Genomic DNA, 43,699 nt, shown 5'->3' with positions numbered 1-43,699 from the left:
CGCTGTATTGATGTAATATGTTTATAAGGCATCTTTTTATTGGTTAATTGTTAATTTGTTAGATTAAACAATTATACCAAAAAAAATGTCTTTTTTTAGTTAATTAAGGTTTGGATTAGAATGTAGCAAACTAATTTTCAATTTTTAAACTAACCACCTCTGACTCCCCTTATCAGGGGGGCTATAAAATCTGGTTCCTCCACTTTTAGGGGAGGTCAGGTTGGGTATTAAAAACTGGATGACAAATTATACATCGGCAAAATTATAGCCGCGACCATAACTCCTACTGCCAAACCCATAAGAATCATAATAAACGGCTCCATAATTGTCATAATATTGCGCATTGTATTGTCAATTTCTAAAGTATAAAAATCAGCTATTTTTTTTAAAACAAACGGAATTTTCCCTGTTTCCTCCCCAATTGACATCATTTGAGAAAACATTGGAGGAATATATTTATCATTAAAAAATTCCCCCGCTATGGCACGCCCATCTTCAACTTCTTTGATTGTCCGCGCTATTAGATTTTGATAATGCGCGTTATCAACAACATTTAAAACTATATTAAGAGATTTAACAACAGAAACTCCGCCGACCATTAAAGTAATAAAACTGCGGGCAAAACGGACTAAGTAGACTTTCCGCAACAAACTGCCAGCAATCGGCAAGTTAAGTTTTAAAATATCCCAATATAATTTTCCTTTTTTTGTTTTGACAAGAACATTAAAAACAAAAAAAATAAATAAAAATCCTATTAAGAGAGCCCACCAAAAATTCGTGAAAAAATCGCTTGCCCCCATTAAAATTCTAGTTGTTATAGGCAGTTCAGCGCCGCTTTCTTCTAAAACTCCAGCTAACTTTGGAACAACAAAAACCATCATTACAATGCCAACAGCTATTAACGAGGTAAAAATAAAAGCTGGATAAATCATAGCCCCCCTAAGTTTCTTCATCATATCATAATTTTTTTCTTCTTCCTCAGTCAGATAATTTAAAACTTCATCTAATTTTCCGCTTGTTTCTCCAGATTTTATTATATTGATGTAAAAACCGTCAAAAATATCAGGAAATCTGCTTAAACTTTCAGACAATTTGCTTCCGCCTTCAACATCGTCAGCGACTTCTAAAATAACGCCTCTTAACACCTTATTTTCTATTTGTTTTTCAATAATATGCAAAGACTGAATTAAAGAAATGTTTGCTGAAATCAACACAGAAAGTTCTCGCAAAAAAAATAAAAGATCTTTTACTGGTATTTTATTAAAAAGCTTGCTAAAATATTTATCAAAAAATTTAATTCTTCTTTTTCTTTTTAGATTAACAACAGTTAATTCTCTTTCACTTAAAATTTTAGAGGCAACATTAATGTTTATTGCCTCAATTTTTCCATGGATTTCAGCGCCTTTTTTAGTTTTAGCTTTATAATTAAAAATTGGCACAAAATTATGTGTTAAATTTATATCGTTTAGACAAAATATTTTTTATTTTTTCAACTATTTCCGAAGGCGTAAAATAAACTTTTATCAGATAATCTTCAACTCCCATATCTAATGCTTTATCTATATTTTCTTTTTCGTTTAAATTAGTAAGCAGGACAATTGGTATATTTTTACAATCTCCTGATTTTAATTCTTTTACAACATCAAAACCGCTCATTTTTGGCAAAACCAAATCTAATAAAATCAAATCTGGTTTTTTTTCTTTAGCTATTTTAACTCCTTTTTCGCCGTCAGAAGCTATAAACACTTCATAATTTTTATCTGATAATTTTTTGCCATAAAAATCACTTAAAAAACTATCGTCTTCAATAATCAAAATTTTTATTTGTTTTTTAAAAGCCATAAAAAAATATTTAAGTTAATTAACCTATTTATTAATCTTTTGACGCTTTCATTATCTCCTCTAATGTTGTCACACCGCTTAAAGCTTTTAAAATTCCGTCCTGTTTCATTGTAATCATTTTTTGATCGTTTAACTCTTCTTTAATTTTATCCTCATTGCCGTTATTAGCAATCAATTTTCTCAAATTGTCAGTCATTACCAAAATTTCAGCTATTACAGCGCGAGAATGATAACCAATACCGCCGCATTTTGAGCATCCTTCTGCTCCATAAAAAACTAAATCTTTAGCTAAAATTTTGTTTTTATCAATTTTTATGCCAAAAGCTTTAATATAAACATCAGGTGTTTGATTTAAAATTTCTAATATCTCTTGCTCTAAATTAGGAGGCAGAGAAACTTTCTTTTTGCAAAAAGAGCATAATTTTCTTACTAGCCTCTGCGCGATTACTATATTAAGCGTAGAACCCAATAAAAACGGTTCTACTTTCATATCTTTCAGACGAGGAATAGCTCCAAAAGCGCTGTTGGTATGCAATGTTGATAAAACAATATGTCCTGTTAAGCCAGCGTGAATCGCTAATTCAGCTGTTTCATTATCCCTAATTTCTCCTACCATAATAATATCAGGATCTTGCCTTAAAATAGAACGCAAGCCAGCTGAAAAAGTAAAGCCGACTTCCTGCCTGATTTGTGATTGATTAACGCCGTCTAAATGATATTCAACAGGATCTTCTAAAGTAATAATATTCACGCCTTCTTTATTAAGCATATTAAGCAAAGAATATAAAGTCGTTGATTTTCCAGAACCTGTCGGACCTGTAACCAAAATCATTCCATGCGAAATCTTAATACTATGTTCTAAAATAAGAATGTGCTTTTTATTAAATCCTAAATCCTGCAAGGTTAATACTCCGCCTGAAGTATCTAAAATTCTCATAACAATTTTTTCTTTTCCCATTAATGGTAGCGCTGAAACTCTAAAGTCAACCTGCCTATTTCCAATATTTAATCTAATTCTTCCGTCTTGCGGTATTCTTGTTTCATCAATTTTTAAATTTGATATAACCTTTATGCGAGAAACTATTGAATCATGGACATAAATAGGCAAAATTAAAGATGTATGAAGGATGCCGTCAACACGATAACGAACTCTTGTATTTTTTTCTCCCGGCTCAATATGAATGTCAGAAGCACCCCCTTCAACAGCGTGCCTGATAATTACAGACACTATTTTAGAAATTGGCGCTCCCCTAATAACTTCTCCAATACTTTCTTTTTTTTCTTTTTTCATTACATGAGCCCCGCTAATGCTTCGCGCCCTCCCAAGAGCTTCCTTCACTTCAACGCCTATGCTCTCATATTTTTTAATTGTATCATCAAAATTCTTCTGAGATATAATAAAATATTTTATTTTAAGCCTGTTCTTTTTAGCTAAAAATTCTATTGATTCAATCGCTTGAAGATTTTGCGGATTAACCATTCCCATTGATATTATTTTGGAACTTTTATCAAAAGGAATAATTTTATAATTTTTTATTACATCAGACGGTAAAAAATTAAAAATCTCAGGATCTATTGATTTTCCCTCTAAATTAACATAAGGAATTTTAAAAATTTCAGATTTTGCTCGCGCAAAACTTTCAGATTCAACAATCTTTTTCCTTGCTAAAATATCTTCAACTGAAATTCCGCTATTCTGGCTTTCAACTTTTACTTTTTCTAAATTCTCAGCAGAAATTAAACCGTCCTGTATTAGCTTATCATATAAAGCGTCGATAAGATTCATTTTATATTTTCAATTAATTAATAAGTAGTTTCCAAATTGCCCTCCTCTAATTTCTCATCTGAAATATTTCTTGGATTTTCAAAAGCGTTGCCGTTGCCCGCTTCTTCTTTAACAAAATAAATATGATTATCATTTAACTTCAAAAACACAGAATCTAATAAAATTTTTTCATTAAATTCCAAATCAAAATCCACCTGCTTAAATAAAATTTTTTTAAAAACATCGCCTGTTGGGTCAATAAATCTTTTTTTAAGCTGAGTATAATAAAAAGCAGAAACAATAATAGCCAAAACCATTGTTAGAAAAACAATTGTTGAAAATACAATCCTTTTTTTTCCAATATAATTAGACATAAATAAATAATAAATTCAAGCTAATTTTTATTGTCTGAATTTTCTGTTTCTAAAAAATAAGTTATTATATCAACAGAATAAGAACCGCTCATTGAATCTGAATAATTGATTGATGTAATATCCATTAATAAAAGATTGCTATAAAACATATCCAACATCCTTTTATAATCTGAAAAACTATCCACGCCATCAATAGTAATGCTTATATTAACTTTTTTTATAAAATCAAAAACTTCTTTCCTGTCTTTATCCGCTTGATTACTTTGACCGCTTAAACGCGACAATGTAATTCTATTTAATTTAAATCCATTGCTTTCTATCAAACTTTCAAGCTGGGCAAATAATTGCGGATAATCTAGTTTGTCAGGCAACATCAAATCAATTCTTTTTTTATCTTCATCGCTTATACTATCATATTTTTTCACAAAACTTTTAACTTTTTTAAAATATTCCGTGTTTTCATCGTAAATTTTTGTTCCTTGAAAAATTTCAACATTTTCAATTTCACTTATTTTATCCTGTTTTGGCTTAAGCAGAATGAAATAACAGCTTAAGAAAAAAATAACAATTAACAATAATAAAAAATAATTGAAATATTTAATAAAATTTTTTAATAATTTGTCTCTTACGTTAGAATCTTCTAAAAGCATAAAAATTAAATCAATATTATTTGCCTATATTTAAAAAATTTTCTTTATTTATTTTTAATGTTATATTAAACTTTATTATTTGAATCTCATTATCGCTGTCACCGATATTTTCTGAATCAACTGAATCTATTTTTACTGATTCAATCAAATCTTTATTATCTTGAAAAACCAATAATTGTTCAGCAACTGTTTCAAAACTATCTGTTTCGGCTGAAAGAAAAATGTTGCCTTCAAAATCAACAATAGCGCTTTCATAATAAACATCTCTTAATGTGATTCTTTCAATACCATTTAAAAAATCAGTCCAACAAATATGCTGGCTCAACAAATAATCAACTGCTTTTAATTTTTCTTGAAATTTTAAAGCTTCTTGTTTTTTTACTTCAAAAACATCTATATTATTTTTTAAGTCTTGCAATTTTTTTTCAACACTGCGTGATCTTTCAATAACGGTAAGCTGATACCAATTCACTAACATATACACGGAAGAGATAATAATCAAAGAAAAAAATAAAACAAAAATAATTGACAATGCTCTTTCTTTAATTTTCAACCTGACTGAGCCAATTAATTCTCCGTCAATAAAATTTATCTCAGCTTTTTTGTAAAAAAATTTTTTAAATCTATTTCTCTTTTTATTTTTATCTGGATTGCCTGCATTTTTTTTTCTTTTATTTGCCTTATTACCTTTATTTTCTTTTGTTTTTTGCGATTTACGCGATGCAGAATTGTTTTTTCCCTTATCCTTGCCTATTTTACGAAATAATCTCTGCCAAAAAGAATCTTTTTTATAAATATTTTTCTTTTTTTCCTGTTTTTTTTCTTCTTTATTGCCTGGCTCTTGCGTTGTTTTATTATGCTTGTTTAAAAAATCTTTTTCTTCTTTGATTTTTCCTTTCTGCCAAAACGACTTTTCTTCTGATGATTTTTTAATATTTTTCATGTTATATTCTTTTCCATCTTTATCAAAATCGTCAGACAATGTTCTGCTTTTTTGAGAATCTATTGCTGGCTTATTTCCTAAAAACCATTGCCAAAAAGACTTCTTTTTGATATTAGAACTTCTTGTTTTTTTATCTGTCAAAGTTTTTTTATTACCAGCTCCTGATTTTGTCTCACGCATTTTTGTTTTGGCTTCTTTGTCATCTATCCCAATTTCTTTTTTATGTTTCAAAAAATTAGTTATTTCTTTTCTTTTTTTTTCTTCTAAAAATTTCTCTTTTCCCCTATTATCAATCTTATTACTTGCTTTTTCCTTTCTAAAAAAAAGAGAATAAAAAAAATTAGAAAAAAAATTTCTCTCATTTTTTTTATTCTCATCCTCTCCTGATTTGCTTGGAACGCGCATTTCAACGCTTTTAACCAATTTCTCTTTTTTACGTATCTCTTTTTTTTCTTTTTCTTTAAACTTTTTAGGCAATAAATTTATCGGCATAATATTTTAATTTTCAATTTCTAATTTTTAATTTTCAATGAATGCTCAATGACTCAATTTTCAATTATCAATTTTCAAATAATAAATAACAAAATAATTTGGAAATTGAAAATTATCTTAAAATGTTAGTGTGTTTAAATGTCTAAATGTTAAAGTGTTAAAATGTTTGAATATTTGAGTATTTTGGCTTTTATTCTATCTCCCTCATTGCCAAACCTACCGCAACTGACAGTTTAGATCCAACATCGTCAATAATAGGCTTTAAATCCTCTGGATAAACTATTCTTGCCATAGGATCTCCAATATAAACTTTTTTATTCAGCTGTTTAGCTAAATATTCAGACAAATAAGAAAGTGATGATGACCCGCCTGTTAAAATTATTTTTTCTACAACATCGCTTTCTGACTGGCCGAAATTTAACTGATTTTTAAAAAAATCGATTGTATATTTTATTTCATCCACAATTGGACTTATTGTATTTTCTATTGACTTAAAAATTGAACTGTCTGCTTGTCCTTCGGCATTAATCCCTATGTCAAATTTAAACTGTTCGGCCCTTTTAAACGCGACATTCAAATTTTGGCTAATTTCACTAGTAACATTTTTTCCCCCTAACTCAATACTTCTGTTTATAACTACTGATCCATTTTTTACTAAAGAAATATTAGTTGACATTGCTCCAATATCAACAATAATTAAAGTTGATTTATCGTTTCCAACCAATGCCCTGACTAAAGCAAAAATTTCAGTTTCTAAACTTAATAAATTAAGGTCGGCTCTCTGAAAAATATCAATATATTTTGTAACTAAATTTTTAGGCGCTCCTGTTAAAAGAACTTTGATATCTTCATCACCTTTATTTTCACCTTGATTACTATTTAACAAAGAATTTTTGGTATTTTTTTCATCAATATTTCCTTCTTTTGCTTTCGGCTTTTCTTTTTTAATTTTATTAAAAAGATTTCTAAATTTAGACTTTTGCGAGCTTGAATCCTCATTAAGAATATACCAATCCAAAATAATATCTTCAAATGGCATTGGGATAATTTTTTTTGCTTCCCAAAGCACGGCGGAAGATAAATCTTTTTTACTCATTTTTGGCATGCTAATAACAGAAGAAAAAACAGAAAAAGTAGGCAAAGCCGTAACAACCTTATTGCTACTTACTTTTGCTTCTTTGCATAATTGATTTAAAATTCTTACAATTTCTTGCTTCGCCGACTCAGAATCATCTTTAATGATATCAATAGACTGCTCTGTAAAACCATAAGTAAGCAAATGCGGGACTCCGTTATTATTCCCAAGTTCAACCAGCTTAACACTGGAAGTCCCAAGATTAATCCCCAAGTAACTGTAATCCGAACTAAATAAACCCATAAATATTTATTATTCAAATAAAATTTTAGCCAAAGGCTAACCAGCCTCTGGCTGGCAAAACTCAGACTTCTATAATAATAGAACCGTCTATTTGTTAGCTTTTATTATAGCAAATTCTTAAGTTATTGACAAAAAAAATAGAGTGGGGATAACTAAAAATCATTTTTTTTGACAATTATCATTACTTTGCGATTTTTATCAATCGTTTTTTTCTCATAGCTCCAATCAGCAATTGACTTAATAATATTTTCATAACTATATTTGAAATCCTTACCGCTCATTATCCCTGGATCATTAGTATAAAAAATTTCTTTTTTATCATTATAGCCGACAATCACTAAATTATGATAAATTGGTCCTGGCGGAGTAAAATATGGATTTTCTAAATTTCTGCCAGCTACTGGAATAATAATAAGATTGCCTTCCGCCAGCTCTTTTTTTATTTTTTCTATTGTTATTTTATAGCTTACTTTTACATTTTTATAATTATAAAAATCAGCTATTATTTTTGCTGTTGTTGTTGCTGAACTATCTTTATAAAAACCAAAATTCTGTTTTTCCCAATCAATAATTTTTAAAAGCGCTTCCCGCGCGTCATATTTATCTTTAAATCCGCTATTATCAAAATAACGCATTGTAATTAAAACAGCTGCTTCTTCACATGCTTCTTGATAGGGCATCCCCCAATCTCTAAAAGGAGCTTGCGAAGTAAAAGGAACATCATGATGAATTTCACTTGGCAATACTTTATTTTCAAATTCAAAATGTTCAATTTTGCTAAAATCTAAATCTTTTTTATATTTTTCATCAATATTGACTGAAATTTTTATATTTTTATTTTCAATATTTAAATTTTCATTATTATCAGGCACAACATAATTAATTTGATTTGTTCTTTTATTTATATTTTTATTTGCGTCTTTAATATTAAAAATAAAAAACAAGAAAAAAATAGATATTGCTAAAAATGTAAAAATAAAATATTTCATATAAACACTTTAATAATCTAACACTTTAACATATAAACATCCAAACACTTTTAATTATAAATTATATTTATGCTCTGTAAAACTCAGCGGCTTGTTCTGGAGAAATAGAATTGATTACCAGCCCAGAACCAAGCTCTACTCCAGCCCAAATGCTGTCGCGCGGTTGGATTTTTAAATAAAAATGCTGATCATTGTCAGATGAGACTTGATGAAAAAAATAATTATAGCTTAAACCTATTTCATTTAATTTAGATAAAATTAATTTTAAAGCTTTTGCAAAAGATTTAATTTCGCTCTCGTTTAATTTAGTTATATTATCAAGATGTTTTTTTGGAAAAATCCATACTTCATAATGATATTCAGAAGCGTAAGGAGCGAAAACAGCCACATTTTTATCTTCAAAAATTTTGCGTTCTGTCTTTATTTCTTGTTTAATTATGTCGCAATAAGGACAAGTCTTATTTTTTAATTTGTATTTTTTAGCCAATTTTAGTTCTTCATAAACATCAGGCGGCAGAATATCAGTTGAAAAAACTTGCGAATGATCATGAACAATTGAAGCCCCTGCTTTTGAGCCTTCATTTTTAAAAATCAAAATATATTCCATTCTTTTTATTTTACTTATCTTTTCCGTTCTATCAATATAGACTTTTAACAATTTGACAAAATGGCTTGCTGGAAATTCTGCCAAAACTTTTGTGTGATCCGGCGTTTCAATAATAACTTCCTGATAACCGTACGCCAGCTTGTTATCCAAGGTAAGCGCTGGAAATTTATTTTTTAAAACTAAAATTTCCCATCCTTTTCTTTTACCATTAAATTTTTTAACAACTAAATCATTTTCTATATTTTCAGGGCAAAAAACGCACTTGCCTGTTCTTTTAATAAGGGTCTGTTCTTTAATATCCCTTGGTCTTTTACTGCGAGAAGGAGTAATAATAACATACTTATTTAAAAAATACGCTTTGCGGATTTCTGATTTGTTTTTCATAATTAAAAATTATTTAATTAATTTTTTATATAAATCTAAATATTGTTTAGCGGAATTATCCCATGAAAAATCACTTTTTATTCCATTTAACTGAATTTTTTTCCAGCTTTTTTTGTCATTATAATACAAATTTATCGCATTATTTAATTTTCTATAAAAAGCGATTAAACTAAATTTATTAAAAACAAATCCTGTTGCTTTTTTATTTTTCACAATAGCTTTTTTAAAATTAAAATTTTCTATTGTGTCTTTTAATCCGCCAGTCGCGCGTGCCACAGGAACTGCTCCATATCTCATAGCAATTAGTTGCCCCAAACCGCACGGTTCAAAACGTGAAGGCATTAAAAAAATATCAGATCCAGCATAAATTTGATTTGCCAATTTAATGTCAAACATTATATTTACTGAAATTTTATCTGAATATTTTCTTGCTATTTTTTTTAAATGATCTTCATATTTTTTTTCGCCTGTTCCTAAAAAAACAAACTGGCAATTTAATCTAGCGAATTTTTCTGAAAATAGCTCAATGCCTTTTTGCCAAACTAAACGCGAAACCAATCCAACAATTGCTTTGTTTTTATCAATAGGCAAGCCCAATATTTTTTGCAAATAAACTTTATTTTCTGTTTTTTTATTTAATGTTTTAATAGAATATTTTTGTTTAATATATTTATCAGTTTGCGGATTAAAAAAATCAACATCTATTCCGTTAACAACTCCATACAAATTTTTTTTCTTGCTTTTTATAATATTTTCTATTCCTTCTCCAAACTTTTTTGTTGTTATTTCTTTTGCGTAAGTTTTGCTCACAGTGCTAATTGCATTGGAATTTAAAATTCCATTAACCATAAAATTAATATTTTCTGATTTTTCTTTGCTAAAAATTTGTTCTAAATATTTTTTTAAATATTGGTTGGAAAAATTTTTTATTTTTGTTTTACCTTGAAATTGTAAATTATGAATTGTTAAAATTGTTTTTGTTTCTTTTAAAAAATTATTGTCTAAATTTTTTAATAAACTTGGGATTAAAGCTGTGTGATAATCATTACAATGAATGATATCTGGTTTAAAATTTATTAAAAACAAAATTTGCAAAATAGAAATAGAAAAAAATAAAAACCTTTCTTGATTATTATCACAATAAACTTGTTTTTTGCAAAAATATTTTTTGCATTCTACAAAATAAACTATTACTTTTGAATTTGGAATTTTGCCCTGCCAAATATTCACATTACATCCTGCAACTTTAATATTTGATAAAACTCTTTTTAATTTTTGCTTTTTAATGTTGATATTTCCATATAATGGCAATGCCAACCTGACATCAGCTCCTTGTTTTTTTATGGCTTTTGGCAAAGAACCCATAACATCAGCCAATCCGCCAACTTTTGCGAACGGAGCAAGCTCCGAAGATAACATTAAAATTTTCATATTTATTTATTAAAATTTTTAATATAAAACTTTATGAAGTTTGTCAATATTTACACTCTTATAAAGTTTATAATAATTAAAAAATAATCCACCCTAATTTCTTTCAATATGTTCCGTAGCTAAATTTAAAAATTTACGCAAATTGTAATTGTGTTTGTAAATTATTATTTATTAGTTTTTCTTTTTTTATCTTAGAAAATAAATTTACTTTTTTATCTAATTCACTTAATCTTATTTCTGATATTTTTACATATTCTGGGTTTGCATCTATTCCAATATAATTTAATCCAAGTTTTTTAGCTGCAATAGCTGTTGTCCCACTTCCAACAAATGGATCTAATATAACAGCATTTTTGTAAAAAGCTGTTAACTTAATTATGTGTTCACAAATTTCTAATGGTTTTACTGTTTTATGATTATTAAAATCTCCCTTTTCTTTTTTTGTAGGTTTACCAATTAAAAAAGATTTATCAATTATTTCATTTATATTGTCTACTGTCAAAACATTTGACGGAAACATATTGTCACCAACTTTAATATTTGTATTCATCAAACCAATATTATTTTTTATCATATTATTTAAATAAGTTTCATCAGTAGACTTTTGCGACATAACAATCGGTTCAAAACAACTTTTTAATTGTGGAGTTTTCCAGCCCTTAAATTTTTTCTTTAATTTAACTTTTTCTTTTTCAGATATTTTCATTTTATCTATAAAATGATTTATGCTCATAGCCTTGGCTTGATTTTGTGTATAAAGCCATAAAAAACAATCTCTAATTTCTAAGCCAGCGTCATCAATCGCCGATGCCATTCTGTGATATAGTCGAGGGCTTGAAAAAGAAAAGAAAAAACCGCCGGGTTTAAGTATCCTATAAATTTGTTGTGATATTATTAAATACCACTTATAAAATTCTTGACCTTGTTTTCTATCAAATTTCATTCCAGCTGGCAACGATTTTATTGTATGTTGATTTTTGGTATTTTCAACTTTTTTATATTCCCAATTATTGTCTAATTTATCCAAAAAATAAGGCGGATCAGTTAAAACAATATCAATAGAATTATCTTTTATATCAGATAATATTTCTAAAGAATTACCTAAAATTATTTTGTTAATTAAATCATTATTTTTCATAATGGTTTTTACTTTTAAATTCTTTGTATAATATTTTATAAATTTTTTTTCTTACATTTTTATCAAAATTTTTAACAAAATTAGCGTCAGCTAATTTTATAACTCTGCCTTTTTCGTCATAAATCCATCTATTTCTATCAGCTCTATTACACTTTTGACATTGAGGAATAATATTTCCGCTAATTAATGGTTTATTTGGATCCATATGAGCCTTTTGCAATTTGGTTTTTGTCGCAGGCCAGTGAAAATGTGGCTTATTTTCTTGTGAACCACAAGTAGCACAACGATAATTATATATTGCTTTTATTTCTTCCCAATCATCTGTTTCGGAAATTCTATGTCCTTTTTTAAATCCAGGATATGGTTCTTCTAGTGTATATAATTGATATGTTCCTCTTTTTATCTTTAAAACAATATTATCTCGCCCACCAGCAACAATCCACCAACCAGACTGCGCGCCAAGATGTCTAGCTTGTTGAACATCGTTTGTATTTGGATAATAACTTCTAACAAATTTTGTTAATTCTCCTTTTGTTACTTTTCTTGTTTTTGGATAATCATATGCGAGATAAACCAAAACTAAAGCGTCTTTTGTAAAATTTTCTTTTGAATCGTAAAGTTTTGGCAATTTTACGCCATAAGATTTTAAGTATTTTTCATGAAACTCAGAGAGCATTTTATAAATATTTTCTATTGATTTTTTGTTCAAGATAAGACTATCTAACATATTATTTGTAATTTATTATTATATTTTTATTTTAACATAAAATTATTTAATCTAATTACTATTCCCAACAAGCTAATACTCTCATCCCTTCCAAAAATATTTGTGTACAGGCTTTCCTTAGATTTTTTATTTGGAAAAGAAGCCATTAAACCAAATTCGTTAGAATTTTTAAGTAACAACTCAATTGATTTTTGATAACATTGTTCTATTAAATTTCCTTTATCCATTTTAATATTTTTTTAGTTAGATTATTATCTGGTAATTTTTTGGTTTCAACAATAAGATAAGGCAATTTGCTTTTTTTAATTTCTTTCAAATATTCTTTTTGCTGCTTTATATACCATTTATAATCTTGCAAAATTTTTTCATAATGAGGATAAAGATTTAATCGGTCTTTGATTCTTTTTTCTAATACTTCTTTCTTCTCTGGAAAAATAATTAAAACTATTTTGAAATTTAGTTCACGCAACTTTTTTTCTATAATATTATATTTTATCTCTTTATTATTGTGAAGACGATTATAAATTTTATCAGAAATATAAAATTTTTCTATAAGTAAATTTTTACTTTTTAATTCTTGAAAAATTTTTAAATAATTTTTAATTACTGGTTTGCCGTATTTTGTCCCATACACGCCAACATCGCAATTAAACCAATGGCATCCGTCCAGCACTTTTTTATTTTGATTATATTTCGGCTCTAAATAATCATAAACTTGCGACATTAAAAAACTTTTACCAGCCAACTCCGCCCCTTCAAAAATTATATGATGCGTCATAATTATCCGATTATTTTATGAATATTCAGCAAAAATTTTGAATGAATTTTAAAATATTTCCAAGAGCAATCAACTATTTGCGAATGCTTGGAATATCCATGGAAATCTGATCCGCCAGTAAAAATAACATTATGTTTTTTTAAAATATGCTGATAATAAGAAATAATATCCCAACTGTGATGGGGCGACAAAATTTCAATCCCGTCTATTATTTTTTCTTTTAATAATCTATCTAATAATCTTTGCCTAACTCTATTTTTCGCCGGATGCGCTAAAATAACACTTCCATTTATTTGCTTGCGTAATTTAACAAGCCTTATCACGTCAACTCTTGTTTCAGGCAAATAATATCTTCTCCTTGTCTTAAAATAATATTTAATAATTTCGCCTTCATGCGGATTGTCTATTTTTAAATCTTCTTTAATTCTTTTTTCGTTTATTGAATTTTTTCTAATTTGCCTAATAATTCCATTAATCGGAATATATTTATTATATTTTTCTAAAATCCTGTCAATATTAATATCAAATCCTTTTTCTTGCCAATGTTTCAAGGCTCTAACAACGTTTCTTCGTCGTTGTATTTGTGTTTTTCTTAAAAAATAATGCAAATCTGGGTTGTCTTTATTAAAATTATAAAATAACAAATTAAATCTTTCGGAATTATATCGCGCGTAAATTTCTATTCCAGTAATCGGCTTAATATTAAATTTTTTGCAAGCGGAAAAAAATTCATCAATTCCAGCAACAGTATTATGATCTGTTAAAGCAGCTATTTTAACATTATATTTAACTAAAAATTGAACTAACTCAGTAGGCGTCAAAGACCCATCTGAATAAGTTGAGTGGAATTGTAGATCAATATAAGACATAAATTTATTGTTTAAAATTATTTTTTCTTTGTTAAATCTAAAAACAGCTCTTTAAACCCAGCCGTATTTAACCAAAAATTATTTGAATTGCTTTTTAAATATTTTTGAATCTCTTTTTGTTGGATTTTTAATTTATTTTCACATTTTTTATTTTCCAAAATAATATTTGAATAATTTCCATCTAAAAAAGAAATATAAAAAATTTTTATTTTTTATGTTAATTATTCATATTTTGCTCCATTATTCTTATAAAATTAGACAGAGATGTGGCATCAACACCAGTTCTGTAATACCAATCCTTATATTTTTTCCAGCCAGTTCTTGCTCCGTGTTTATTAAATTCCTCGAATTCTTTTTTAGTTAATAAAATATTTCTGTTGCCATTATTATTTAATAAATTTTTAATTTTATTTATTTTTTCACCATTATCCTCATCTATTAACGAAATTGTTTGTTCAGCAAAGCGAGTGGTTAATGGAATTTCATTTTTTGTTGTCGATGATGTTATTTTAACGCTAATTTTGCTTCTATCTATATTTTGAGAGTTCTTATCATCTAAATTTCCACCTAGACACTTAAATAATATACAAGCTTTGTAAAATTCAATTTGATAAAACTCAGTAGTATTTATTCTTTTCAGTACTTGTTTACATATTTTTTCAATAACTAAAACTTTTGTACTTTCAAAATCAAAAATTGCTAATTTATTTTTCTTTGATTTTTCATTACTTTCGAAATATCTATGTGCATTTTTTGCTCGCTCAAAAGTTCCAATACCTATTTTACAAACATCTTTAATATTGTGCTCAAAAATATACAAAATTTGTTTTTCAGTTATCTTGCTCATATTTTTTATTTCTTTAATTGTAAATCAATCGATATAAAACACCTTTTTCACAATTAAGAATTGAAAAAATAGAAATTTGATACAAATCTTCAAAGTAAGAATAAACCCCTGAAAAAAATTTTTGCTTTGTTTTTTTATCTGCTTTATTTTTATGCAAATACGGCGAATTAGCGCAAATAAATTTATATTTTTTTGAATTATTTAAAGAATCGTTATAAAAAACTTTTTTATTATCGCAATATTTTTTATCACAATCAAATCCAATAATTTTTTTACAATTATTATTTTGAGCCCATTTAATTAAATCTTGATTTCCAGCAAATGGATCAATAACATTTTTACCTTTTATAAATTTTTCAAATCCTTGTAAAATATAATCGGAATTTGTCGTGAAAAATTGTCCAAATTGTTTTTTCATTTGATTATAAAAAATTACTTTTTTATATTATACCATAAATTTTCTGAATTTAACACAAAAAAATGAATTTACAAAATAATTTAAAAAAGAAGCAAAATTTACTATTCGCTTCCTTCTGTCTTTTTATTTTTTTGAATTGTTTAAATGTTTATATGCTTATAATTTTAATCTTCAAAAAGCAACAAAGGATCTTTTGATAAACTTTCTAATCTATTTTTGATTTTAAGTAAATCATAATTAACAGCGCCAAATCCTCCTCCGTGTTTTTTTATAATATTTATGTGATAACTGATATTCCTAATCTGAGCAATAATAATATACAAATTTATCCGTTCATTCACAAATTTTTTGTCAAAATCTTTATTGCAACGAAAATATTCTTGCAAAAATGTTTCTCTATAATAATCAACGTCTTTTCCCATAATCCCTCCATAATAAATCTGAACTAAAAAATTTCCAACATCAATTAATGGATCGTTAATTTCCGCTAAATCAAAATCAATAAATTGTAAATTATTATTATTAAAAATAAAATTTTCTACCTGAAAATCTCCATGAATTAAATTCTTTTTTATTTTTGAAAATCTTTTTAATTTTTGTTTTGTCTGTTTTATAACTTTCAAAATATCATTACGGCAATCAATTTTATCTTTTTCTAAATCTTTATAAAAAATGTCTATTTGGCTAGTAACATTATAATTATCTAAAAAATTGTCTTTTTTAGCTTTATTAATTTTGATTTTATGCAATTTAGATAAATATTTTGCTATTATTTTTATTTTTTTTGACAATTCATTTTTACTTAAAACTTTTTCTTTTAATATCTTATCTAACGGTTTTCCCTTTGCTAATTCATATATAAATAGATTATAATTTTGAAAATAATATAATGGTTTAGCAATATATTCACAGTTATGTTTAGCGCTCTCCCAAATAAGGCTATTTACCATCCACGCCTTTTTAGCTAAATCATTAGTTTTAAAGATTCTGATTTTAGCGATCTGTTTTTTAATCTTATTCTTATCTTTAAAATTATAAAGGACAACCAACCTTTTGCTTCGTTCGCTGCGCATTTTATGGTAAATATTAATTTCCAAATTCCGGATATTATATTTAATACCTAACTTTTTTTTATTTTTATTCAAAAAATCAACAACAAATTTTTTGTTTGACAAATAATCAATTATTTTATCAATATTTTTATTAATCATAATTATTAAAATATTTCAAACTCTTTTTAAATTGTTTTATTGAGCTAATTTCAGCTTGCTTTATTTTATCAATCATTTTTTCTTTTGTATCTTTATTAATAATATTTTTTTGAAAATCGCTATTTAACCCATTTGAAGAATCATTCAAAATTCTCAAAAAATCTCCTGTTAAAATTAAAATATTTAAATTAAAAAGCGTCTCATCGTTGCCGAATTTTTTAAAAATTTCTTTTTTCAGCAATTGCTGTTTTTCTTTCACATTCCAATTAGAAAAATAAAATCTAACAAAATCGCTTAAATAATTATTTAATTCCACGCCTGTCCAATCTATAAATGTTGTTTTTTTATCATCTTTTATCAAAATATTTTTGGGATTTAGATCGCCATGCGACAAAACTAAATTTTTGTCTAATAAATTTCTGTTTTTTTCTATTATACTTTGAGTTGAAAAAATATCTTTATTATTAAGATATTGTTCGTTTATTTTTTTATATTTTAAAAAAGAATTTAAGCTATTTTCATAACCGCTGCTTTGTAATTTAACATTTAAATTTTCTTTTTGAAAAACATCAGTCTGTTTTTGCAATAAACAAATTAAATCAACAATCTCTTTTGGATTATATTTTTTTTTATTTCTAGCTCCTATTAAAAAATAATATCCGTTTAAAGGACGCGCCTTAATCATTTTATAAAGTAAAAATTCCGGCTCATCTTCTATATTATAATCTATAATCTTATAAGGAAATTTGTCTGGAAATTTTTTTTCTAAAAAAATATTAATAAAAATTTCATTAATAAATTGTTGCTTTAAAAAATCGTTGTTTCTTTTTCTTATTTTCAAAATGTAACGCTTATCGCATTTCCCTTCACATTGCTTCACGACAAAATCACAGCTGTTGCTCATATTATAAAGAACATTTAAACCGTTATTTTCTAAAATTTCATTTAATGCTTTTTTAATATTATCTTGCGCAAAAAAATTATTCATTTTTTTATTTTTTTATCTTGCTTATAATATTTTTTCCAATGTCTGTACCAGACTAATTTGTTTATTTGCAAAAAAAATTTTTCAGCTTTTAATTTTTGGCTTATGGAAATTGAGCTTAAACTTCTAATACTTCTTACTAAATTTTTAGATCCAATAATTATCAAATCAGGATGCCAGGTCTTATTATTCCACAAAGAAACATTTTTTTGGCTCGCCCACCAATAAGTGCAACTGGAAATTCCCATATCTAATCTTTTTCTAGCCCAGCAATAATTTTTGTCTTTTTTGTTTTGCTCAACTACTTTCAAAGCAAATTTTGTTAACTCCCATAATTTTTTATGAATTCTATTTTTTGGATTATTCCAAAAATAAAGAGCTTGTTTTTTTTCTAACATTGTTTCAGAACCGTCCCAAGAAATAATTTTTGGATTTATGATTTCTTTTTCTTTTAAATCTGTTAAAAAATCGCTCACTGTTATTGATTTTACTTCCTTATCCCTAATCGCATAATAAAAATCTCCTGAATAATCAATGTGCCGATCTCCGTAAAGTTCGGCGTCTGTCCCGCTCACAATAATTTTAGAAAAATCTTTTTCTTTTTTTAGCAAATCCAAAATAATTTTTGGCGGGTAATCTTTAGAATATTTTCTATTTCTAAAAATTATTTGCAATCCTGAATTTTTATCAATATATTTTTTTGTATAGTCAACTTTATTAAATTTTCCGTTATATGCCAGCTCATCTAACATAATCCATTTAATCCCGATTTTTTTTAAATAAATAGCTACTCTTTTGTCGTAAACCATTTCTGGAAAAAAAAATCCTTTTATTTTAATTCGTTGAAAAAATTTTTTGCTCGCTCTTTGGCTAATTTTTATCTGTCTTATTGATTCTTCAAAAGGGATCAACGCCAAAATAGGATGATAAGCCGCACTTATTGCCAACTCTATTTTTTCTTTTAAAGCAAGTTTTTCTATTTCTTCAATCAAGCCATTGTAGCCGAATTCATTCAAGCATTCCAAAAGTGAAGCGTTTATATTAACAGTTATTTTCGCTTTTCTATTTTCTTTTAAAATCTTAATTATAAAAGAATAGCTATTTTTAACAACCTCCCTAATTGTGTTTTTATCTGTGCCTGGTGGCTGATAAAAATGTAAAAAATTTATCCATTTCATAATTAAAAATCTTTATCATTTCTTTTTTTAATTGCTATTTTATAAAGTTGCAAATATTTTTTAGCTGGCAATTCCCATGAAAAAGACAATTTCATGCTCCTCCATGTCAAATATTCCCAACAGCTCGGATATTTATAATTTTCCAAAGCTCTTATAATGGCTGATAAAAATTCCTGCTCATTATAAAAATCAAAAACAAATCCATTTCCATGCCTCGTTCTGGGATTAAAATTTTCAATCGTATCAGAAAGCCCGCCAGTTTTATGCACTATTGGAATACTGCCATATCGCAAACTTTTCATTTGCGAAATTCCGCATGGTTCAAAACGCGAAGGCATTAAAAACATATCGCTTGCCGCAAACATCTTGCTTTCCATATATTCTGGAAAACGGCTTTTTAAATAAATTGCCAACTTATCATGATGTTTTCTCGCGACTTTTTTAAAAAAATTAATATACTCTTTTGTCCCACCACGATCTCCCACAATAACAAACTGCAAATCTAACTTTAATAAAGTATCCATTACTTTTTGCAATAAAATAATTCCTTTTTGTTCGCTTAAACGATTTGAAAAACCGATTAAAGGTATTTCTTCTGATTCTTTTAATTTTAATTCTTTTTGCAAAGCTAATTTATTAATCTTTTTATGCCGTAGCGTATCCCAATCATATTTGCGATAAATATATTTGTCAATTTTAGGATTATGCACTTTATAATCAATGCCGTTAATAATTCCATAAACATCGTCTTTCCGCTTTTTTAATAATTTTTCCAATCCTTGCCCGTATTTAGAAGTTAATATTTCTTTCGCGTGGCGTTCAGAAACAGTATTAATAACATCAGAATATAAAATTCCCCTTTTGGTAAAATTCAAATATTCTATCTTTTTTTTATCGGTTGTTATTGCCCCCCTGCCACTGTCTTTCTTTTTCGTCGGCGTTTCCCACCAATTTTTAGCCCCTTGAAAAACCAAATTATGAATTGTAAAAACCGTGGCTGTTTTGGCAAAAAATTTTGATTTTCTAATCAAATTAGGAATTAATCCAGCATGCCAATCATGGCAATGAATAATATGAGGAGCCATTTTTTTATGCCGCAAAAATTGCAAAACAGCCAGTTCAAAAAAATAAAAACGCAAACCGTCAAAATCAGTTCCGTAAATCTTATGAGTTCCAAACATTTTATCATTGCAAATAAAATAAATATTGGCATTATCAAAAATTTTTACCTTTTTAACAGCAAAACTATATTTTTTTTCTCCTAGTCTAGCCTGCAAATTTTTAGCGATTGTCTCTCTTTCAAAATCTTTTTTTCTAATAAAACCATAATAGGGGCTGAATATCATTACATTATGTTTAAAATAAGATTGCTTTTTAGAAAGCGCGTTTACAACATCAGCCATTCCTCCTGTTTTTGAAAAAGGCGCAATTTGCGAAGTTATATGCGCGATATTAAATTTTTTAGACTTATTTGGAAGATTATTCATATCAATAATGATAATACAAAAAAAATATTTTGCCAACAGTTTCAAGATGTTTTAAACTTCATTAAAAAATATAAACAAATTAAAAATAACTTTTTGTCCAGAATGAGGTGGACTAATACAATGTTTGAATAATTGGAAAATAAAAATATTGAATATTTTGAAAATTGATTGCGAAAATTAATTGTTGCATTTGTTATTGTAAAATGATATAATTAATTAAAATTAATGATACAATTAAATTATGCAAAAATTAACTAAAAGACAATTAAATATTTTAAATTTTATCAGAAAATACAAAAAAGCGAATAATCAAGAAATTAAAAAATATTTGGAAAAAAATTTTGGTTCTGTTTCCAGAGTAACAATAGTGCGGAATATTAATAAACTTTTGGAAAATAGCTTAATTCAAAAATATGGAAAAGGCAGAAATATTTATTATCAAGAATTTTCGCCAGGCGACTTGCTTGCTTATTTTGACACTGAAGAATATTTTAAGCAATCTACCGACAAAAGAGAAATTGCTTTTGAGAATTTTAATTTTGACATATTTAAAAATTTAAAAGAAATTTTTATTTCAGAAGAACTGGCAGAGCTGGAAAAGTTGAATAATAATTATCAAGAAAGAATTAAAAAACTTTCTTCAGTTATTCTTAAAAAAGAATTTGAGAGGTTAACTATTGAATTAAGCTGGAAATCTTCACGGCTTGAAGGAAACACCTATTCTTTAATTGATACGGAGATTCTAATAAAGCAGAATAAAGAAGCAAAGGGCAAAAGCAAAGAAGAAGCAATAATGATTCTTAATCATAAAAAAGCTTTGGATTATGTTATTGATGAAAGAAACAATTTTAAAAAAATTACCTTGCATAAAATTGAAAATATACATAAATTAATTGTACAAAATTTAGATATTCAAGATGGGTTAAGAAGCATTCCTGTGGGCATAGTCGGCACAAGATACAAACCGTTAGGTAATCAGCATCAAATTATTGAAGCTGTAGAAAAATTTGTTAAAGTTATAAATAAATTAAGAGATCCGTTTTCCAAGGCGCTTGTTTCAGTGCTAATAGTTTCTTATATCCAAATGTTTGAAGACGGCAACAAAAGAACTGCTCGGCTTTTGAGTAATGCTATACTTTTAGCTAATAATATTTGTCCTCTTTCTTATAGAAGCATTGATGAAGCAGATTACAAAAAAGCAACAATCATTTTTTATGAGCAAAATAGCGCAAGATTTTTTAAAGAGTTGTTTATTGAACAGTTTAAATTTGCTGTTGGAAACTATTTTTTATAATAATTGTAAGGTATTTGAGAATAATAAATTTATGGATAAACAAATTGTTGAAAAAATTATTGAGTTAAATAAAGACAGTTATGAAGAAATCGCTGAGCATTTTTCTGTTACCAGAAATTATATTTGGAAAGATTTGAAAAATTTGGCGAAATATATACGCAATGATTATAAAGTGCTGGATGTTGGTTGTGGTAACGGACGCATATTTGAAGAATTAGAAAATAAAAATATTGAATATTTTGGAATAGATTATTGCGAAAAATTGATTGACATAGCGCGTAATCGTTATAAGCATTTTTCATCAAATATTCAATTTGCCGTATCTGATATTGATAATATGCCGTTCGCGAAAAATCAGTTTGACGCTATTTTTGCCATTGCCATTATAAATCACATTCCGAGCAGAGAAGCGCAAAAAAAGGCTTTATCAAAATTATATCAAACATTAAAACCCGGCGGAATTCTTTTAATGACAAATTGGAATCTTTGGAATTTTAATTTTAAAAAAAATATATTCTGTTATAATTTTAAAAAATTAAAAATTTCATCTAAAAAGTGGAAAGAAAAATACGGTATAGATAAAAAAGAATTTAAAATAAAAGACATAATGACTGAATGGAAAGCCGGAGAAAAATCAAGCCCTCTTTATTATTACGCTTTTGAAAAAAAAGAACTGGACAAATTAACAAAAGAAAGCGGTTTTAAAATTTTAAATTCTTATTACAGCAAGAACGGCAAAAAAGTAGGTCGTTTTCAAGGCGGGAATATTATAACAATCGCGAAGAAATAAATATATAATCCGAATCTACGAATTATATCCGCCTGCCTGCCGGCAGGCAGGAATGCCACGAAAAAATAATCCGAATTATTTTGAATTATTAAATTATAAAATTGTCATTCTAAACTTGATTCAGAATCTCTAAATTTATAAAGCAGATTCCGTGTCAAGCACGGAATGACAAAAAAATATGCCAATCAATTTAAAAACAATTAAAAAACTTGATAAAAAAAATCTTTATAATTCTATTCAAGAATTAGATTTGCAATGCGGTCAGGTTGTTGATGAAATGAAAAAAATAAATATTCCATCATATTACAAAAAATCAGACAATATTATTGTAAGCGGAATGGGAGGTTCAGCCCTTGGAGCGCGCATTATAAAATCTGTTTTTTTAGAAGAGCTTAAAATTCCAATGGAAATTGTTAATAACTACAAGTTGCCAGCTTGTCTGAATAAAAATAGTTTGTGCGTGATATCCAGCTATTCAGGAAATACAGAAGAAACAATTTCATGTTTTAATCAGGCAAAAAAACAAAAAGCGAAAATTTTTATTATTGCCTCAGGCGGAAAATTGGCAGGCTTGGCTAAAAAATACAATATCCCGTCTTATATTTTTAATCCAAAACATAACAGCTGTAATACGCCGCGAATGGCTTTGGGATATTCTATTTTTGCCCAGCTGTTGTTATTTCAGAAAGTTGGTTTAATTAAAATCTCAAAAAGTGAATTGGAAAAAAATATAAAAACAATAAAAATTTTTAATAAAAAATTCGCTTTGCAAAAAACAAATAATCAGGCAATAAAAATAGCAAAAGCAATGCTAAATAAAATTCCTATTATTATCGGATCTGAATTTTTAACTGGAAACTGCCGCGCTTTTAGAAATCAGATAAACGAAGGACCTAAAAATTTTTCAACATTTATGGAAATTCCGGAAATTAACCATCATCTTTTAGAAGGGCTAAAAAATCCAAAAACCAATAGCAAAAATTTGATATTTCTATTTTTCAATTCTAATTTATATCACAAACGAAATCAGCTTAGATATAAAATAACACAAAAAATTTTAAAGCAAAATAAAATTTATTTTATTGAATATAAATTAGCGTCAAAAACTAAATTACAACAATCTATGGAATTTCTTGTCTTGGGGAGCTATGCGAGTTTTTATTTGGCAATGTTGAATAATTTAGATCCGTCGCCAAATCCTTATGTTGATTATCTAAAAAAACAGATGAAATAAAAATTAAAAAATTTATCGATTGTTGTAAAATTGACGCGGTCGCATTCATTTTACAACAATTAATTATTCTCATTGTAGACAAAAAATCGTTGAATATTTTTCAACGGTTTTTGTTATTTTTTTAAAAAAATAACAATATAAAATAATAAATTTATTTTTTATATTTTAAATATTATTCTTCTGTCATTTGGGGGTCTGCTAACGAGAGCCATTTCTACTGCAATTTCCATATTTCGGTCAAATTTTCCCTAAATTTTTTTACCTTACCTATGGGTAGGCTAAAAAAATTATTTGAAAAATTTGTCTCAAAATCTGAAAATTGCACTAACGAAAGTGCTCTCGTCAGCAGACCCTGTTCAAAACATCTTTATATTGCGACATAAGTTTATCTATCATCATTTCTGTGTTGTCAGCATCGGTCAGCACTCCTTTTTTTATAAAATCATCAATAGCTTCGTCAATAAATCCTTTGTAGGCTTCACGAGAATAATCGCCTTGGTTTTCCATTTTCATTTTTACGGCGTCTAAAATTTCATTTAATATTTGTTCCATATATTTATAATTATTTTTATTCAAAAATTAATTAAGTAAATTAAGAATTAAAAAATCCTATAATAATCAATATAAAAAACAGTAATAATAAATAAAGAAGAAATTTTGGCGCCTGTTTTTTTTGGCTTATTGAAATAATAATACTTGATATTCCAAGCGTAAATAAAAATCCAGCCATCCCTAATCCATATATCCAAATTTTGCCATTATTCCAAATTTCATCTATCCCTGTAAAAATAAAAACAGCGACAAACAAACAAATAGATAAACCAAACAAAAATAAAAATTTTTTTACTACATCTATTAACTTCATTTTTATATTCTATTCTTTATTTAATTTTTTTTCTAAAAATATTATCATAGGAATATACAAAATAAGTCCCAATCCTAATATAATTATATATTGAAGAGTAGGGATATATTGCATTACATAAAACGCTGTAGCGTCTTGAAATTTTATTTGTAATTCATGGGCAAAATTAATAAACACTATTGACAATATCGCGCTGAATAACAACATAAAATAATAATTTTTTGGATTTTTAAGCAATTTTTTATTAATGATAACAAATAAAATTGAATATATAATCATAAAAATACTTGTTATGGGTATTTGAACTTTCCATCTTCCATCAGGCGGGATAGTATTTATAATTTCATAAATATTTGCGAAAAAAATGATAAGAAAACTTAGAATTAATGATTTTGTAAATGTGATTTTCATAATTTTTTTGGTTAAAATATAAATAAAAAATATTGTTGAATATTTACAAATTATTTTTATTCTTTTTATAAAAATAGTGTAAAATATTTGATAAAAAAAATGAGAGAAAGCAACTTTCCCACAATAGTAAAAATTGCTCTCTTTTTTTATTTTTTTACCATCTAAACTAATTTTATCTATCTTCCTTTTTGTTTTTTTATTGATGACATATTTTGATGATAACAAAAATAAAAATAGATTGCAATTGTGGGTAGGTTGAATTTTTTGTATAATAAAATAAAAAAATGGTGCGTATTTTTTAAAAAAATCAATGTCAAAAATAAAAAGCGGGAGTTTAATCCCACTTTTTTATTTAAAAATTTTACAAATTTTTTACATCATTGGCATTCCGCCGCCCATTCCCGGCATTCCTCCGCCCATTCCAGCTGGCATTCCTCCGCCTTCGCTTTTTTCTTCAGGCTTATCAGTGACAACGGCTTCAATTGTTAAAAACATAACTGCGGCTGAAGTCGCGTTTTGTAAAGCGCTTCTTGCTACTTTTGTCGGATCAACAATTCCGGCGCTCATCATATCTTCAAATTTATCAGAAGACGCGTTATAACCAATATCTTTATTGTCTTTTTCTTTTTGATTTCTTAATACTTCATGAAAAATATAAGAACCGTCTTTTCCAGCGTTAAACGCGATTTGGCGCATAGGTTCAAGCAGAGCGTTATAAACTATTTTATCTCCAATTGTTTTGTCATTTTCTTTATTTTTTGAAACGCTTTTTATGAAAGCAATTCCTCCGCCAGAAACAACACCTTCTTCAACAGCGGCTTTTGTGGCTGACAACGCGTCTTCAATGCGGTATTTTTTTTCTTTCATTTCTGTTTCTGTTGCCGCGCCAACTTTAATTACCGCGACTCCGCCTGAAAGTTTTGCCAACCGTTCTTGCAGTTTTTCCTTGTCAAAATCACTGTCGCTATTTTCTATCATTTTTTTAATTTGCTCTACTCTATCCCTGATTTTTTCTTCATTGCCTTTTCCTTCAACAACAGTACTGTTTTCTTTTGTGGAAACAACTTTTCGCGCTCGACCCAAATCTTTAATTTCTGTATTTTCTAATTTTAATCCAACTTCTTCAGAAATAACTTTTCCGCCAGTCAAAACAGCGATGTCTTCTAACATTTCTTTTTTTCTGTCGCCAAATCCAGGAGATTTAATCGCTAAAACATTAAAAGCTCCTCTTAATTTATTAACCACAAAAGTTGCTAATGCTTCGCCTTCAATATCATCAGCGATAATCACTAAATCTTTTTTCCCTGCCTGCGCCAGCTTTTCTAAAAGAGGCAAAATTTCCTGTAAAGATGAAATCTTTTTATCAGTAATTAAAATATTTGGATCATCAAATTCAGCTTTCATTTTATCTGTATCAGTAATCATATAAGGAGAAATATATCCATTGTCAAATTGCATTCCCTCAACAACTTCTTTATTAACTCCAAAAGACTGTCCTTCTTCAACAGTAATTACCCCATCTTTCCCAACTGATTCCATTGCCTCCGCGATAATATCGCCTATCTCTTTGTCATTTGCTGATATAGACGCAACCTGTGCGATTTCTTCTTTTGAAGATATCTGTTTGCTCATTGATTTTAAATTTTTTACAACATCTTTAACGCTTTTTTGAATTGATTTTTTAATATCAATCGGACTAACTCCAGCTGACACTAGTTTAAGCCCCTCATTAATCATTGACTGAGCTAAAATTGTCGCTGTTGTTGTCCCGTCTCCAGCAACATCATTTGTTTTAGACGCTGCTTCTTTTACTATTTCCGCTCCAATATTTTCAAACTTGTTTTCAAGCTCAATCTCTTTCGCGACTGTTACGCCATCTTTAGTAATTGTTGGAGATCCAAACCCTTTATCCAAAACAACATTTCTACCCTTTGGTCCAAGCGTTACTTTTACCGTATCAGCAAGCTGATCAACTCCTTTTTTTAAAGCAGTTCTTGCTTTTTCATCAAATAAAATTTGTTTAGCCATAAATTATAATGCGAATGCCGCGAATTATATGCGAATGCCGCAAATATTAAATATATTTTTTATACTTAAATTTACAATATTTGTATATTAATTCGTATCATTCAAAATTAAATTATTTAATTATTGCGATGATATCGCTTTCTGATATAACCAACAGATTTTTTCCGTCAGCTTTTATTTCGTCTGGGCTATATTTTTTAAATAAAACTGTATCCCCCTCTTTTACTCCGACAACAGATCTGTTGCCATTATCCAGCATTTTGCCGGGACCTATCGCAATGACTTCGCCCTCCTCAGGCTTTTCTTTATCAATTGTTTCAGGCAAAACAATCCCTGATTTTGTTTTTTCGTCTTTGGCGATTGCTTTTATAATAACATTATCGCCCAATGGTTTTATACTCATAAAAATGGTTTTGCTATAAAATATAAACAGAATTTTTCTCTATTTCTATTATATATTTTATAAGACTAAATTAATTAAATTTAGCACTTTAATATTGTGAGTGCTAATCAGTATGTTTTAATTATAAAAATAATAAAAAAAATGTCAAGACTAAAAATATATGACATTTAACAAATATACAAATTATAAAAAATATCTAATATTTAAACCAAACCAATAACCATAGAAACTCCCAACCCAAACATAATCAAGCCCGCGACTAAATGCAATTTATGAATATTTTTTTCTTTCCAATCGTCAACATCTTTTACATTTTTAAAACCTAAATAAACAAAACCTATTATCGCAAGCATAGGAAGAATAAAAATAAAATTATATAAAAGCAAAGGCAAAATAGTCTTAAAAATATCCATCATAGACAACATTCCTCCAGCAATAATATAAGGTCCGATTGTGCAAGGCAATAAAAACAAAGTAACAAAAATTCCAACACCAAAAGCTCCCTTAGGTGAAGTAATTCCAGAGATTATTTTTTTGAATTTTGGACGCATAAATATCGGCATCTCTGTCCCTAATGTTCCGGGCTTATAACCAAAAAAATCTTTAATATTTAAAACACCTAAAATAATTGCCGCTAATCCTAAAAATTTATAAACCCAAATTCTGATTTCAGTCAAGGATTGAATTATTTGAAAAAATTTAATTATAATCAATCCATATAAAAAATACATTACGAAAATAGAAAAAACAAAAGCTAAGCCGGCTAAAATTATATTTTTTCTGTTTTTAGGATTATAAGCCAAAATTGCGGTTAACATTAAAAGCATTGCCGCTAAAGCGCAAGGATTTATCGCGTCAACTAACGCTAATGAAATAATTTTAAAAATAGTAAGCTCGTTTTTTATTTCTTTTGCTTGATAATTATTGTTTTGATTTTCACTGATTGCTCCATCTATGCTATTTCCATTCCACTGAAAAATCCATCCACCTAAACTTATCGCGTTGTCAAATTTTGTTTTTCCGCCAGAGAATGAGACTGCTCGTGGCTCAACTTTATTATATTTTTTATTTCGCAAAACATTTTCAACATTATCCGCTAATAATAAATCTTTTAATATCGCGCTATTAAAATTTGTGTCTGAATTTCTGATTAAAATTTTACTGTGCATCCAAATTTTCGGGCTGCCTGGAAGATTGTTAAAATCCAAATCAGAAAAATTTATCGTGTCGCCCAACAAAGAACAATGATTATTTCTGATTGTTGATAGCTTGTTATCCAATTCTTTTAAAATAATTTTATCGCCTGTCAAAATATTGCTATGTTCATTAGAAAATGAAATCAAAGGAATTCCCTTACAAGGAGTCGGACCAAACGGTCTGCAAGCAGGCAAATCAAGATTGTCGCAACATTGGTCAAACAAAGGCGCGTTATTTCTATCTTGATAAATTTCATATTCAATAACAGCAAAATTATCCCTCTCAGTCAAAGATTGTTCAAAAATTATTGGATCAACTTTAGCGCAATGCGAACACCCAATTCCAGTGAAATAAATGGCAAGCACCACATCTTTGTCATCAACCTCGGCAGAGCTGAAATTTGTCGGCAAAAAACAAACAAACAGAAAAGAAAAAATAAGTATGGTTGTTAAAAATAAATTTTTTGTTTTTTTCATATAAATAACTAAATTAATTTTAATTGCAATATTTAACGGCATAATAATTAACAGGCGCAAAATCATCAGTCAATGTTCTAATATTATCAATTTTTATCTTATATGTCCAGTAATGCTTAAGCATTTTTTTTGTTTCCTTATCTTTTGCCTTTTCCATAAGATCATTAATATTAATATTTCTTTTGCTAGCTATAATAACAATATTCTGGTGCGTCTTTAAAAAATTCTGGCTATATTCTTCTATTGGAAAAACATATACATTTTTAAATTTTTCTTTTATTGTTTTATATTCTGCTCTAAAAAAATCCGAATAATCGCCGGTTATCGCTGATATCAAATTTATAACATATACTCCATCATCATTAAGAATATTATAAATTTTTTCTATTGCTTCTCTTGTTGTCAAATGAAATGGAACAGCGCAAGCAGAGCTAAAAGCGTCATTATAAACAATATCATATTTATTTTTGTCTGTTTTATTCAAAAATATTCTCGCGTCCTGATGGTAAATATTTAAACGGTAGTTATCTTTAAGCCTAAAATATTTTTTTGCTATTTCAGTTGTCATTGGATCAATTTCAACTACATCTATTGTGGCATTTTTATTTTTTGATAAAAAATCTTTCGGGATTGAATAAGCGGCGCCTCCAAAAATAACAGCTTTTTTTATTTCCTTGTTAAAAATGCCCCCTAATCTAAAAAATTTAGAATATTCAAAAGCCAACTCGTCAGAATCTAAAAACATTCCTGAATCAAAAAAATTTTCAACAGACATAATCCTTATAACGCGTCCGTGTTCGTCTTCTGTGTCATAAACTCTAATATGATTATAAGCGCTATCTTTATCAACAATAAAATTACTATTGCTCATCGCGCTCGCGCTAAAAGAAACAATAACAAGAAACAATAAAATAAATATTGTTCTTATCGCGAATTTTTTTTCTAAATAAACAAGCGCTGATATAAAAAATAACGCTATTGCTATTCCATACAAAATTGTTGCGCTTCCAAATCTCGGAATTAAATAAAAACCAGCTAAAAAAGTGCCGACAATGCTTCCAAAAGTTGAAACAGCGTATAAATTTCCCACTGTATGGCCTGAACTTTCCACGGCTTTCATTGACAGCCTCACGGCATAAGGCGAAACAGCTCCCAAAAACATAGCTGGCAAAGCAAATAAAATTGTTGCTGAAACAACAGTTCCTGTCCTTATCCCTAAAAACAGGCCTGAATACAACACAAAATCTTTAATAATTAAAATCAAAAATACAAGACATCCTGAAAAAAGAATAATGGAAGAAAAAAATTTCAAATTTGGATTTTTGTCCGCGATCTTTCCGCCGTAATAATATCCTAAGCTCATCGCGCCCAATATGATTCCTATTAAACTCGTCCACACAAAAATAGATGTTCCAAAAATTGGAGCCAAAATTCTAGATCCTATTAATTCTAAAATCATAACAATAGCTCCTGTTAAAAAAACAACTAAATAAAGTTTTTTCCTTGATATATTCTCAGACATATTTTATTTTATTTTTTTATTAATTCTATGCTTTTAACAATAACATCTTTAAGCGGATGGTCGCGATTATTAATTTCCACTTCTTCTATTTTTTCTACAATATCTATGCCTTCAATTACATAACCAAAATTAGTATGCATCCCGTCTAACCAAGGAGTTGCTTCTTTTGTAACAATAAAAAATTGCGAGCCGTTTGTGTTCGGACCTGAATTTGCCATTGCCAGGCTTCCTTTTACTAATTTATGGCTGTTAAATTCATCAGCAAATTTATATCCTGGTCCGCCTGTTCCGTCATTAGACCAATCATCGTCTTTGCTGTTTGGATCTCCGCCCTGTATCATAAAATCTTTTATTACGCGATGAAATTTTGTGTTATCATAAAATCTAATTTCAGCTAAATTTAAAAAATTATTAACTGTTTCAGGTGAATCATCAGAATAAAATTCAATTTTTACATCCCCAAAATTTGTTTTAATAATCGCTTGATTATATTCTGACGCTAAATCCTTAAAATCATCTTGAATTGTTGTTTGTTGTTTTTCAATAATATTTGTTGAATTCATATTATTAATATTTAAATTTTTAGTTATATTTTTATTTACAGCATCTAATTTTTTCGTTTGATTATTTGAACACCCAGAAATTAAAAACGCCAAAAATAAAAATAAAAAAATCTTCTTCATATTTTTTTAAACTTAATGATTAGATAAATTATATTACAATTATATAAATTAAAAATCAACTAGTCAATCCGCTATATTGTAGAAATCATATTGCAATATTTTTTCTATTTGCATTTTTTTATCTCCTTTTCCAATCCCTCACTTCCAACAATCCCCTTCCCTTGTCTTTAATAACTAATTTTTGTTTAGCTCTCCAGCCATATTTATCCACAATTTCTTTGGGAATATTCAGAGAATAGCTATAAGAGCTATTTCTGACCAATTTTCTAATAATATTTTTCATAAATAAAAATTATTTTTAGATGCCTCTATAGAGGCCTCTATAGAGGCATCTATAAATGCCTTTATTATAATATAATTTTATTTATCGCGCCACAGTTTCTCCACAGAGGACAGCAATAAATTATTTGTTTATCGTCCATATATCCCGCGCCGAATTTTGTTTTTTTTCTATCAATTTAATATAATGCTATATTTTAACCTATTAATAACTTTTTAACAAAATATATAAATTTGTTATACTAAAAATACAAAAACCTATATTCCGAACTGTCGCCGAACAGCGGCGTGGCTAGGACATCCAACATAAGAACGTGGTTGGGAAAGCCCTTTTAAAGGATTTTTTTTATTATCTAAAAAATCATTCGTCCTCTATTTTTTTTATTATATTTCTATAAATATTTAAAACATATTAACCAATAAATTATTATCAATTATTTTATTTTCCTCTTTTGTTAGATTGTGCAACTAACAAAATATCTCATCAATTTTTTTATCTAAAATAATTATTTTAATTATACAACTGCCAACCCTTTTTTTATGCGACAAAAAAACAAGGCTTATGCCTTATTTTTATAATTTAGCAGATAGATGGATAGGTTTAAAACTAATCCATACTAAATTAATATTTTTATTCTACAAAATCTTTTTTCTGTTTCATTAATTTTTCTCCTAAATATCCACTAACAGAATAAATTATTTCATTGCCTTCTAAAACTAAATAATATTTTTTACCTTCATTTTCTTCCTGCTCAACAGAATTAATTAATAAAACTTTTTTATCATCACCTTGAAAAATTGATAACTTTAATTCTGGCTTGTCTAAACTAATTTTTTCTTTTTCTTCGTCTTCCACAATATCTTGAGCGTTCAAATTACTGATTATACTTAAAATTTCATCAACAATTTCTTGTTTGCATATTTTTTCAGAAGAAACAATTTTCCATCCTTCATTCTCTTTTTCTATAACAACATTTTTTGCTTTGCTTTGATAATCAAATTCTATTTTGCTAATATTTGCTTGATTTAATGTTAAAATTCGCATATCGCGATAATCAGGACGGCTAAAATCTATTCTCATACTAACATCTGACAAATAAACTTTATTATTCCCCGCAATCCTGAAATAATTAGTATTATATGAAGGACCGTTTTTCCCTATTACAAAATCAGCGAAATTTTTATCATTGCTGAAAATTTTAACAGCTATGCCTTTTTTTTCACCAACCTCATAAATAGATTGCTTGTCAGCATTATCTGAAATTAAAGTCCCAATTTTTATTTCCAAAACTGTTTTTAACATTGATTCAACCGTTGTTTGGTCAGCTTTAAAATTATTAGCTGAAGCAACAACCCATAAATCATTTTGTTTTTCTAAAATCGAGCTGTTTACTTCACTAACGATTTCTATTTTATCAACAACATTTTTATCAAATACAAAAAAATTACTGCTTGTTTCTTTATGATTTGCCCAAGGAGCTGTTTTAACAAAATAAGCCGTTCCTAAAAGCAAAATAAAAATAATTCCTAATATGTAAGTTCGTTTTATTTGCATATATTTAATTTATTATTCTTCGTCTTCTTCTACAAACCTTCTTCTTTTTCTCAAATTATATTTTATTATTCCTAAAACAATTACTAAAACTGTTACTCCAAAGATATTAAAATATTTTATTGACATTTTTTTTGCTTCACTCACTTCTTCTATTGGACGGCTTGTTACGCCTTTTGAACGAATATTTATTAAATCAGGATCAAGAGTTAAAGAGTCAATAACATTTTGGAAAAAAATCAAATTATTCATATTTCTTGATAAAAAGTTGTCTTTTACAAAATCAGCGTCTCCAATAACTGTTATACGCGCGCTGTCAACAGAAGAAACAAATTCTTCCTTGCCATCACTGTCAGACTCTTCGTTTTCTTTTTTAGGAATATCCTTATCTTTATAAAAACTTTCAAATTTGCCAAAAATACTTGTGGCTAAAGTTTGCTGTCCCATTGGTTGAGGAGCAAATTTTTGGAAAGGATCCAAGTTAATATTTTCGCTAACTGCCCAGCTTTCATCCGTTGTTTTAACTAATTCTAAAATTTTATTGTCTCCTATTTTTTCTGGCAAAACGTCAACAGAGCTTGCCCATGGAAAAAATGCTGTTTCCAAGTTCGCTGTGGCAGGATTGCTTTTGTCAAAATTCTCTTTTAAAATTTTTGGCCAAAAAGGATAATTCACAAGAGACGGGAAAAATCCTCCTGTTGAAAAACTTACTATTTCATTAGACGCGCCGTCTAATATCAAATTATCATTTATTTTTAAGCCATAAAAATTTAAAATGTCATTTAATCCTGTTCTGTTTTGAGAAACCGCCATTTGCTGGTCAACAACAACACTATCCTGCGCAATCAATAAACTGCCGCTTCTCATTAAAAATTGATCAATTACATATTTTGATCTTTCATTGATTTCAGCAGTCGGTCCGAGAATAATCAAAGTGTCAATATTGTCGCTAATTAAATTTCCGTCAGATAAATCAACGGCTGTTATACCATACTGTTTTTTTAATTCTTTTCCAATAATTGTTAACTCGTCATTTAAACTGACTTCACCGTTGCCAACAGTAAATCCTATCACAGGAATTTTGTCCAGTGTTAATTTTTTAATTGCCATAGTAATTTCATACTCCAAATTTTTACTGCTACTTACAACAGGAATAACCTCTTTTTTGTCTTCAAAATAAATTACCATCCCCAAATAACCGCCTAAAGTTTGATACTTGTCATTTTCTACAACATTAAAACGAAGTTTTGGAATGCCCAGCATCTGAATTTTTTGCTGTTCTTCTTCGCTGTCGCCCGGATTTATTTCTTCTATTTTTATTTTTCCTCCTGAATAGCTTTTATATTCATCTAAAATATCTTTTATATCCTGTTTTAAATTCATATATTCTGACGGCAATTCTTTGGAAAAATAAAGCTTAATAGACACAACATCGTCTAAAGATTTCAAAGAATTTTTAGTTGTTGAGGAAATACTATAATCTTTGCCTTCAGTAAGATCAAACCTATAAAAAATTTGATAACTTAAAAAATTAACAACTGCTAAGATTCCAACAATAATCAAGGTTGTTGTTATTAAATTTGCTTGATTTTTAATTTTGCGATTTAAATTCATAAAATTATTTCCAATTTCTGCTTTCTATGCTTCTTACCGTAAGCCATAAAAATAAGAATATAAAAGAAAAATAATAGACTAAATCCCGAGTGTCGACAACTCCTTTAATAATATTATTAAAATGAGTCCCCAATCCTAAAAAACTAAAAATAGGAACTAAAAAAGCTGGGACAACATTTAAAACAAATCCTGAACCTAAAATAAACAGAAAAAATAAACCAGCAATTGCGATAATAAAAGCCACAATTTGATTTTTGGTAAACGAAGAAACAAAAAGCCCCAAAGCAAGATAACTGCTTGCCAATAAAATCGCTCCTAAATATCCGCCAACAATCAATCCCATGTCCATCTCGCCTAAGCTGCTTATGCTAATAGGAATAGAAATTGACAACAAAATTGTAACCGTAACAAAAACTACATTTGATAAAAATTTTCCTAACACAACCTCCCAATCTTTTATTGGTAAAGTAAGCAACAATTCTAATGTCCCGTTTCTTTTTTCTTCGGCAAAACTTCGCATAGAAATTGCTGGAGCCAAAAAAAGAAATATCCAAGGCAGAAAATAAAAATATCCCCTCATACTTGCCTGCCCAGCCAAAAAGAAATTTTGGAAAAACAGCCAAACTGATGAAATCAAAAATACTGCGATAAAAATATAAGCAATCGGACTGTTAAAATAACTTGCTATTTCTTTCCGAAAAATTGTGTAAATATTATTCATAAAAAACTAATTTGTTAATTTTCTAAACACATCTTCTAATCCTTTTTCCTCTTTTCTAAATTCCAAAATGCTCCAATTATTACGCATAACTTCCGCTGACAACTTCTCTCTTAAGTCAATTCCTTTGTCTGATTTGATTTCATACCCATAAATATTGTCTGATTCTTTATCTTTTATTTTAACAGATTTAGCGTTTTCTAATTTTTTTAATCTGCTCAAAACTTCGTCTCTTGTCCCTTTAATTTTTACATAAATATTTTTTTCAGAGCCAGCTGATTTTAATAATTCATCAGGAGTGCCTGACGCGACAATCTTTCCGTTATGTATAATAATTATTCTGTCGCAAACAGCCTGCACTTCGTTCAAAATATGAGTAGAAAATATAACTGTCTTTTCTTTCCCTATTTTTTTTATTAATTCTCTAATCTCAACTATTTGGTTTGGGTCAAGCCCGCTTGTTGGCTCATCAAGAATTAAAATTTCAGGATCATTAATCATTGCCTGCGCCAAGCCGACTCTTTGCCTGTATCCTTTTGAAAGTTCATTAATAGTTCTGCTTATAACTTTTTCTAATCCGCAAGTTTTATTTATTTTTCTGATTTTGCTGACAATCCTTTCTTTTTTAATGCCTTTTAGATTAGCGATGAAATATAAAAATTCATAAACTTTCATATCTTCATATAATGGATTATTTTCAGCTAAATATCCTATTTTTTTTCTAATACTTAATGAATCTTTTGATAAATTAATTCCGCCTACTTTTACCTTTCCTTTTGTCGGCGCTATAAAACCTGTGATGATTTTTAAAGTTGTTGTTTTACCTGCTCCATTCGGCCCGAGAAAACCTAAAATTTCTCCTTTTTTTATATTAAAAGAAATATTATCTAAAACCTTTTTATCTTGATATTTTTTTGTTAAATTTTCTATGTTAATCATAAAAACACAATGTAAAAATATATGTTAAAATCCAAATCAATTTTTTATATTCAAAAAAATATTTTTAAACTAATTTTTATTTTAAAACAAAAAAAAAGTTTGTCAAATTTTTTTACTAATCCGCATTATTTTTAATATCAAATAATTAAAATATAATTAAATAACTTATCAAAAAAACAGTTTATTTTTTTATTTTTTGTAGTATAACAAAATTGTTAATTAATTTTTTAAGTATTATTATTTATGATGTGAAATTTTTTAAAAAAATGATTTCTTTTTTAATTATTATTTTAGTTTTTTCTTTTTTATCATTTCCAGCAACTTTTTTATTTGCTTAAATAACTAACTTAACAAATTTGTCAGAAGGTCAAAGCTTTAATTTTAAAATCATAATTCCGCAAGAAGGATTAATGGTTTTAGGAAAAACAACATTAAAGGCTGGAGCAAATATAATTATTCCGTTTTTGTATGAATCAAGATGCGAGTTTGTTTTAAGCAGTTCTGACAACAGTATTATTGAAAAAAAATACTAGCAACAAAAATTGATTCAACCAATAACAGTTATTGGGTCGCAAAATTTTATAGCCAAAATTATCCAAATGGAGAACGCATCTTAACCGCTAATCTGCATTATTTAAATAATACTTATAGCGCACCTAAAATAATTTTTATGATTGGAAATGAAAAGCCTGCTTATAATGAATATAATTCTGCGACAGACACGACAGTGGCTGGCGACATAACAATTATAATATTTTACAAAATCGCCAAAATCATTTCAATATCATTTTAAGATTAAAAAATGCTGTTTATATATTTATTATTATATTACAATATTGACAAGACTACCATTCTATATTAGTATAAAACAAACAGAAATCTGTTTATTTTATTTTTATTTTTGTTTTGGCCCGTTCGTCTAGTGGTTAGGACACCAGGTTTTCATCCTGGAAACAGGGGTTCGATTCCCCTACGGGCTACAATTAATTGTGAAAAAAATTATTTTTTTGTTATAATAAATAAAATCCGATAACTAGAACGCTTCCACCAACAAACACTAAATAATAAATTTTTTTATTTATCTCTAAATCGTTATGTATAAATTAAGCGATTTAAAATTAAAAATAGGATATTGGATTGTCAGCCATAAAATTTTAACAAAAAAATTATTTTTAATTATTTTAATTTTAACTGAAGTTTTCTTAATCAGTTTTTCAGCGATAAAATTAACGAGATTTTATTCCTCAGAAAAAGTTGCTTTTGAAAAAACAATGTCTCAAATCTTATCTCACAACATTGATTACGAATCATACAAAGAAAAAAACAAACCAAAGGACATACGCGTTACAGAGCTTGATTCAATTGCTTTAGATAAAAATAAATATAATTTTGTTGCCAAAATTCATAATCCAAACAAGACAAAATGGATTGTAAAAGAAGTAGAATATTATTTCATATATAATAATTTAAAAACCGACATAAAAAAAACATTTATACTTCCTGGCGAAAAAAAATATATAACAAGTTTTGGAATTAAAAGCGATCAAAAAATTTTTAAGCCTAACATAATAATTATCAACATTCAATGGAAAAGAATCAAAAAAGCTGACGAAGAAAAATTCGCGAATGAAGTAAAAAAATATATTAATTTTGACATTAAAGATTCCCAATATTTAAATTCCTACCTTTTAGGGATTGAAGATGACGATCAAATAAGCGTTATTCGTTTTAAAGCTGAAAATAATACAATCTTTGATTACTATGAAGTCGGTTTTTATATCGCGACATACAACGGTCCCGCTATGACTAGCATTAATTATTTTTTATCTAATAATATCTTGTCAGGAGAACAAAGAGCGATAGAAGTAAGATGGCGCGATTCAATACCAATACCTGACAAAATTGTTATCCTGCCAGAGGTTAACATCTTGGATAGCAGTATTATTATGAGTAAAAACAATATCATAGGATTGCCAAAATAAAATGTTGTTTTTCCCAATAAAAAATTTATATCGTTTTAATCAAGGGTTATTAGCAATAACCCTTATTTTAATTTCATTTAGTTTTCTTATACTTTATTCTCTTGATTTGGGGAATGAAAACAATCTTTTTTTCTTTAAAAAACAGTTAAGCTTCGCAATATTGGGAATCCTATTTTTTGCCATATTCAATGCGATTAATTACAAAATTTTTAAAACTTACAGTTATTGTATTTATTTTTTTTCTTTATTTTTATTAATAACAGTTCTGTTTTTTGGGCAATCTATACGCGGAACTCAAGGCTGGTTTGTTATTGGCGGTTTTCAATTCCAGCCAGTTGAATTTTCCAAAATCGCTTTGATTATAGTTTTATCGCGCTTTTTTTCTATTCGGGCTTATGAAATAAAAAAATTTCAATTTATTGCTTTAAGCGGAATTTTATTTGCGCCCTCTTTTATACTAATAATGCGCCAGCCTGATTTAGGTTCAGCAATAATTCTTTTCATTTTATGGTTTGGCATGCTTTTGGTTAGCGGAATTAAAAAAAAACATTTATTTTTTCTTTTATTGGCTTTAATTATCATTTTTATTTTTGCTTGGTTTTTTGGATTTCAAGATTATCAAAAAGCGCGAATTCTAACTTTTTTAAATCCGTCTTCTGACCCGCTTGGAATAGGATATAATGTAATACAATCAAAAATCGCTATCGGAAGCGGACAAATATTTGGAAGAGGATTTTCATTTGGTTCGCAAAGCCAGCTTAATTTTTTGCCAGAAGCGCATACTGATTTTATTTTCGCGAGCCTTGCGGAATCTCTTGGATTTTTAGGCATAAGTTTGGCGCTGTTTTTTTACGCTCTGTTTTTTTATGTAATAATTAAAAATTTAAAAATGGTCCGCGACGATTTTGGAATTTTTTTAATAATCGGTATTTTAATTTACTTTATTTCACAAATTTTTTTAAATATTGCCATGAATATAGGAGTAGCTCCTGTCATGGGAATTCCACTTCCTCTTTTAAGTTATGGCGGAAGCTCTTTAATAACAACCTTTATAATGCTTGGAATTATTTCAAGTGTTTTAACAAAAAATAAATATGAATAATAATTTATAGACTTGTTGCGTAATTAATTTTGTAACGTCCGACCAAGGCACCCTGGGCGGATGAGACAAATTTTTCAAACAATTTTTAAGGTTTAGCCTTTCCCACAATGCTGCGGGAGGAAAAATTTTTGGAAAATTTGACCAACCTGTCTGCCGTCAGGCAGGAATATAGAAATTGCGATAGAAACTAATTACACAACAAATCTAATATGAACAGATCTAAAATATTGCTTTTATGCTCTATTTCTTTTATTACTGGCATCGGAATTGCCAGCCTGATAAGACTGCCTCTTTTTGGGAGTTATTTTTTATTAATTATATTTATTGTTGCCTTTTTTTTAAATAAAAAAAAATTATTCCTGCATTATTTAATCATTTTTTCTATTTGTTTTTTAATAGGAGTATTACGATGCGAATTAACAGAGCCTGAAAAAACAATCTCTAATCAACAAAAAGAAATTGTTTTAAAAGGAATAATAATAGAAGAGCCTGAAGATAGAGAAAATTGTAGCGAGCTAATTATTAAAAATGTTTTAACAAAAGAAAAAATATTATTAAGAACAGATCTTTATCCAGAATATTCTTACGGCGATAAGATTAAAATAAAATGTAAGCCAAAAATTATAGACGCGAAAAGCTCCTATGGCAGATATTTGACAAAAAACAAAATAAAATTTATCTGCTATTATCCTGAAATCAGTTTGCAATCCAAAAACAATGGAAATAAATTTTACGCAAAAATTTTAAAACAAAAACAAAAAAGCAGAAATATTATTGAAAAAACTTTGCCAGACCCTGAATCAAAAATACTTTCAGCAATTATTTTAGGATATAAAAAACAAATTCCAAATGATTGGCGGGAAAAATTCGCGCAAGTCGGAATCAGCCATATTACGGCTATCTCTGGAATGCATCTTGTCATTATTAGTTTTATTTTACTGTCTATTTTAATTTCTATTGGAATATGGCGGCAAAAAGCGTTTTATATAACACTTATTTTATTATGGCTGTTCATTATAATGATTGGATTTCCAGCTTCAGCGTTCCGAGCCGGAATTATGATTAGCGTAATTATGTGGGCGCGACATTTAGGCAGGGTTAATAATTTAATCAGCGTTTTATCGCTCACGGCCAGTTTTCTCCTTATTATTAACCCGTTATTTCTTTTTGGAGATGTTGGATTTCAATTATCATTTTTAGCAATTTTAGGAATTATTTATCTATCCCCAATTTTTTACAAATGGCTTAAAAATATCCCTGATTTTTACGGATTAAAAAAAATTTTAATTATCACGCTTTCAGCTCAAGCAGCCACACTTCCGGTAGCTGTTTATCATTTTGGAAATATTCCCTTTTTGGCTTTGCCTGTTAATCTAATTGCCGTTCCTATTCTGCCTGTTATTCTTTTTTTAGGGCTAATATTAATATTTTCAGGATTTATCGCGATTAAATTAGCTGTTGTTATTGGATGGATAGTTTGGGCTATTTTAAATATGTTTTTGAAAATAGTTAGTTTATTTGTTTCGTTGCCGTTAAGCCATTTTTATATGGAAAAAATTAATTTTTTAATAATACTGATAATTTACGCGTTAATTATTATAGGAGTTCATTATTGGAAAAAGAATAATAAATTTGAAACATTTTTTAATTAAATAGTTCCCACTTTAGAAAATGGGGATAAAGGGGGATTTTAAAATATTTATATGTTAAAGTCATTCTATGTATTTTTCTAAAAAACAAAAAATAAATTTTCTTTTTTTAATTATTTTATTGTCTGGCTTCCTAGGTTTTAATGTTATTTCATCTAATCAGGATAATGATAAACTGCGGATAAATTTTTTTGATATAGGGCAAGGCGATTCAACTTTCATCCAAACTCCGTATAAACAAGATATTTTAATTGACGGCGGGCCAGACAATACAATTATCAAAAGATTAAATTCTGTGATGCCATTTTACGACAGAACCATTGATCTGATAATTATTTCCCATCATCACAGCGACCACATAACAGGAATAATAAAAGTTTTAAATAAATATAATGTAAAAGAAATTTATTACAATGGCGTTTTTTATCCAACAAAAACTTATGGCGAGCTGTTGCGCAAAATTAAAGAAAAAAATATTAAACTCACTTTAATTAAAGAACCAAGAGAAGTAAAGTTGGGCAATGATCTAATTTTAAAAATTCTTTTTCCAGACAAAGATTTGCGCGGAAAAGAAATTCCAAATTTAAACAATACTTCAATAGTGGCAAAGCTGTTATACAAAAACGATTCTATTCTTTTGATTGGAGACGCGGAATTAGAAGAAGAGCAGGTATTATTAGAAAACAATTTGAACTTAAATGCTGATATTTTAAAAGTCGGACATCAAGGCGCGATTAATTCAAGCTCAAAAGAATTTTTAAAAGAAGTTATACCTAAAATTGCTGTGATTTCAGTTGGCGCTGATAATAAATTTGGGCATCCTTCCCGCCGTGTTATCAAACGATTAGAAAGACTTGGCGCGAGAGTCTATCGCACTGATCACAACGGTACAGTAAATATTATCTCTAATGGAAATAATAATTTTTTAGTTAAAACAGAAAGATAATATTACTGTGGATAACTTTTCTTGACACGATTTTTAAATATGATATTGTGTAAATAACAAATCAAACAGTTCCACCACCCAAACCAACAAACAACCCAACCCATATACCTTTTTCTTTTGGCAAATTTTTTTATTTTTTTGATGCTGGTGGCAGAGCTAAATTTTTCAAGGTATATGTACTTTGTTGGTTTAAAAATAAGGTGGAACTTATTTATGCGCTGTCATCAGTTTTAAAAAAATAAAAAAAATGTATTAAACTTATCGCGTAATTAATTTTTTGACAAAATTAATTAAGATAAGTTTTTTTGTTTGACAAAAAAATATTTTTCTGATATTATGAAATTATTAAATTCATAAAATTAAAATTATGTTACAAAAAAATAAAACAAGTGATTTAATAACTTTAGCAAAAATAAAAAAGCATCACCAGATTACCTTGCCATATAGTTTGCGAAAAAAGTTTAATCTTGATGAAGGCGATTATGTAAAAATTGAAAATAGAAATCAAGAAATCATTATCAAACCTATTAAGATAGTCCACCCTGATCAGGAATATTTTTATACTAAAGAATGGCAAAAAGACGAAGCAGACGCTGACAAAGATATTGCTAAAAATAAGATTACAGGACCTTTTAAAACAGCAGATGATTTATTTCAAGAATTAGAAGGTTAAATTTTTGATATGAAATTTTATATAACCAAAAAATTTAAAAAGAAATATAAAAAATTGCCAAAACATATCAAAAAATTAAGCAAAAAACAGATGGAGCTTTTATTATCCGACCCGCGACATCCATCATTAAATATTAAAAAAATGCAAGACCCAAGAAATATTTGGGAAGCAAGAATTAGCGATTCTTATCGTTTTACATTTCAAATTAATAAAAAAATTTACCTTTTAAGAAACATCGGGACTCACGATATTTTGAAAAAGCCCTGATTTTATTTTCTAAAAAATATTATAACCAATCGCGCGTTTGTCGTAAGATAATATTTATTTTAAGATAAATAATAATAAGTTCAGATAATGCTTGTTGTATTTAATAATCTTTTGCGGCTTTTAGAAAAATTTAATAAATAAAGAATATTCTTTAATATTATGATTTATAATATCGCATTAACTTTTGATGAAAAAATTAATAATCAAATCTATAATTTTTATAAAAAAATAAAAACAGTTTAGTCTTGCAAAAACTTTAAGCCTATGATAAATTATATAGAGATGATTGTAAAATTATTTTGTCGCGAAATTTTATATTTTAGAGCGAGGCAAGGAAGATAAGTAAAAAGATTTGAGACGTAGCAATGCTACGGTGAAAATCTTTTTACGCAATCTGACGAAGTCACAGCCTAAAATATAAAATTGCAGCAGAAATAATTTTGCAACCATCTCACAGGCAGGAAATAATATACACACTGTATAAAAATCAAAATAAAAAAACGACTGCCGTTTTTTTATTTTTTTAAAAAATTTTTATGAAAAAAGATAAAAACAATAATATAAATAAGGAAGACAAGCAAA

Annotated in this window: 46 protein-coding genes and 1 tRNA gene; 12 read left to right on the top strand and 35 right to left on the bottom strand. The window is 27.8% G+C overall.

Going from position 1 to position 43,699, the window contains the following annotated elements; translation table 11 throughout:
• Positions 1–227: 227 nt before the first annotated feature.
• The 22 genes from U9O55_01550 to U9O55_01445 form a co-directional block, all read right to left on the bottom strand.
• Complete coding sequence (locus U9O55_01550; protein MEA2088511.1) at positions 228–1,439, bottom strand: type II secretion system F family protein; 1,212 nt, start codon at positions 1,437–1,439, stop codon at positions 228–230.
• Positions 1,440–1,443: 4 nt separating this feature from the next.
• Positions 1,444–1,842: a response regulator transcription factor gene (locus U9O55_01545; protein ID MEA2088510.1), complete on the bottom strand. Its 399-nt coding sequence runs from the start codon at positions 1,840–1,842 to the stop codon at positions 1,444–1,446.
• Positions 1,843–1,873: 31 nt separating this feature from the next.
• Positions 1,874–3,628, bottom strand: a complete 1,755-nt coding sequence (locus U9O55_01540) for an ATPase, T2SS/T4P/T4SS family (protein ID MEA2088509.1) — start codon at positions 3,626–3,628, stop codon at positions 1,874–1,876.
• Between the two features lie 17 nt (positions 3,629–3,645).
• Complete coding sequence (locus tag U9O55_01535) at positions 3,646–3,981, bottom strand: hypothetical protein (protein MEA2088508.1); 336 nt, start codon at positions 3,979–3,981, stop codon at positions 3,646–3,648.
• Positions 3,982–4,001: 20 nt separating this feature from the next.
• Positions 4,002–4,631, bottom strand: a complete 630-nt coding sequence (locus U9O55_01530; GenBank protein ID MEA2088507.1) for a hypothetical protein — start codon at positions 4,629–4,631, stop codon at positions 4,002–4,004.
• Positions 4,632–4,647: 16 nt separating this feature from the next.
• The gene (locus U9O55_01525) at positions 4,648–6,066 is read right to left on the bottom strand and encodes a hypothetical protein (GenBank protein ID MEA2088506.1); all 1,419 of its coding nucleotides are present in this window, start codon (positions 6,064–6,066) and stop codon (positions 4,648–4,650) included.
• A 190-nt stretch (positions 6,067–6,256) separates the two neighbouring features.
• A complete protein-coding gene (gene pilM / locus U9O55_01520) occupies positions 6,257–7,444 on the bottom strand; it encodes a pilus assembly protein PilM (GenBank protein MEA2088505.1) in 1,188 nt (395 codons plus the stop codon).
• A 152-nt stretch (positions 7,445–7,596) separates the two neighbouring features.
• Entirely contained in the window at positions 7,597–8,433 is an 837-nt protein-coding gene (locus U9O55_01515; protein MEA2088504.1) for a C39 family peptidase, read from the bottom strand.
• A 67-nt stretch (positions 8,434–8,500) separates the two neighbouring features.
• Entirely contained in the window at positions 8,501–9,424 is a 924-nt protein-coding gene (gene galT / locus U9O55_01510; GenBank protein ID MEA2088503.1) for a galactose-1-phosphate uridylyltransferase, read from the bottom strand.
• A 9-nt stretch (positions 9,425–9,433) separates the two neighbouring features.
• A complete protein-coding gene (locus U9O55_01505; GenBank protein ID MEA2088502.1) occupies positions 9,434–10,855 on the bottom strand; it encodes a glycogen/starch synthase in 1,422 nt (473 codons plus the stop codon).
• Between the two features lie 133 nt (positions 10,856–10,988).
• Positions 10,989–11,993: a site-specific DNA-methyltransferase gene (locus U9O55_01500; protein MEA2088501.1), complete on the bottom strand. Its 1,005-nt coding sequence runs from the start codon at positions 11,991–11,993 to the stop codon at positions 10,989–10,991.
• On the bottom strand, positions 11,983–12,720 hold the full coding sequence (locus tag U9O55_01495) for a hypothetical protein (protein ID MEA2088500.1): 738 nt from the start codon (positions 12,718–12,720) through the stop codon (positions 11,983–11,985). Before U9O55_01495 ends, U9O55_01500 begins: the two co-directional genes overlap by 11 nt.
• A 26-nt stretch (positions 12,721–12,746) precedes the next feature.
• Complete coding sequence (locus tag U9O55_01490; protein ID MEA2088499.1) at positions 12,747–12,947, bottom strand: hypothetical protein; 201 nt, start codon at positions 12,945–12,947, stop codon at positions 12,747–12,749.
• Positions 12,929–13,498, bottom strand: a complete 570-nt coding sequence (locus U9O55_01485; protein MEA2088498.1) for a hypothetical protein — start codon at positions 13,496–13,498, stop codon at positions 12,929–12,931. The genes U9O55_01490 and U9O55_01485 overlap by 19 nt, the downstream gene beginning before the upstream one ends.
• A 2-nt stretch (positions 13,499–13,500) precedes the next feature.
• A complete protein-coding gene (locus U9O55_01480) occupies positions 13,501–14,367 on the bottom strand; it encodes a PHP domain-containing protein (GenBank protein MEA2088497.1) in 867 nt (288 codons plus the stop codon).
• A 17-nt stretch (positions 14,368–14,384) separates the two neighbouring features.
• Positions 14,385–14,525 carry a hypothetical protein gene (locus U9O55_01475; protein MEA2088496.1) on the bottom strand — a complete coding sequence of 47 codons (141 nt, stop codon included), beginning with the start codon at positions 14,523–14,525 and terminating at the stop codon, positions 14,385–14,387.
• A gap of 59 nt (positions 14,526–14,584) precedes the next feature.
• Complete coding sequence (locus U9O55_01470) at positions 14,585–15,214, bottom strand: hypothetical protein (protein MEA2088495.1); 630 nt, start codon at positions 15,212–15,214, stop codon at positions 14,585–14,587.
• Between the two features lie 13 nt (positions 15,215–15,227).
• Positions 15,228–15,632 (bottom strand): hypothetical protein, encoded by a 405-nt coding sequence (locus tag U9O55_01465; protein MEA2088494.1) that lies wholly within the window; start codon positions 15,630–15,632, stop codon positions 15,228–15,230.
• 164 nt (positions 15,633–15,796) lie between these two features.
• Entirely contained in the window at positions 15,797–16,843 is a 1,047-nt protein-coding gene (locus U9O55_01460) for a phosphotransferase (protein MEA2088493.1), read from the bottom strand.
• Positions 16,836–17,831 (bottom strand): phosphotransferase, encoded by a 996-nt coding sequence (locus tag U9O55_01455; protein ID MEA2088492.1) that lies wholly within the window; start codon positions 17,829–17,831, stop codon positions 16,836–16,838. The genes U9O55_01460 and U9O55_01455 overlap by 8 nt, the downstream gene beginning before the upstream one ends.
• Positions 17,828–19,006, bottom strand: coding sequence for a hypothetical protein (locus U9O55_01450; GenBank protein MEA2088491.1), 1,179 nt, complete (start codon positions 19,004–19,006; stop codon positions 17,828–17,830). The genes U9O55_01455 and U9O55_01450 overlap by 4 nt, the downstream gene beginning before the upstream one ends.
• 2 nt (positions 19,007–19,008) lie before the next feature.
• Entirely contained in the window at positions 19,009–20,493 is a 1,485-nt protein-coding gene (locus U9O55_01445; GenBank protein ID MEA2088490.1) for a glycogen/starch synthase, read from the bottom strand.
• Positions 20,494–20,734: 241 nt separating this feature from the next.
• Here U9O55_01445 and U9O55_01440 point away from each other — a divergent pair, with 241 nt between their 5' ends.
• The 3 genes from U9O55_01440 to U9O55_01430 all read left to right on the top strand — a co-directional run bounded on the left by U9O55_01440 (position 20,735) and on the right by U9O55_01430 (position 23,811).
• Positions 20,735–21,787, top strand: a complete 1,053-nt coding sequence (locus U9O55_01440; GenBank protein MEA2088489.1) for a Fic family protein — start codon at positions 20,735–20,737, stop codon at positions 21,785–21,787.
• 31 nt (positions 21,788–21,818) lie between these two features.
• On the top strand, positions 21,819–22,577 hold the full coding sequence (locus tag U9O55_01435) for a class I SAM-dependent methyltransferase (protein ID MEA2088488.1): 759 nt from the start codon (positions 21,819–21,821) through the stop codon (positions 22,575–22,577).
• Positions 22,578–22,755: 178 nt separating this feature from the next.
• Positions 22,756–23,811 carry an SIS domain-containing protein gene (locus tag U9O55_01430; GenBank protein MEA2088487.1) on the top strand — a complete coding sequence of 352 codons (1,056 nt, stop codon included), beginning with the start codon at positions 22,756–22,758 and terminating at the stop codon, positions 23,809–23,811.
• Between the two features lie 342 nt (positions 23,812–24,153).
• On the opposite strand, the gene U9O55_01425 is transcribed toward U9O55_01430, so the two are convergent.
• The 13 genes from U9O55_01425 to U9O55_01365 form a co-directional block, all read right to left on the bottom strand.
• Complete coding sequence (locus U9O55_01425) at positions 24,154–24,363, bottom strand: hypothetical protein (GenBank protein MEA2088486.1); 210 nt, start codon at positions 24,361–24,363, stop codon at positions 24,154–24,156.
• 40 nt (positions 24,364–24,403) lie between these two features.
• Positions 24,404–24,676 (bottom strand): hypothetical protein, encoded by a 273-nt coding sequence (locus U9O55_01420; protein MEA2088485.1) that lies wholly within the window; start codon positions 24,674–24,676, stop codon positions 24,404–24,406.
• A gap of 9 nt (positions 24,677–24,685) precedes the next feature.
• Positions 24,686–25,087 (bottom strand): hypothetical protein, encoded by a 402-nt coding sequence (locus U9O55_01415; protein ID MEA2088484.1) that lies wholly within the window; start codon positions 25,085–25,087, stop codon positions 24,686–24,688.
• Between the two features lie 372 nt (positions 25,088–25,459).
• Entirely contained in the window at positions 25,460–27,115 is a 1,656-nt protein-coding gene (groL, locus tag U9O55_01410) for a chaperonin GroEL (protein ID MEA2088483.1), read from the bottom strand.
• A 112-nt stretch (positions 27,116–27,227) separates the two neighbouring features.
• Positions 27,228–27,518, bottom strand: a complete 291-nt coding sequence (locus U9O55_01405; GenBank protein ID MEA2088482.1) for a co-chaperone GroES — start codon at positions 27,516–27,518, stop codon at positions 27,228–27,230.
• 203 nt (positions 27,519–27,721) lie between these two features.
• Positions 27,722–29,191 (bottom strand): hypothetical protein, encoded by a 1,470-nt coding sequence (locus U9O55_01400; protein ID MEA2088481.1) that lies wholly within the window; start codon positions 29,189–29,191, stop codon positions 27,722–27,724.
• A 19-nt stretch (positions 29,192–29,210) separates the two neighbouring features.
• Positions 29,211–30,713 (bottom strand): fused MFS/spermidine synthase, encoded by a 1,503-nt coding sequence (locus tag U9O55_01395; GenBank protein ID MEA2088480.1) that lies wholly within the window; start codon positions 30,711–30,713, stop codon positions 29,211–29,213.
• An 8-nt stretch (positions 30,714–30,721) separates the two neighbouring features.
• A complete protein-coding gene (locus U9O55_01390) occupies positions 30,722–31,396 on the bottom strand; it encodes a peptidylprolyl isomerase (protein MEA2088479.1) in 675 nt (224 codons plus the stop codon).
• A 118-nt stretch (positions 31,397–31,514) separates the two neighbouring features.
• Positions 31,515–31,679, bottom strand: coding sequence for a hypothetical protein (locus U9O55_01385; protein MEA2088478.1), 165 nt, complete (start codon positions 31,677–31,679; stop codon positions 31,515–31,517).
• 627 nt (positions 31,680–32,306) lie between these two features.
• Positions 32,307–33,230 carry a DUF4340 domain-containing protein gene (locus tag U9O55_01380; protein MEA2088477.1) on the bottom strand — a complete coding sequence of 308 codons (924 nt, stop codon included), beginning with the start codon at positions 33,228–33,230 and terminating at the stop codon, positions 32,307–32,309.
• 12 nt (positions 33,231–33,242) lie between these two features.
• Positions 33,243–34,841 carry a GldG family protein gene (locus tag U9O55_01375; protein MEA2088476.1) on the bottom strand — a complete coding sequence of 533 codons (1,599 nt, stop codon included), beginning with the start codon at positions 34,839–34,841 and terminating at the stop codon, positions 33,243–33,245.
• A gap of 4 nt (positions 34,842–34,845) precedes the next feature.
• The gene (locus U9O55_01370) at positions 34,846–35,562 is read right to left on the bottom strand and encodes an ABC transporter permease subunit (GenBank protein MEA2088475.1); all 717 of its coding nucleotides are present in this window, start codon (positions 35,560–35,562) and stop codon (positions 34,846–34,848) included.
• 6 nt (positions 35,563–35,568) lie between these two features.
• Complete coding sequence (locus tag U9O55_01365; protein ID MEA2088474.1) at positions 35,569–36,498, bottom strand: ATP-binding cassette domain-containing protein; 930 nt, start codon at positions 36,496–36,498, stop codon at positions 35,569–35,571.
• Between the two features lie 356 nt (positions 36,499–36,854).
• Between U9O55_01365 and U9O55_01360 the strand changes: the two genes are divergently transcribed.
• The 9 genes from U9O55_01360 to U9O55_01320 all read left to right on the top strand — a co-directional run bounded on the left by U9O55_01360 (position 36,855) and on the right by U9O55_01320 (position 43,117).
• Positions 36,855–37,031, top strand: coding sequence for a hypothetical protein (locus U9O55_01360; GenBank protein MEA2088473.1), 177 nt, complete (start codon positions 36,855–36,857; stop codon positions 37,029–37,031).
• A gap of 137 nt (positions 37,032–37,168) precedes the next feature.
• Complete coding sequence (locus tag U9O55_01355) at positions 37,169–37,291, top strand: hypothetical protein (GenBank protein ID MEA2088472.1); 123 nt, start codon at positions 37,169–37,171, stop codon at positions 37,289–37,291.
• 115 nt (positions 37,292–37,406) lie between these two features.
• Positions 37,407–37,478: transfer RNA gene (locus U9O55_01350), tRNA-Glu, on the top strand.
• A 114-nt stretch (positions 37,479–37,592) separates the two neighbouring features.
• The gene (locus tag U9O55_01345) at positions 37,593–38,480 is read left to right on the top strand and encodes a hypothetical protein (protein ID MEA2088471.1); all 888 of its coding nucleotides are present in this window, start codon (positions 37,593–37,595) and stop codon (positions 38,478–38,480) included.
• Position 38,481: 1 nt separating this feature from the next.
• A complete protein-coding gene (gene rodA, locus U9O55_01340) occupies positions 38,482–39,582 on the top strand; it encodes a rod shape-determining protein RodA (GenBank protein MEA2088470.1) in 1,101 nt (366 codons plus the stop codon).
• 209 nt (positions 39,583–39,791) lie between these two features.
• Positions 39,792–41,234 (top strand): ComEC/Rec2 family competence protein, encoded by a 1,443-nt coding sequence (locus U9O55_01335; GenBank protein MEA2088469.1) that lies wholly within the window; start codon positions 39,792–39,794, stop codon positions 41,232–41,234.
• A 67-nt stretch (positions 41,235–41,301) separates the two neighbouring features.
• Complete coding sequence (locus U9O55_01330) at positions 41,302–42,177, top strand: MBL fold metallo-hydrolase (GenBank protein MEA2088468.1); 876 nt, start codon at positions 41,302–41,304, stop codon at positions 42,175–42,177.
• Positions 42,178–42,544: 367 nt separating this feature from the next.
• Positions 42,545–42,850 (top strand): AbrB/MazE/SpoVT family DNA-binding domain-containing protein, encoded by a 306-nt coding sequence (locus U9O55_01325; protein MEA2088467.1) that lies wholly within the window; start codon positions 42,545–42,547, stop codon positions 42,848–42,850.
• Between the two features lie 9 nt (positions 42,851–42,859).
• Complete coding sequence (locus tag U9O55_01320; GenBank protein MEA2088466.1) at positions 42,860–43,117, top strand: hypothetical protein; 258 nt, start codon at positions 42,860–42,862, stop codon at positions 43,115–43,117.
• Positions 43,118–43,699: the final 582 nt, after the last annotated feature.

This window comes from Patescibacteria group bacterium, assembly GCA_034660655.1.
Classification (GTDB): Bacteria; Patescibacteriota; Patescibacteriia; order JAACEG01; family JAACEG01; genus JAACEG01.
The sequence above is the reverse complement of the archived record's forward strand: the minus strand, read 5'-3'. Positions and strand labels throughout refer to the sequence as shown.

Coding starts and splice junctions, on each gene's coding strand:
- U9O55_01545 (MEA2088510.1), bottom strand. CDS start 1,842: ATGGCTTTTAAAAAACAAATAAAAATTTTGATTATTGAAGACGATAGT.
- U9O55_01540 (MEA2088509.1), bottom strand. CDS start 3,628: ATGAATCTTATCGACGCTTTATATGATAAGCTAATACAGGACGGTTTA.
- U9O55_01535 (MEA2088508.1), bottom strand. CDS start 3,981: ATGTCTAATTATATTGGAAAAAAAAGGATTGTATTTTCAACAATTGTT.
- U9O55_01530 (MEA2088507.1), bottom strand. CDS start 4,631: ATGCTTTTAGAAGATTCTAACGTAAGAGACAAATTATTAAAAAATTTT.
- U9O55_01525 (MEA2088506.1), bottom strand. CDS start 6,066: ATGCCGATAAATTTATTGCCTAAAAAGTTTAAAGAAAAAGAAAAAAAA.
- pilM (MEA2088505.1), bottom strand. CDS start 7,444: ATGGGTTTATTTAGTTCGGATTACAGTTACTTGGGGATTAATCTTGGG.
- U9O55_01515 (MEA2088504.1), bottom strand. CDS start 8,433: ATGAAATATTTTATTTTTACATTTTTAGCAATATCTATTTTTTTCTTG.
- galT (MEA2088503.1), bottom strand. CDS start 9,424: ATGAAAAACAAATCAGAAATCCGCAAAGCGTATTTTTTAAATAAGTAT.
- U9O55_01505 (MEA2088502.1), bottom strand. CDS start 10,855: ATGAAAATTTTAATGTTATCTTCGGAGCTTGCTCCGTTCGCAAAAGTT.
- U9O55_01500 (MEA2088501.1), bottom strand. CDS start 11,993: ATGAAAAATAATGATTTAATTAACAAAATAATTTTAGGTAATTCTTTA.
- U9O55_01495 (MEA2088500.1), bottom strand. CDS start 12,720: ATGTTAGATAGTCTTATCTTGAACAAAAAATCAATAGAAAATATTTAT.
- U9O55_01490 (MEA2088499.1), bottom strand. CDS start 12,947: ATGGATAAAGGAAATTTAATAGAACAATGTTATCAAAAATCAATTGAG.
- U9O55_01485 (MEA2088498.1), bottom strand. CDS start 13,498: ATGACGCATCATATAATTTTTGAAGGGGCGGAGTTGGCTGGTAAAAGT.
- U9O55_01480 (MEA2088497.1), bottom strand. CDS start 14,367: ATGTCTTATATTGATCTACAATTCCACTCAACTTATTCAGATGGGTCT.
- U9O55_01470 (MEA2088495.1), bottom strand. CDS start 15,214: ATGAGCAAGATAACTGAAAAACAAATTTTGTATATTTTTGAGCACAAT.
- U9O55_01465 (MEA2088494.1), bottom strand. CDS start 15,632: ATGAAAAAACAATTTGGACAATTTTTCACGACAAATTCCGATTATATT.
- U9O55_01460 (MEA2088493.1), bottom strand. CDS start 16,843: ATGATTAATAAAAATATTGATAAAATAATTGATTATTTGTCAAACAAA.
- U9O55_01455 (MEA2088492.1), bottom strand. CDS start 17,831: ATGAATAATTTTTTTGCGCAAGATAATATTAAAAAAGCATTAAATGAA.
- U9O55_01450 (MEA2088491.1), bottom strand. CDS start 19,006: ATGAAATGGATAAATTTTTTACATTTTTATCAGCCACCAGGCACAGAT.
- U9O55_01445 (MEA2088490.1), bottom strand. CDS start 20,493: ATGAATAATCTTCCAAATAAGTCTAAAAAATTTAATATCGCGCATATA.
- U9O55_01440 (MEA2088489.1), top strand. CDS start 20,735: ATGCAAAAATTAACTAAAAGACAATTAAATATTTTAAATTTTATCAGA.
- U9O55_01435 (MEA2088488.1), top strand. CDS start 21,819: ATGGATAAACAAATTGTTGAAAAAATTATTGAGTTAAATAAAGACAGT.
- U9O55_01430 (MEA2088487.1), top strand. CDS start 22,756: ATGCCAATCAATTTAAAAACAATTAAAAAACTTGATAAAAAAAATCTT.
- U9O55_01425 (MEA2088486.1), bottom strand. CDS start 24,363: ATGGAACAAATATTAAATGAAATTTTAGACGCCGTAAAAATGAAAATG.
- U9O55_01420 (MEA2088485.1), bottom strand. CDS start 24,676: ATGAAGTTAATAGATGTAGTAAAAAAATTTTTATTTTTGTTTGGTTTA.
- U9O55_01415 (MEA2088484.1), bottom strand. CDS start 25,087: ATGAAAATCACATTTACAAAATCATTAATTCTAAGTTTTCTTATCATT.
- groL (MEA2088483.1), bottom strand. CDS start 27,115: ATGGCTAAACAAATTTTATTTGATGAAAAAGCAAGAACTGCTTTAAAA.
- U9O55_01405 (MEA2088482.1), bottom strand. CDS start 27,518: ATGAGTATAAAACCATTGGGCGATAATGTTATTATAAAAGCAATCGCC.
- U9O55_01400 (MEA2088481.1), bottom strand. CDS start 29,191: ATGAAAAAAACAAAAAATTTATTTTTAACAACCATACTTATTTTTTCT.
- U9O55_01395 (MEA2088480.1), bottom strand. CDS start 30,713: ATGTCTGAGAATATATCAAGGAAAAAACTTTATTTAGTTGTTTTTTTA.
- U9O55_01390 (MEA2088479.1), bottom strand. CDS start 31,396: ATGAAGAAGATTTTTTTATTTTTATTTTTGGCGTTTTTAATTTCTGGG.
- U9O55_01385 (MEA2088478.1), bottom strand. CDS start 31,679: ATGAAAAATATTATTAGAAAATTGGTCAGAAATAGCTCTTATAGCTAT.
- U9O55_01380 (MEA2088477.1), bottom strand. CDS start 33,230: ATGCAAATAAAACGAACTTACATATTAGGAATTATTTTTATTTTGCTT.
- U9O55_01375 (MEA2088476.1), bottom strand. CDS start 34,841: ATGAATTTAAATCGCAAAATTAAAAATCAAGCAAATTTAATAACAACA.
- U9O55_01370 (MEA2088475.1), bottom strand. CDS start 35,562: ATGAATAATATTTACACAATTTTTCGGAAAGAAATAGCAAGTTATTTT.
- U9O55_01365 (MEA2088474.1), bottom strand. CDS start 36,498: ATGATTAACATAGAAAATTTAACAAAAAAATATCAAGATAAAAAGGTT.
- U9O55_01355 (MEA2088472.1), top strand. CDS start 37,169: ATGATTGGAAATGAAAAGCCTGCTTATAATGAATATAATTCTGCGACA.
- U9O55_01345 (MEA2088471.1), top strand. CDS start 37,593: ATGTATAAATTAAGCGATTTAAAATTAAAAATAGGATATTGGATTGTC.
- rodA (MEA2088470.1), top strand. CDS start 38,482: ATGTTGTTTTTCCCAATAAAAAATTTATATCGTTTTAATCAAGGGTTA.
- U9O55_01335 (MEA2088469.1), top strand. CDS start 39,792: ATGAACAGATCTAAAATATTGCTTTTATGCTCTATTTCTTTTATTACT.
- U9O55_01330 (MEA2088468.1), top strand. CDS start 41,302: ATGTATTTTTCTAAAAAACAAAAAATAAATTTTCTTTTTTTAATTATT.
- U9O55_01325 (MEA2088467.1), top strand. CDS start 42,545: ATGTTACAAAAAAATAAAACAAGTGATTTAATAACTTTAGCAAAAATA.
- U9O55_01320 (MEA2088466.1), top strand. CDS start 42,860: ATGAAATTTTATATAACCAAAAAATTTAAAAAGAAATATAAAAAATTG.